This is a genomic window from Pseudomonas sp. AO-1, from assembly GCF_019775695.1.
Taxonomy (GTDB): domain Bacteria; phylum Pseudomonadota; class Gammaproteobacteria; order Pseudomonadales; family Pseudomonadaceae; genus Aquipseudomonas; species Aquipseudomonas parakoreensis.
The window spans coordinates 4,864,142-4,921,812 of sequence record NZ_CP079947.1 but is presented as its reverse complement, the minus strand read 5'-3'; the positions used below and the strand labels follow the sequence as shown (position 1 = coordinate 4,921,812).

Below are 57,671 nucleotides of genomic sequence, written 5' to 3'. Positions count from 1 at the left end.
CCAGACCAGCGCACTGATCAACAGCGCCGCCGCCAGCCACACGGTGATCCGCGACCAGCGCGGCGAATCCTGCAGTGCAGCGCCGGCGGTTTCCGGCATGAACTCGGCTTCGGCGCTTTTGCCGAAACTGTCGAAGTAGCCGCGTGATTTGCTATCTGAAGATGCAGACATGGGGCGATACCCCTCAGTTAAGAAACATCAAACCGCACAACCCATGCGTCGCCCGGAACACTTACTTGTGGTGAGGGGATTTATCCCCGATAGGGTGCGAAGCGCCCTCAGAGTCTTTGGGGCCGCTGCGCAGCCCATCGGGGATAAATCCCCTCGCCACAGGTTTTGTGAGAGCCATAAATTATGTTCACGCATCTAAACCGCCGCCGAGCCGACGCGGCCCTTGCGCAGTGCATCGATGACCGCTTCTTTCGGGCCGTCGGCGACGACCCGGCCGTTGTCCAGGACCAGCAGCCGGTCCACCAGGCTCAGCATCGAGGTGCGGTGGGTGACCAGCAGCAGCGTCTTGCCTTGCACCCAGCCGTGCAGCTTCTGGCGCAGCAGGTCTTCGCTGCTGTTGTCCATGGCGCTGGTGGGTTCGTCGAGCAGCATGATCGGCGGGTCGAGCAGCAGCGCCCGGGCCAGCAACACCGCTTGGCGCTGGCCACCGGAGAGCAGTTGTCCGCGCTCGCCCACCGGCCGGTCGAAACCTTGCGGATGCTGTCGCGCCAGTTCGGTAACGCCGGTCAGTTCAGCGACTTCGAGCATGCGCGAGTCGCTGATGTAGCGGGCGCCGAGGGTCAGGTTGTCGCGCAGGCTGCCGGCCAGCAGCGGCAGGTCGTGGGCGACGTAACCGATCTGCTGGCGCAGGTCGGCGACATCCAGTTGCCGCAGGTCGAGGCCGTCGAGCAGCAACTGGCCTTCCTCGGGTTCATAGAAACCCATCAATAGCCGCGCCAGGGTGCTTTTGCCCGAGCCGCTGCGACCGATGATGCCGATCCGCTCGCCGGGTTTCATGCTGAAGCTGACGTTGCTCAGCGCCGGTGCATTCTGACCGTTGTAGTGAAAGGTCACGCCACTGACGTCCAGCGCACCTTGTAGCTGTGTACGTTCCAGTGGCCGCTGCTTGCCGTCACGCTCCTGCGGCAGGCCCATCAGCGCGTCGGTGCTTTTCATGGTCAGTTGCGCTTGCTGGTAGCGGGTGATCAGCCCGGCGATCTGTCCCAGCGGCGCGAGCACACGGCTGCCGAGCATGTAGCTGGCCACCAGCGCACCGACGCTGAGGTTGCCGGCGATGATGCTGTAGACCCCGGCAACGATCGTCGCCATCCCCGAGAACTGTTGGATGAACAGTGTGCCGTTGGTCGCCAGCGCGGAGAGGTTGCGCGCATGGCTGTCGAGGCGGGTGAGGGCGCCGTGAGTGCTTTCCCATTTGTGCTGGCGCTCGCTTTCGGCGCTGCAGGCCTTGAGGGTTTCCAGGCCGCCGAGGGTTTCGATCAGCAGCGCCTGCCGCTCGGCGCCGAGGCTCAGGCTTTTCTGCACGGTGTCGCGCAGGCGCACCTGAATCGCCAGAGCAAAAATGATCGTGATTGGAAACGCCAGCAGCGGAATCACCACCAGCCAGCCGCCGAGCAGGCCGATCACCACCAGCATCAACACCACAAAGGGCAGGTCGATCAGGCTGGTCAGGGTCACGGCGGTGAGGAATTCGCGCAGGCCCTGAAAGTCATGAATGCTCTGGGCGAAACCGCCGATGGTCGCCGGCCGGGCCTTCATCGCCATGCCGGTGATGCGTTCAAATAAAGTCGCGGAAAGGATCACGTCGGTTTTCTTGCCGGCGGTGTCCAGCAGGTGCGCGCGCACCACCCGCAACACCAGCTCGAAACCGGTGCCGATCAACAGGCCGATCGCCAACACCCACAGGGTCGAGGTGGCCTGATTCGGTACCACGCGGTCGTAGGTCTGCATGACGAACAGCGGCACCATCAGGCCCAGCAGGTTGATCAGAAAACTGGCGAGGATCGCATCGCTGTACAGCCATTTCGACAGCTTCAGCGTGTCGCGAAACCAGGCGTGGACCCGCGGCACCAACGGTGAACGCAAGTCTTCAAGTTCGTGGCGCGGACGCGCGAACAAGGCTTGACCGCTGTAGTGCTCGGCCAGTTCTTCGCGCTCGACCCATTGCTCGCCGCCATCGGCTTCGCTGGGCAGGATCAGCGCCTTGCCGTCATCGCCAAAACGCCGCAGGACGGCGGTGCGCCCATCCTTGAGCAGCAACAGGATCGGCAGATTCAGTGCAGAAACATCCTTCAGTTCTCGCCGCAACAGGCGCGCCTGCAAACCGGCCCGGGCCGCTGCACGGGGCAGCAGGTCCAGGCTCAGACGTTGCTTGTTCAGGGGCAGCCCGGCACTCAGGCTGGCGCGACTGACCGTCGCGCCGTGGAGCTTGCAGAGGATCAACAGACCGTCGAGTAACGGGTCATCGAAGCTCAGCCGCGGATCGATCCCGGTGTGTCCACCTTCGGCCATGCTGGTCATATTGATCGCCCCTGTTGAACGGACTCGACTATCGACACATCTCCCTGTAGGAGCTGCCGAAGGATGCGATCTGTTGATCTTGATCTGCAAAAACAACATCAAAAGATCGCAGCCTTCGGCAGCTCCTACAGGGGTTACTTCATTTCAGCTCAGGCAGGCGCGCTTCGTTTTTGACTTCGGTCGCCGCGATCGCATCCGCCGGCAGCACCACCCGTTGCTTGCTCAGCAACTGGCCCATGTTCGCCAGCACGCGGTACATCGAATATTCCTCGGTGTAGCGGATTTCGGTGTAGCGGCGGTTGGCGTTGTAGAGCTCGTTTTCACTGTCGAGCAAGTCGAGCAGGGTGCGTTGGCCGAGGCCGAACTGATCCTGATACGCCGCGCGCACGCGTTTGGTGGTCTCGGCGTATTCACGGGCGGTCGGGGTCTGTTTGTTCGCGTTGACCATGGCGTTCCACGCCAGGTGGATGTTCTCGTTCAACTGGCGCAGGGCGTTGTTACGAATGTCCATCGCCTGGTTGATCTGGTGCGCATCGGACGCCAGTCGGGCCTTGTCGCTGCCGCCACGGAACAGGTTGTAGTTCATGATCACGCCCACGCGCCATTCGTTGTCGTGGCCCTCATCGCCTTGCACGTTGTTGTTCGCACCCACCGCCGCTTCGGCATCGAATCGAGGATAGAACGGCGACTTGGCAACTTCGTACTGGCTCTCGGCTGACTGCACGTCCGCCTGCGCGGATTTCAGATACGGGTTGTTCTCGACCATGCTCTGCTGGGCTTCAGGCAGGCTGGTGGGAATTTCGCCGCGGGTCGACGGTGGTGCTTCGAGTTCATCGGGCATGCGCCCGACCACGGCGTAGAAGTTCGATTCGGCGTCGGCCAGATCGACTTCGGCGGTGTCGAGGTTGTTTTGCGCCAGCGCCTTACGGGCGACCGACTGATCGGAGTCGGCGGTACTGCCGATGCCGCGCTGGGTGCGCAGGCCGATCTGATCATTCACGCGCAGGTGCGCTTGCAGGTTGTTCTTGGCCAGGGTCACCAATTCGCGCCGCTTGAGCACTTCGAGGTAGACCTCGATTGTGCGCAGCGCCAGATCCTGGGCGGTGCCTTGCGCGTAGTAGGCGCGCGAGTTGGACACGCCCTTGGTGCGCTCGACTTCATTGGCCGTGTTGAAGCCGTCGAAGATCATTTGTCGCAGTCGCAGTTCCGACTGGGTGTAATTGAGAATTTCGGTGTGGTGATTACCGAAAGCCCGGGTATTGGTGTTGTCGCTATAGCCGCGCCCGTAGGCGGCATTCAAGTCGACGGACGGATAGAAGCCGCCCTTGGCCACTTTCACTTGCTCATCGGCCGACAGTTTGGCGTCCACACGCGAGGCGAGATCCGGGTGGGTGGCAATGGTGCTCTGGATTGCTTCGGTCAGGTTCATGGCCTGGGCTTGAGAAGTGCAAGCCATGGCCAGCAAAACCGCGCTGCAAAGGGGGGTTAAAACGCGCATGGGGTGCATCTCCCTGGTCCTGATGGTGTGTTACTGTCGCCAAATATTTGACGATAATTTAAGGTGTAAGCGTTTCACTCTTGTAACAACAGAGCTAAGAACATCCTGAAGCGTAGCTAAGAAAAAATTTTCATAAGGCTTATGCCGAAAAAAACTTATGCGCTTGGCCAAAATCGGCACATTGTTCAGGACGAAAGCCTTTGTTTATGCGCTTCAGGGAGCACGGAGAGGCTTGAGGAAAGTTCCATTCACTTTGCGACATACGGCGAAGTAATGCTGAAGGGGAGGGACGCGTAGCGGCAGATGGGTGACGGTTTTTTGTCACTCGGGTGATTCACCACCGTTACGTAGCGCTAGTGGGTTTGCGGCATCAATCAGGATTGCGCAGTGCTTGAAAGCACCGACCTTTCCTTGTTTGCGCTACCTGCGAAACGAACTGTCGAGGTGCGAGCGTCACCCCGGCAACCCGCTTGAGCCATGGGCGTGCTTCGCGAACCAGTGCCGACGGTGTTCGGCAGCGGAGGAGTTTCACATGGCAACGCTCATCGGGATCGTCACTAAAGTCATTGGTCAGGTTTTTGCTCAAGGCACCGACGGCACTCGCCGCGCTTTGGTCGAGGGCGACCGCTTGTTTGCCGGCGATCAAGTGATCACCGGCGCAGAAGGCGCTGTCGCCATTCATTTGCAAAATGGCCACGAACTGACCCTGGGTCGCGACAGCAGCATGACCCTTTCCGGGCAACTGCTGGCCAATCAGGCGGTGCATGTCGACTCCCCTGAAGCGCTGACGCCGAGCGAAGCACAGCTGACTGACGTCGAGCAGATTCAGAAAGCCATCGCTGCCGGCGAAGACCCGACCAAAGCCGCTGAAGCCACCGCTGCGGGCCCGAATGCGCCGACTGGCGTGCCGGGCGAGGCGGGCGGTGGTCACAGCTTTGTGTTGCTGACTGAAGTCGGTGGACGAGTGGATCCGGTCATCGGCTTCCCGACCGCCGGTTTCAATGGCATTCCCGAGTTTCCCGAAGAGCGGCATAACGCGGTGATCGACAATGGCAACAACACGCCGATCGTGCCGCCGCCGGTCAACAATCCGGTGACGCTCAGCGGTCTCGCGGTGCCGGGGGGCGAGCTGACCCTCAACGAAGCCAACCTGCCCGACGGCTCCTCGGCCAACCCCGGCGCGCTGACTCAGAGCGGCAGCTTCACGGTGTCGGCGCCGGACGGCTTGAGCAGTCTGAACATTGGCGGCATCAGCGTGATCAGTGGCGGCGTGGCGGCGGGTTTCCCGCAGTCGATCACCACGCAACTGGGCAACACCCTGACCATCACCGGTTACAACGCTGCGACCGGGGTCGTCAGTTACAGCTACACCCTCAACGGCAATGACGCCCATCCGGCCGGTGACGGCGCCAACAGCCTCAGCGAACATTTCACCGTGACTGCCGGTGACAGCAATGGCGACAGCGCCACCGGCTCGCTCGACGTCAACATCATCGACGACGTGCCCAGAGCGGTGAGCGACAGCAACGCCAATACCGCGTCGGAAACCCTGCTGACCCTCACCGGCAACGTGCTGATCAACGACGTGCAAGGTGCCGACCGCGTGCCCACCGGGCCTGTGACTGCGGGCACCTTCACCGGCACTTTCGGCACGCTGGTGTTGAATGCCAATGGCACGTACACCTACACCCTGAACACCAGCGACGCGGATTTCAAAGCGCTGCACGGTGGCGGTAACGGCACAGAGACGTTCACTTACACCATCACCGATTCTGACGGTGACACCAGCACCGCGAATCTGGTGCTGCAGATCCACAACAACGACGATCCGGTGCTGATCAATGGCTTGAACGCCGAGGGCGGCGAGCTGACTGTTTACGAAAAAAATCTCAGCACTGGCAGCGAGCCGGATTCCAACGCACTGACCCAAAGCGGCACCTTCACCATCACCGCTTTGGACGGCGTCACCACGCTGACTGTCGGCGGTATCGCTGTCGTCACTAACGGTGTGGCCGCCGGCTTCCCACAATCGGTGACCACGCCGCTCGGCAGCACGTTGACCATCACCGGTTTCAACGCAACGACCGGTGTAGTGAGTTATAGCTACACGCTGGATCACAACGACGCCCACCCAACCGCCAACGGCGCCAACAACCTGCCCGAGCAGTTCGCCGTCACCGTGGTCGACGACAATGGTACGACTGCCAATGCGACCCTCGACGTCAATGTGATCGACGACCTGCCCAAAGCGGTGAACGATTCCAACGCCAACACCGCTTCGGAAACCAATCTCACGCTGACCGGCAACGTCCTCACCAACGACGTACAAGGCGCCGACCGCGTACCGACCGGCCCGGTCGCTGCCGGTACCTTCACCGGCACCTATGGCACCCTGGAGCTGCACACCGACGGCACTTACACCTACACGCTCAACCCGACCGATGCCGACTTCAAGAATCTGCACGGCGGCGGTAACGGCACAGAGACGTTCACTTACACCATCACCGATTCGGACGGCGATACCAGCACCGCGAATCTGGTGCTGCAGATCCACAACAACGACGATCCGGTGGTCATCAGCGGCCTGGACGTGAACGGCGGCGAGCTGACGGTTTACGAGAAAAACCTCAGCACCGGCAGCGCGCCGGACGCTAATGCACTGACTCAGAGCGGCACCTTCACCATCACCGCTTTGGACGGCGTCACCACGCTGACTGTCGGCGGTATCGCCGTGGTTACTAATGGCGTAGCTGCAGGCTTCCCACAATCGATCACTACTCCGTTGGGCAGCACGCTGACCATCACCGGTTTCAACGCAGCGACTGGAGTGGTCAGCTACAGCTACACGCTGGATCACAACGACGCCCACCCAACCGCCAACGGCGCCAACAACCTGCCTGAGCAGTTCGCCGTCACCGTGGTGGACGACAATGGTACGACTGCCAATGCGACCCTCGATGTGAACGTGATCGACGACCTGCCCAAAGCGGTGAACGACAGCAACGCCAACACCGCGTCGGAAACCAATTTGACCCTGACCGGCAACGTCCTCACCAACGACGTACAAGGCGCCGACCGCGTACCCACCGGCCCGGTCACTGCCGGTACCTTCACCGGCACCTACGGCACCCTGGAACTGCACACCGACGGCACTTACACCTACACGCTCAACCCAACCGATGCCGACTTCAAGAATCTGCACGGCGGTGGCAACGGCACAGAGACCTTCACCTACACCATCACCGACTCGGACGGCGACACCAGCACCGCGAATCTGGTGCTGCAGATCCACAACAATGACGATCCGGTGGTCATCAGCGGCCTGGACGTAAACGGTGGCGAACTCACGGTTTACGAGAAAAACCTCAGCACCGGCAGCGCTCCTGACCCAACCGCGCTGACCCAAAGCGGCACCTTCACCATCACTGCACAAGACGGTGTAACGAGCCTGACTGTGGGCGGTATCGCCGTGGTCACCAATGGTGTGGCCGCCGGCTTCCCGCAATCGGTGACTACACCGCTCGGCAGCACGCTCACCATCACTGGTTTCAACGCAGCAACCGGTGTCGTCAGCTACAGCTACACCCTCGATCACAACGACGCGCATCCGACTGCCAATGGCGCCAACTCGCTTTCCGAACAGTTCGGCGTCACGGTGGTCGACGACAACGGCACCACTGCCAATGCAACCCTTGATGTGAACGTGATCGACGACCTGCCCAAAGCGGTCGATGACAGCAACACGGGCACGGCGTCGGAAACCACGCTCACGCTGACCGGCAACGTGCTGACCAACGACGTACAAGGCGCCGACCGCGTACCGACCGGCCCGGTCACTGCCGGTACCTTCAGCGGCACCTACGGCACCCTGGAACTGCACACCGACGGCACTTACACCTACACGCTCAACCCAACCGATGCCGACTTCAAGAATTTGCACGGCGGCGGCAATGGGACAGAGACGTTCACTTACACCATCACCGACTCGGACGGTGACACCAGCACTGCGAATCTGGTGCTGCAGATCCACAACAACGACGATCCGGTGGTGATCAGCGGTCTGGATGTGAACGGCGGCGAGCTGACGGTTTACGAGAAAAACCTCAGCACCGGCAGCGCTCCTGACCCAACCGCGCTGACCCAAAGCGGCACCTTCACCATCACCGCTTTGGACGGCGTCACCACGCTGACTGTCGGCGGTATCGCTGTCGTCACTAACGGTGTGGCCGCCGGCTTCCCACAATCGGTGACCACGCCGCTCGGCAGCACGTTGACCATCACCGGTTTCAACGCAGCAACCGGTGTCGTCAGCTACAGCTACACCCTCGATCACAACGACGCCCACCCAACCGCCAACGGCGCCAACTCGCTTTCCGAACAGTTCGGCGTCACCGTGGTCGACGACAACGGCACCACTGCCAATGCAACCCTTGATGTGAACGTGATCGACGACCTGCCCAAAGCGGTCGATGACAGCAACACGGGCACGGCGTCGGAAACCACGCTCACGCTGACCGGCAACGTGCTGACCAACGATGTACAAGGCGCTGACCGCGTACCGACCGGCCCGGTCACTGCCGGTACCTTCACCGGCACCTACGGCACCCTGGAACTGCACACCGACGGCACTTATACCTACACGCTCAACCCAACCGATGCCGACTTCAAGAATCTGCACGGCGGCGGTAACGGCACAGAGACGTTCACTTACACCATCACCGACTCGGACGGCGACACCAGCACTGCGAATCTGGTGCTGCAGATCCACAACAACGACGATCCGGTGGTCATCAGCGGCCTGGACGTGAACGGCGGCGAGCTGACGGTCTACGAGAAAAACCTCAGCACCGGCAGCGCGCCGGACGCTAATGCACTGACTCAGAGCGGCACCTTCACCATCACCGCTTTGGACGGCGTCACCACGCTGACCGTCGGCGGCATCGCGGTCGTCACCAATGGTGTGGCCGCCGGCTTCCCACAATCGGTCACCACGCCGCTCGGCAGCACGCTGACCATCACTGGTTTCAACGCGACTACGGGGGTGGTGAGTTACAGCTACACCCTCGACCACAACGACGCCCATCCAACTGCCAACGGCGCCAACAACCTGCCTGAGCAATTCGCCGTCACCGTGGTCGATGACAACGGCACCACTGCCAACGCAACCCTCGACGTCAATGTGATCGACGACCTGCCCAAAGCGGTGAACGATTCCAACGCCAACACCGCTTCGGAAACCAACCTCACGCTGACCGGCAACGTCCTCACCAACGACGTACAAGGCGCCGACCGCGTGCCCACCGGCCCGGTCACCGCCGGTACCTTCACCGGCACCTACGGCACCCTGGAACTGCACACCGACGGCACTTACACCTACACGCTCAACCCGACCGATGCCGACTTCAAAAACCTGCACGGCGGCGGCAACGGCACCGAGAATTTCACCTACACCATCACCGATTCTGACGGCGACACCAGCACCGCGAATCTGGTGCTGCAGATCCACAATAATGACGATCCGGTGGTCATCAGCGGCCTGGACGTAAACGGCGGCGAGCTGACGGTCTACGAGAAAAACCTCAGCACCGGCAGCGCTCCCGACCCAACCGCGCTGACCCAGAGCGGCACCTTCACCATCACTGCACAAGACGGTGTAACGAGCCTGACCGTGGGCGGCATCGCCGTGGTTACTAATGGCGTGGCTGCAGGCTTCCCGCAATCTGTCACTACTCCGTTGGGCAGCACGCTGACCATCACCGGGTTCAACGCAACGACCGGTGTTGTGAGTTACAGCTACACCCTCGACCACAACGACGCCCACCCAACGGCCAACGGCGCCAACAACTTGCCCGAGCAATTCGCCGTCACCATGGTCGACGACAACGGCACCACTGCCAATGCGACCCTCGATGTGAACATCATCGATGACCTGCCAAAAGCGGTGAACGACAGCAACGCCAACACCGCTTCGGAAACCAACCTCACGCTGACCGGCAACGTCCTCACCAACGACGTACAAGGCGCCGACCGCGTGCCCACCGGCCCGGTCACCGCCGGCACGTTCAACGGTACTTACGGCACCCTGGAACTGCACACCGACGGCACTTACACCTACACGCTCAACCCGACCGACGCAGACTTCAAAAATCTGCACGGCGGCGGCAATGGGACAGAGACGTTCACTTACACCATCACCGACTCGGACGGTGACACCAGCACTGCGAATCTGGTGCTGCAGATCCACAACAACGACGATCCGGTGGTCCTCAACGGTCTCGACGTCAACGGCGGCGAACTCACGGTCTACGAGAAAAACCTCAGCGACGGCAGCAGCCCGAATCCATCAGCATTGACCCAGAGCGGCACGTTCACCGTGACTGCGCTCGACGGCCTGCAAACCCTCACCGTCGGTGGTATCGCCGTGGTCAGCAATGGCGTGGCCGCAGGCTTCCCGCAATCGGCGGTCACGCCATTGGGCAGCACGCTGACCATTACCGGTTACAACCCGGCCACGGGCGTGGTGAGTTACAGCTACACCTTGGTGGACAACGAGGCTCACCCGACCGCTAACGGCGCCAACAGCCTCACCGAGAATTTCAACGTGGTCGCCACCGACGGCGACGGCAGCACCGCCAGCGGCCAGATCAACGTCAACATCATCGATGACCTGCCGACCGCCAAGGCCGACACCGGCTCGGTGGTGGAGGGCGGTACGGTGAATGTCAGTGTGTTGGGCAATGATGTCATCGGTGCGGACGGCGCAGCGGCGGGTGGTGCTGTGGTTGGCGTGCGCGCCGGCGGCGATACCTCAAGTTCGGCGATCGGCGGCCTCAACAGCAACATCAACGGCACTTACGGCTACCTGACTCTGGATGCGGCGGGCAACGCCATTTACCACAGCAACTCGAACTCGGTGAGCCCACCGGGCGCCACCGACACGTTCACCTACACCATCCGCGACGGTGACGGCGACGAAAGCACCACCACCCTCACCATTAACGTCGCTGACAGCAAACTGGTGGCCTCGGTCGATCAGGACGTGACGGTCTACGAAAAAGCTCTCGACCTGACCAAGGACGGCCAGGACCTGGCGCCCGGCACGGTCACCGGCAGCGACCCGAGCAACACCGGCGAAACCGCCACCGGTACGCTGGTCGGTGCGGTCACCGGCGGCAGCGGGGCGCTCACCTACACCCTGGTCGGCAGCGCCACCGGCACTTACGGGCAGATCCAGCTCAACGCCGACGGCACCTACACTTACACCCTGACCTCAGCGCCGAAAACCACGCCGAACGCCAACGACGGCGCCAATACCCTGAGCGAAAGTTTTACCTACAAAGCCACCGATGCGCTGGGCAACAGCACCACCAGCACGATTGTGGTCAACATCGTCGATGACGTGCCCAAAGCCGTGGCGTCGGACCGCTCGGTGGCGGCGGTGGAGATCGATTCCAATCTGCTGATCGTCCTCGATATTTCCGGCAGCATGGTCGACCCGTCCGGCGTGCCGGGCCTGTCGCGGCTGGATCTGGCGAAACAGGCGATCAGTGCCTTGCTCGACAAATATGACGACCTCGGCGACGTCAAGGTGCAACTCGTCACCTTCAGCAGCAGCGCCACCGACAGGACCTCGGTATGGGTTGACGTAGCGACTGCAAAATCGATTCTCGCCGGCCTCACGGCGGGCGGCGGCACTAACTACGATGCGGCGGTGGCGATGATGCAAACCGCCTTCAATACCTCGGGCAAACTCACCGGGGCGCAGAACGTCGGTTACTTCTTCTCCGACGGCAAACCGACCACCGGCCAGGAAATCGGCACCGCCGATGAGACCGCACTCAAAGCCTTCCTCGATGCCAACAACATCAAGAACTACGCCATCGGCCTGGGCAGCGGCGTGAGCAACGCCAACCTCGATCCGCTGGCCTATGACGGCATCAGCCACACCAACACCAACGCGGTGGTGGTCACCGACCTCAATCAGCTCAACTCGGTGCTGTCGGGCACTGTGGAAGGTGCGCCAGTCACCGGTTCGCTACTGGGCGAGGGCGGTACCTTCGGCGCCGATGGCGGCTTCATCAAATCCATCGTGGTCGACGGCACCACCTACACCTATGACCCGCGCGCCAACAGCGGCCAGGGTTCATTGACCGCCAGCGGCGGCACCAACCACGGTACGTTCAATACCGTGAACAACACGATCAGCATTGCTACCAACAACAGCGGCACGCTGGTGATCAACCTCGACACCGGCGACTACAGCTACACCTCGCAGAAAACCACGACCACGGTGATCACCGAGAACATCGGTTTCACCCTCAGCGACAATGACGGCGACCTCGCCAGCTCGACGCTGACCGTGAAAGTGATCCCCAATTCGCCACCGGTGGCGATGGACGACCACGTCATCACCAACGTGCTGTCGAGCAACATCACCGTGCCGGGCGAACTGTTGTTGGCCAACGATACCGACCCGGACGGCGACACGCTCAATGCCTCGCCGACCAGCTTCAACACCGGTTGGGTGGCTAAGGGCGCGGACTTCACCGGCACTGGCGCGATCAGTTTCACCGGCACCAGCAACACGGCGGCCAATCAGAACCTGGCCGACGTGCGTAACGCGTTCGCGGCGAACACCGCCGCGATGACCGCGGTGCTGGTGGTCAGTGGTTACCTCGGTGCGGTGACCAACGCCAATGCCAACGATGAGGACTTGATCACCGTCAAACTGAAGCAGGGCGAAACCCTCAACCTGGATCACAACCTGGCGGCCGGCCACGTCACCATGGAGTACTCGGTCAACGGCGGCGCGTTCGTCAGCATCGCCGACGGCGGCACCATCACCGCCAGCGCCGACAGTACCTACCAGATCCACGTGACCAACATCAGCAATACCAGCGGCAGCAATCCGACGGCAGCGGAAAACTACCAACTGTCCATGACGGTCAATTACGCCGGCGCCCACGACGTGACGCCGGACTTCAACGGTACCTACACCGCCAACGATAACCATGGCGGCAGCGACACCGCCAACGTCAGCATCACCTATCAGGATGGCCACACCCTCACCGGTACTGCCGGGGATGACATTCTGGTAGCGGGCACCGGCAACAACCTCCTCAATGGTGGCGACGGCAACGACGTACTGACCGCCGGTTCCGGCAACAACGAGATGCACGGCGGTGCGGGCAACGACTTGCTCTACAGCGGCCCGGGCAACGACATTCTCGACGGCGGCACCGGCATCGACACGGTCAGCTATGCCCACGCCACCGCCGGGGTTACGGTCAACCTCGGCCTGCTCGGTGCGCAAAACACCATCGGCGCCGGCACCGACACGATCAGCAACATCGAAAACCTGGTTGGCTCGAACTTCAACGACACCCTGACCGGCGACAACAATAACAACGTGATCAACGGCGGGCTGGGCAACGACATCCTCAACGGTGGTGGTGGCGATGACCTGCTGATCGGCGGCATGGGCAACAACACCCTGACCGGTGGAGCGGGAGCGGACACCTTCCAGTACCTCAAGGGCAACACTGGCCACGACACCATCACCGACTTCACCCCGGGCACCGACAAGCTCGACCTGTCGCAACTGCTGCAAGGTGAAAACGGCACCACCGCGTCGCTCGACGACTACCTGCACTTCACCGTCACCGGCAGCGGCGCCTCGGTGCTCACCAGCATCGACGTCAGCGCCCTGGCCGGCGCCACGCCGAACCAGACCATCGACCTGGCTGGCGTCAACCTCGCCAGTCATTACGGTGTAACGCCAGGGGCGGGTGGAGTGGTAGCCGGTGGGCACGACACGGCGACGATCATCAGCGGCATGTTGAATGATCATTCGTTGAAGGTGGACACGGTTTGATCAAGGCCTGAAACGACAAAACCCGCCGCTCCGGTAAATCGGAACGGCGGGTTTTTTCTGTCTGGAGAACTGTGTTGCCAGTGAGTCAGCCTTCGCGAGCAGGCTCGCTCCCACATTGGATTTATGGTACTCACCACTTTGTGAACAACAAGCTCCCCTGTAATAGTGAATCTGCTCGCGAAAGCGGCCTACCAGACAAAATCAAACCCGCACATAAACATAACCTCGCAACCACGTTTAAAGTACACCAACCGGGCCATGCTGATGCTGCATCAGGTGATCATGCTCAGTGAACTGATGGTCAACCGGTTACTGGACGGCCGCCAGGTGCAGAACTAATCACCCGGTCCCCCTGTAGGAGCTGCCGCAGGCTGCGATCTTTTGATTTTGCCTCTAAAAACAAGATCAAAAAATCGCAGCCTGCGGCAACTCCTACAGAAAGTCATTTTTTCAAAGCACCTTGATCGGAGTTCCATCTGATGCCCGAAACCCCACCCAATCCGCCGATCACAGATTCGGTCGTGGGGGGGCAAAGACGATGCCGGAAGGTATTCAGGGGCAGGTGGCGAGCGTTGGCTACAAATGCAGCCTCACGCTGAACTGATTGTTCAGTCATTTCCATCGACTTCCCGACAAACGGTAAGCAAACCTAGTATTTCTGACAGTAGGCAGCTTTTTCCGGCAGGCATCTAATTGGGTCACAAACGTTCCACGCCACCGTCAGTCAACGGCCCGTTTTATCTTCACGACTGCCCTGCGCGGGAACATTGTCCGCTCAATTACCGGGGAGTTTCGCTATGCCCTCAGATGAGTCGTCGATGGATCCGCAACACACGCGCGGTGATGACGAAGCGAGTCTTGTGGTTATTCCAGAACCGATTGTTCCGGATATCCTGAAAGACGAAGAGGGTAACGAGAGCCCGGACGGGCTATTACCTCGCGATGTATTGAATCGCGATTTGAAAATCACGATTCCGGCGTGGGATTTCTCCACAGAGCCGGAATTCTTAAAAGACGTCGTGCGGGTGGGCTTCAGGCGAAGGGGACTTCCCTTTGATGACGACACGGCGGGTGTGTTCCCGTTCGATATTCCCATTGCTCCGGGTGACAAGATTGTTTCGGTGCCTCAAGGGGACCTGGCACCTGGCGTTTACGACCTGTCGTACAAGCTCGTGATTGGTGGCAACGCAGCGGAATCGCTGAAAAAAACCATCACCGTCGATAGAGTGCCGCCGGATGACGGCCAGGAACCGGCGATGCTGGAGCTGCTGGATCTTGTGGGCAATATCACCGATGACTATTTGGACGAATACGGTCAGGTTCGTTTCAAAGTACGTCTCTATCTGGACGTGAAGGCCCGTGACCGGGCGATTTATTACTGGACGGACACCAACCCGCCACCGGACTTCGAACCCGAAATACGCGAGCAGGCGTTCAGTCAGTTTGATATCGATAACGATCAACTCATCATCACCGTCTACGCAGACGAAATTCGCCTGCGCGGTCATGGACAGCGATACATCTATTATCGCTTGCGCGACTGGGCCGGAAACCGGGGACCGCGCTCGCGGCCGCTGCCTGTGTTCGTCGATCTGACCCCGGGGGCACCCATTCACAAGCCTCCGCGCATCCCCCTGTCGGACAGAGGCTTGATCGATCGTCAGCACGCCCGGGAGGGGGCGGTCGACCAAGGGGCGGTGACGGTCGAAATCGATGCCTATGACAATCCGTTGAGCGGTGATCAGATACTGCTGGACTGGGATGGCACTGGTCTGCCGCCGCAGTATGTCGACCCGGCCAACTTTCCTTGCGTGATCCCTGTGCCGTGGAGTGCGCTCACAGCCAAGGGGCTGGGTCCGGTGAATGCTCGTGTCACTTACCGCGTGCGTACAAGGGGCGTGGATAGCAAACCGTCAATGGAAACCCTGGTATCGGTGAACCTGACGGTGGCAGGCCAGGATCACGCCAATGCGCCGGCGTTGTTGAACCCCAAGCTTGCCTTGCTGGAGATCTACGGCGCCAAATCCAAGGTGCTGAACACATTGCTTACCGAAGATTTCGGCGAGGACGCCGACGGCTTCCTGACCTTGTTCGATGCACCTGAACGAGGACACACGATCGAAGTTTATTGGGGGAGCATCAGTACGCCCGTGGCGCAATACATCGTCCAGAGCGGTGACGTTGCCGGCAAGAGAGTGCCGTTCAATATTCCTTGGTCAGTCATTGACCAGGACCGGCTGAACCCGGCGTTGCCGGTCCATTACACCACCAGCAATGGCATCAACCAGCAGTTGGCTCCATTCACGCCCGTCAAGGTGTCGATCATCATTATCGAAGGTCTCCAAGAGCCTTCGTTCCCTGACGCTGGCATCAGAGGGACGCTTGACTGCTGTGCGAAACCGCGTCTCTGGGAGCGGGTGCGCGTGAGGATTGAAGGCAACCCGGCGTTTGACGAGAAGGACATCGTGACTTTGTTCTGGCAGGGATGCGCGGGACCGAATGGCACCAAGCCGATTCCCGGGGCCGCGGAACCGTTCTTGACCATTTTGAGTGCGGATCAGGCAAGAAACGGTTTTGAAGTGCATGTGACCGATTACGAAAGATTGATAGCGCCGATGGAAAACCAGGGTTCGGCGTTATGTCATTACACCTTGAAAAAGTTTACGGGTGGGCAGGGTGTTTCAAAAAAAGATTTCGTGATTATCAATAGAACCATGCCCAGTGGTGCAGTGTGCTCACCCACTAATGAAACCTGTACGGAACCGTAACGGGTATTTGATTAATTAAAGTGCATTAGCCGTTTTTAGTCGGGACAGTCACGAGTATTTATTCGTGGCTGACAGAGAGTGTTGTGCCCGCGTTTTGGGCGTTAGTTGATTGGCAAAATTCCGGGCATATGAAGCCCGTTTCTGAAGGAGCTGAAAAATGGCAAGTCTGAAACCATTGACGCCCGCTGAACAAAGTCGCGTCGATTATCTTAAAGTTCGCCGTGCTGTTACAAAAGTTGATGCGCCCGTCATCAAAGTGCATTCAGACAACCCATTTCTAGGCGATACGTCGGATGATGAAATCAATCAGATTCCGCTGAGCCTGCAGGGAAAGCCTTTCAAGTGTCTGGTTCCGAGGCCTGAGGAGGCTGGCGAAACGGAGACAGTACCGGGCTTCATTGAACTGACGTTTGACGGAAGTCGGATAACCTCTACTCGATACAATTATGAGACGCCGTTGGACGATACTATTCTTGAAATCGATATGACGTTTCCTGCCGGATACACCAATAGGCCGGGGACACATGAGTTGGGATACTTTATCAATCAAGGCGGTAATACCAGCAACTCTGTTCCGTTGGAGTGCAACGTTGATAGAACTCCTCCACACCCGTTTTTTCCGGTTATTCTTCCGAAAGAAGTGGTGGATAACGGTCTTACCAAAAAATACCTGGACGACAATGGTTTTGTAGCTATCACGATTCCTGAGTATGGAGATATGAAGATTGGCGATTTTATAGAGGCGTTATATGGGGACTCGATACCGTTGGCAGAGGTTGTCGATTCGGTCACCCGGACTGATACCACCACTGAGATCGTGCTTAAACTTACTGCTGAACAAGTATTCAAGACAGGTGAAGGGACTCACGCGTTTTTTTTCAAAATCACCGACCGTAAGGGAAACCCAAGTGCCATTTCTCCACCAGTCTCCGTTACTGTCGTTTTGACAGACCCACCCGAGGGGCTGTTGCCCCTTAGTATTCCGCTGTATGACGATGTCGATGACGGTCTGGTCGATCTGGCGGATGCGCAAACGCCTTTGGGCGTGGGAATCCTTGCCGAATACACCCACTACATGCCGGGAGATAAGTTGGTGGTGACCTATGACGGCATTCTGCAGGAGGCGAAGCCCATCAGCGGGTTCCCGTTTTACGTCGATATTCCGTTCAAAGACGTGTTCAACAACGACCCTGGTGAAAAAACGGTAGCGGTCGGCTACCAAATCAAACGCGGCAGCACCTATTACCCGCCAACTCCGATTTCAAAAGATGTTGACGTTGATTTGCGAAAGCCCGGTCTGCCGATTGATCCAGGTAATCCAAGCCCGATCAATCCAGATCTGGCGTTGGTGACGGTTCAGGGAGGTTCCGGGGGCACTGTCAATACGTTGCGAGCAGCCGACAAAGATCAGGATGTTACTGTCACGGTCAATACCTATACCGACGCCAAGGAAGATGACACCGTTCAACTTGAATATGCGGGCCAGCTTGTTTCTGAGGCGGATGGTGGCCTCATTACGATTCCAGACCCTGTTCCCACATCTCTGCAGTGGGACGTCGACTGGAGCGTTTTTGCGGCGGCAGGCAACGGTGATCCAACGCACCCGATGGCTTACGTCATTGGTCATCCCCTGAACGACAACGTAGATATTTCACAACCCAGGAACGTGGATGTGGAGATTCAAGTGGACACTGTTCCTGATCCGGCATTTTCACACCTTGATCCCGACTTTACTGACTGGCTGAACTGCACATCCTTGCGCCTGGATCCCATCCAGGGTGTGGTGGTCGAGGTGCAGGTCCCGGGTGGGGAATTGGCACTGGCGAATCAAGAGTTGAAATTCACCTATCAGGGTTATACCGACGCCGCCGGTGCAAACCCCAAAGAAGGGACATTCGAGGAGGTGCCCTACACACCGACAGATCAGGAAGCCGCGGTTGGCTTCATTGTGAAGATCCCATACGCGCCCCTCCTCGCGACTCTTAACGCATGGGGTGGCGTCCGTTATACAGCTGTCATTAACGGGCGCGACACGCCCTCCAACCAGCATCTGGTCAGGGTGTACCTGGTCAATCCGGGTGATGGCGGAACTTGCCCGTTGCCCACCTGATTCAATGCGTTTCAAAGGAAACACGGGAGGTGGCTACGCCTCCCGTGTCCTCGCTGAAACGGTTGTTGAAACAGGTGGATCATTTCTCGAACGGGAAAGGACTTTTCCGTCCGGAACTAGGACTTCTCCTACATTTTTCAATGACCCGGGTAGGTATTGTTCGCGCCTCTTACAGTCTTTCGGCGTTGCTTTTGAAAGATGTGAGGTGATGAATATTCAGGAAGCCACGTCATGAACAAAAACCATGTTTCGCTGCAAAAAAATGCTGCGGCAGGACTCTTTAAAATGCTGGTCGTGCTGCCAGCATTTTTTTTTACCGGCGGGCATTCTTTTGCCGCCGTTATTGTCGATAACGGCAATACGCTGAATATCGATGCAAGCACACCGCAAAGCGATTATCTGGTACGCAACGCAAGTGTGCTGAACATCGCGGGGGCCACCACCCAGAGTCTGTCTGTCACGTCCGGATCAACGTTGAATATCAACGGTGCAACGGTCAATGCCGACGGTGGGCTGGAGGGAATCCGCATAACCGGCAGCACGGGTGATCTCACTCGCGCCATCGTGACCAGTGACTTTATGGGGCTGGCGGTCAATCGGTCTACCGGCTCGACCCTGGGCTCCACGGTCACTGCAACCGACAGCCAATTCAAGGGTGGGGAAATCGGTGCTCAGGTCACTGGCTTGAGCACGCTCACGCTCATCAACAGTCAGGTGACGGGCACAGGGGCTGACAGTACCGGCCTGAACATATTGGGGGGGGATGTACGCGCCTCCGCAAACACGGTTATCAGCGGCGACAAGACCGGGGTGACTATGGGCAGGGATCCCTCGGGCCTGGGCAACAATTCACTGCAGCTCGACAACGCCAGTTTGGAAGGCCGCACCGGTGATGCGATTCTTGTGGACAAGGGCATCAATGCCACCCTTGATGTGTTGAACCAGTCCTCCCTGACGGGGGGCAACGGCAACGTGCTGACGGTGCAGGGCGCTTCCACCGCGCGCATGTCTGTCAGCGACAGCACGCTGCAAGGCAACGTCAACGTCACCGGCAACAGTACCGCCAATCTCACCTTCGATCAGGGCAACATGAAGGGCGACGTGCTGGTCGAAAACGGTTCGACCGCCAACGTCACCCTGCAGAACAGTTCGCAGTTCACTGGCCGTCTCGACAAGGTCGATGGCGTGACCGTCAACAGCGGTTCGATCTGGACCCTGACGGGCAACGACACCGTAGGAACTCTCGCGATGAGTGGTGGGACGGTTCGCTTTGGTGCGCAGGATGTTCCGAATACCTTCTACCAATTGAACGTCGGTACGCTCGCCGGTTCGCCGGACGGTTCCAGCACCTTCGCGATGAAGGGCAACTTCGCCACGGGCCAGCATGACTTGCTCAATGTCACAGGTGTGGCGACCGGGTCGTTCGGGTTGCTGGTGGCGGCGTCCGGTCTGGATGCAGTGAACCCGCAGCAACTGACTCTGGTGCGCACCGCCGCTGGTGATGCGCAATTTGCTTTGACGGGCGGGCGAGTGGATCTCGGTGCCTGGTCCTATGACCTGGCCCAACGACAAGGTGGAACGAGCGGTACGGAATGGTTCCTCGACCCGACCACCCAGGTGATCAGCCCCGGCGCCAGTGCGGTACTGGCCTTGTTCAACTCTCCGATTACCCTGTTGTACGGCGAAGCCAGCTCATTGCGCAGCCGTATGGGCGAGTTGCGGTTCAACGGTGGCCAGTCGGGTGCCTGGGCACGCACCTATGGCAACCAGTACAACGTGTCCGATAGTTCCGGTGTGGCGTACAAGCAGAACCAGCAAGGGCTTTCCCTCGGAGCCGACGCCCGACTCAATGACAGCGTGCTGGTGGGTGTGATGGGGGGCTTCAGTGAATCCGATCTGAGTCTTGAACATGGCACCTCGGGCACGGTCAAGAGTTATTACTTCGGGCCGTATGTGACGTGGATGGACCGCGACACCGGTTACTACGTTGACGGTGTGCTGAAATTCAACCGTTTCCGGAACGAGGCCAAGGTCGGTTTGAGCGACGGCACGCGTGCCAAGGGCGATTACGATAACTGGGGTGTCAGCGCGTCGGTTGAAGGCGGTCGTCACATCAAGTTGAGCAACGATTACTTCATTGAACCCTTCGTTCAGTTTTCGGCAGCGCAGATCCAGGGCAAACGCTTCAGCCTGGACAACGACATGCAGGCCGAGGGTGATCGTACCCGCTCTTTCCTGGGCAAGGCAGGCGCCACGGCCGGGCGCAACTTCGACATTGGCAATGGTGCCGTTGCGCAACCTTATGTACGTGCAGCGATAGCTCACGAATTTGCCAAAAACAACGAAGTGCAGGTCAACAACAACGTGTTCAACAATGACCTGTCGGGTTCACGGGCGGAGTTCGGCGCTGGTGTGGCGGTGGCCATGTCGGACAAATGGCAGGTGCATGTCGATCTGGATTACGCCAATGGCGAGCATATCGAGCAGCCTTGGGGGGGGAATGTAGGGGTGCGGTATAGCTGGTAAGTCACGGCCCCCGAATACAGGAAAGCCGCTACTCCTTCAGAGAGTAGCGGCTTTTTTGTGCCTGGCCTTTATGCGCGTCGAATACCTACGCCACCGGCGGTGCTGCCGGCGCCACCGAAATCGGGTCGGGTCTCAGTCTGGCCTGTGGCCGGGTAGATCACCATCCGTTTGGCGAAGCCGCCCGAGTCAGACGCCCAGCACCAGCCCTCGATGGTGCGTTGACCGGCGTAGTTATTGATATAGGCTCGCCATTCGGCCAGAGAAGGAATTCTTCCTCCCATACCGGCCGCCGCGTTTGCACATTGGGTGTAGGTATTGAAGACGCCTGTGCCAAACAAATGGTCCACGTTTGAAGTGGTGACGGTGTAACTGGCGGTTTGATTGGCACCGTCCGTAACCGTGATGGTTGCCGAACCGTTGCCCTTGGAAATGACGCGCCCGCTGCTGATGTTGACTTCCGCAACGTTGGGGTTGCTGGAAGCATATCTGTAGGGAGGCACGCCGCCACTTGCCGATCTGTCGCCAAAGGCGCCGGAAGGAGGGTTGGTTGGTGTGTTGCCATCCCTGAAGTGCCAGGCATTCAGACTCATGGGGGCCGGGTTGATGGTCAGTGGCGGAATCGGTGAGATAACCCTGAACGTGCGCGCCCCCGAGAACTGCCCGGTGCTCACGGCCTTCGCCGTGATCGAGTGCGGGCCCAGCCCAACACCCAGTGTTGTGGTCCAGGTACTGCCTATGGCACGCACTGTGTGTTTGGGCGAGTTGTTGTCGTGGATTTGCACCTCGAAATCAGGGGTGACATTACCTCGCAATGTGACGGAGGTGCTTTTGGTTTCCGCACCGTTCAGCAGCTCGCTGATGCCATCGTGCACAGACGTGATCGTCACTGGGGTGTGGGCGGCCACATTGAAGTTGAACGGCTGACTTTCGACCGGATCAACGGGGTAGAGCGCCTTTGCCGACAGGCTGTGTGACGTCACTCCCAACCCTGTGACAGTCGAGCGCCATTGCCGATCGACACCGACAGTGACGGGCGGGCCGATAGCTGTACCTTTGTTGTAAACCTGAATCTGTTCTTTGGGTGTCGCCTGTCCCAGCAGAGCAACCGTTGAGTCATAGGTGGTTTCGTTCTGCCTTAACGGCCCTCTGCTGTCGGTCACCGAGGTGATGCTCGGGGAAATGAACGCGGCAACGGTGAATGCCCTCGGTGGTGCAGAGACAGGTTCGCTGCCGTACTCGGCTTTGGCTGTCAGACTGTACGTTTTTAACGTCAGATTGCCGTAGGAATATTCCCAGTCGCCGCTGGGTTTGACATCTATCGTGTCTATCGGAGTGTTTCCATCGCTAAGCGTGATCTTTTCATTGGGACTGGCTTTGCCGTGCAGCGTGACACTCCTGTAGTAGGTCGTCCCGCCCGCATCGACGTCGCCTTTCACATCGACCACACGAGAAATGGTCGGTGTGACGGCTTGCCCGACGCGAAAAGGATAGGGGGGGCTCAGCTCTGGCTGAATGTCATAAAGCGCCTTGGCATTGAGTACGTAACTTTTTACCGTCAATCCGGAAAGTGTATGTCGCCAGACTCCGCTTGGGTCGACAGGGAGGTCGATGATTGGTGTCCCGCTTTGTTGAAGCTGAATCCGCTCGTTGGGTGTAGCGCTGCCTTCGATCGCGACACTGTTGTCGTAGGTGATGGCGTTGGGGGCGACCAGGCCTCTGGAGTCGGTCACTGTGTTGATCTCCGGGGTTTCAGCGAACTTGACCTCGAAGGTTCTGGGATTGCTGGTGACCGGATCGGCGCCGTACAACGCCTTGGCGGTAATGCTGTAGGGTTTCTCGGTCAAACCGCTGATGATGCGGGTCCATTCGCCTTTTTCATCTACGGACGCGGTGCCCAGGGATGTCGAAACTGCATAAAAAAGCTCAACCGTTTCATCGCGAGTTGCAGTGCCTTTGACAGTGACCTGCTTGTAACGGGTTTTCCCCCCTTCGGGTACGTCGCCACGGGCATCTGTCACGCTGGTGATGACAGGCGTCACCCAGTCATATCGGGTTCTGATCGTCAGCGGCAACCTCGGAAACTCAATCGCATCGGCTTCTTGAGCACTGCCATCAAACGAGACTTTGCAAATCACGTTTGCCGGTGAGGAATGCCCCAGTTTCATCAATTCGCTTCTGAGCAGGATTTCATTCAGCCCGCTGCCGACCTGCGCCGGAGTGATCTCGTCGCCCTCGAGCATCCGGATGACGTAGTCGCCGCCCGCCGTTGTCTTGCCTTCCACCTTGAGCCAGAGGCGTTGTTTGAGGGCAATGTAATGCCACTTGGCAACGAGCGTTGTGGCGTTCCCGTTGAACGTCATCAGATCCAGGATCCGGTTGTTGTCTGACTCAGATACGTCGGGGCGAGGCAGATCCTTCTCAGGGTCGTCGAATCCCGTGACTCTCAGGCCCAGCGACTCTGATTCAGTCTCGTGGCCATAGCGGCGCACGAAGTACTTCACGTCCACGGTTTTGTTGATGTTGGGGCCAATGAGCGTTGGAGGAAGATGAACGTCCACGCTGCCACTGCTGTGCCCGGGAAGCTCAAGATCTGTTGATGTGCCGGCGCCTGGCGTTCCGATCCAGTGCAGGGGGATGATATCGAGGGCCGGATCCATACTGTCGTAGCTGACGTTGACGTCCACCCCGTTCAACCCATCCATTGCTTTGAGTACGGCGTTCGGTGCCTGTTTGACTTGCGGCGGTGGCAATTCACCTACCAGCGACCCGATCAGCAGATTGAGTACGGCGGAGTGACTGTATAAACCTGTGGTCGCGTGCTTTAACGAGTAACGCACCTTGACGTACTGCCCGATACTGATCGTCACGAAGTTCGCGGGCACTCGAAATCGCAGCGTTTTACCGGCGCTCAGCGAGGTGATGGGCAGCCAGTCGCTGGTGCTGCCGAACGGGTGGGTCGCTTGCCAGTACCAGGTCACGATGTCGTCTTTTTGCGTTGGCGGATTTTCGATGAGTATGTGGACGACATCGTAGACTTTGGAAGGGTCGAGCACATCGGGGTTCTTGTCGGCTTCCTCCACCTCGGGCCTGGTCAGTGTCGCGGTGACGGCTTGCACCTTGACCAACAGATGCTCTGAATCACTGACGCCGAAGAGCTCCGACTTGTCATTGGACACGGTGTACCAAAGATCGAGACTGCCGTTGTGGAGCACGCCGATATGCTCTGCGTCGATGTAGGCAGTGAAAAAGCCTTCTTTCGCCTCGTTGGCACTGACGGTGTGCGTGAGTTCATGGACATAGGGCTGATCGTTGGACTTTTTTCCTATCCAGTGAATGGCGACCAGATCGCCATTGGCAATGCTCAGGTACTTGATCAGTACCGTGGCGTAAGGCCTGTCCGACTCGAGTAGGTCACCCAGCAACTCGACAATCGTCGGTGCGTCCGGCATCGAAACCTCACCCACCACGTCGGCGAATTCGCGTTTGGAGGATAACGGCGGACTCCCGTCTGCCTTCGTCAGCACGTAGGAGGCATCAGCCCGGCCCATGGCGATGGCGCGGACTTGCGCGTACGGCACCTTGAATTCCATGACGCTCGGAATGTTCTCCACCGGTTTGGTTTCGGTGTGAATCAACGGATTTCCGGTGAAGGGGGTGCCGATCCAGGTCATTTTCACAGAGTCGTTCAGCGCGAAATCCGAGCCCTGGATGTGGACCTGGACCGTGACGTCCTCCTTGTTCAAGTTGATGATCGTGATGATCTGATTGACCGATTCTTTGATAATCGGGGCATCCAGCCGCCAGGCGCCGGCGTCGACGGCGACCCGCGTGCGTTTGGAGTGCCGGGAAGACCAGTTCCATACTTCATCGTGAGCGTCGTACTTGATTTCCTGTGCCGCGCTGTCGCCACCGGCCAGAATGTCTTCCTGTGTGGCGACGATCACGATGGGATCCTTGCCTTCCGCCTGCGTGAGCGTGACGAGGTGCGGCGCCAGGGTATGGCTGCCCCAGCGCATCAGAATCGTGTCTCGCACCCTGATTTCCGGATAAGCAGGAACCGTGAGGGGAACGCCTTTTTTTGCCCACTCTGCGTCGATCAAGCCCTGATCGATGATTTCCTGTGGCAATTGCGCGATGTGCAGTTCGGAGTGCCCGTCGGGCAGATGAGGCTCCCTGTCTCGGCCACCGGGGCTGGTGAGCTTGACGAAAAACAGCGACACCACAGAGGGATCGTCCGGCGCGGTTTCGCCGAACCGGGTCAACTCATAAAAACACTCATGCAGACCGGGAGTGAACAGCACTTTGTCCAGGTAAAAGAACAGGTGTGTGTCTTTTTCCCCCGCTTCAACCTTTCGGGTAAGCACCGGAGCGTCGTCCCAGTAAACGACATTCTCGTCACCCTCCAGCATGTCGAGGTACGCCACGATTACGCACAGCACACCGTTGGCGCTTTCCTCGACCACTGCAATATTGATCCCGCCATCGGCCTCCTCGACTGGCGTGACTGCGCCGCTGATCTGCATGGGCCGAAGCGCCAGGGTGACGGGCTGGTCGAGATGGGGAAACAGAAGCGGACTGTGGTTGAGCATGACGAAACTCCTGAACGAGCACGCAATGGGATCGCAGACGGTTTTTTATTGAACCTGAGGGGCGGGGAGAGGGGTACTGTCAGATCTGACAGGTGCGCAGGGTCTTTCGACCAACGGTTCCAGGATCATGGTCTGCGTGCGTAGCCGTTCTGGATCCCGGGGCTATCACCCTAGTCGTCCCGCATCGCTCTTGGCTGGAACGGGATTGCTGTCGACAAAGCCTGCGTGCTCGAATCTCCCAGAGCCTGATCCTCGACGTCATAAGTGAACGTCGAACCAGCTGCTGCCGTTAACAGCACACGCACGACCGGAAGGAAGCGCCCCGTGACCTGGAAATAATCGCGTTGAATGTATCGAGCCCCTACCAGCCCGTCTCCAGCTTGGAGAGAGGGGGTGAAAACGGCGAAGTCCGCCGTGGGTTCGACAGATACCGGCCGAGCCGCAGGTGCCGGCGTCAAATGACGGCGCAGACCCGGCCGCAGCCCATTTCCGGTCTGGTGGCGGGCATCGGAAATTCGAACGGATAGGCGCGCAGGAGATCCAGGGATTTGCCCAGACAGCGCCAATCCGAGGAACAGACATCTGATTTGCAATGTGCTGCGCATGGCGATCTCCACAAGTCTTTGGTCGCAGTCGCTCAAGTCTGGGAGATACCCAAAACCTGCCAGAACGAGGCCATGTCCTGGCTGGTGGCGTTGTCATTGACCGAAGAACCGTTGAGGTCGTAAGTCCAGGCGGTATTGGCGCCAAGGATGTCGGCGGTCCATACCGGGTAGTTCAGCCACTCGAGGAAGTCCGCGACGGGGCCGCTGTCGGGAAAATAAAGCGTCCATAGCCGTTTCGTCTGGGCGAGGGTGATCGGTTGCAGTTTTGCAGCGGTACAAATTCTGGTCATGCCCTCCCAATCCGCACCGGCACTCAGGAAGTGCACTTTCTGAATACCCTTGACGGTGAGTGGATACTCGCGGCTCTGGCTCTGGCTGTCGGTCGCGCGAATCGTGCAGGCGCCGTTGCTGAGGGCGGTGATCTCGCCCGATTCTGCATCGGCACTGGCGATCAACGGATCGGTGCTTTCGTAGGTGTAGGGCGCCTGGCCCCAAGTGGCTTTACGGGTCATGCGCGCCGCCGGCGGAGGCACAGGCGGGGGCTTGTCGACAGATACGACGTAGTGTTCAGTGCTCAAATCCAGTGTGGCGGCAGCGGCGAAACCCGTCTGCAATTTCAGATTCAGGGTGTCCGAAGGTTCGCGGGTACTCTGATACAGCTGCACTTCGTAGCGAATCGGTACGATGTCATGTTCGTCGGCAACAAACTCCGACGCGTCGACCTTGAACACGACATCCTTGCCGACAGCGTCGGCGCTGATCGGCAGGTCATCGGTGTAGGTATCGCCGACGAACAAGTAAACGTGATCGAGGTACCTCATGGGCGTCCAGGGTTTTAACCTGACGGTCGCTCCCCCGGGAGGAAGCGTTTGCGGATCCAGAATACCGAGGGGCGCTTCGTCTACAGTTGGCGGCCGTGGGTTGTTCCTGTTCCTGTTCTTGGTCTTGGTCTTGGTTTTGGTTTTGGTTTTGGTCTGGCTCATGTCTCGCTCTCCTCAAATCGGATAGGCGGCGCTCGGGTGAGCGCCGCACAGCAGGCATCGTCGAGGTTTCAGGGCGTGTTGAGCCTGGCCAAATGGCTGGCCTTGAGGGCCAGACCGCGGGTGGCCGCATTGGCGTAGTACGACACCTGGCCTTTGAGCCGGTCTTGAGCGGCACTGCTGTCGCCGCCAGCGAGCGCAGTGCCCCAGGTCACCACTTCGCCGTCGGAAGTGAGCGCCGTAAAAGCATGACGGTTGGCGTAGATCGCGATGACGTTGAGCAGTTTGTCGGCTACGGACGCGGTATCTCCGCCGAGCAACGGATCTCCCCAGGCTACGACGGTTCCATCTTTGCACACTGCGGCGAATGCTCCAGCGGTGGCGGCCAATTGAACAAGATCGTCCCTGCCGGCGATCGCGTCAGGTATCAGCCCACCTGAATTGGCCGCGGGCCATCCAACGACGTGACCGCTGTGTCGAAGCGCTGCAAACGCATTCGAACTGGAGACGACTGAGATGATATCCGTCAGGGAACGGATTTCAGCAGGAAGTTCGCCGCCATACGTTGAGGGCCCCCAGCCTGCGATTTGTCCGCTCATGAGCATGACGATAAAGACTTGAGCATTTGCACAGGCAAGCGCCTTGATGTTGGTCAGGCCGGCGACATCGTCGGATACGGCGCCGCCTTTCACGTGATCACCCCAGGCGACCACACTGCCGTTTTTCCGAAGTGCAGCGAACGCGAAGCCATTGCCGATCACGTGTTTAATATCGGTCAGGCTGGCGATCTCTGGAGGAACAACACCGCCGAACCCCACTCCACCTCCCCAGGCCATCACCTGGCCGGTCGCTCTGAGGACGGCGAAAGCATTTCCGGCTGGCGTCAGTTCGACTGCATCTCTCAAGGCCAGGATTTCGGCGGACGGGGTTCCACCTTTGTCAGCGGTGCCCCAGGCATGGACTGTTCCATCGGTTTTGATGCCCGCAATTGCAACGCTGTTGCCCGCAAGCAGTTTGAAGTCCGTAGGGTCCAATGTGCCCATTTCTCCACCCTGACCTGCAGTCCCGGGCCATGCCACGGTGAAATTGTTGGTGCGAATTACCGCGTAGGAACTGCCTGAACAAGCCGTCCTGGCAATGTCGGTGAACGTCTGAATGGTTGGCGGGATATTCTGGCCATTCAAAGGGTTACCCCAGGCTGCCAGATTGTTCCTGTCCCGCAGCGCCACGAATGCCCCGTCATTGGCGGGAGTGCCAGGGCCGCCGGTGCCAAATATATTGACTCTGTTCAGGGTGACCTGGTCGTCGCTGGTGCGAACTTGCAAGGGGGCATACGGGTCGGTATCAACCCAGAACTGCGCCTTCGTCCAGGTGCTGTCGTCAGCATATTTCCACTCTGCCTCTACGCGTTGCAGCGTGTCTGCGTTGAAGGCGGATATGAGCCAGCTGGAGCTGCTCTCCCGATAAATCCCCTTGTTGTAACGCGCCCCGATGACCCGCAACTTGCCGCTGCCGATCACCTTGCGCACATCGTAGACCGTCGGGTTGGAAGGACCATCGGTTCCGCCGGCCTTGCGTTTGATTTCGTAGCTCAAGGCGATGCTTCGCCCGTCGTTGGCGTTGATCACGCTATGCGGCACTTTGATCACGGCCAGCTCTTTGTCGGCTTGCGCGGACGTCACGGTATGCGGATACGTGTTAGTGGTTTGACCCTCGACCGTTACCGTGATTTCGTCGTCTGCCTTCAGAAGGGCGGTTGCCGGTATCACCACCGTTGCGCCGTCTGGATAAACATCGGCGGGGTTCAACTGATCTTTTTGAAGACCGGTTGCCTCCCTGAACGTGGCGTCTGGCAGCTTGAACTCCGTTGCCTCGACTCTCAGCGGATAATCCGCACCGGTGGCCTGGCCACCCTCCAACAATGCTACGTAATAACTGATCACCACATCTTTGTTCAGGCAGGCGAGCAGGATGGATTGCGCAACCGTGAACTCGACGGGTTTGCCCTGGTTGTTTGAGCTGACGGATCTGTTATCCGTGTGCACGGTCTCGCCGTCCGTTGTGGCCCACGTCATGTAAAAATGATCGCCGGCGTTTTCTGGGCGATTGGCGGCAATCTTGACGGTTGCACCGTCCGGGGCATCGGCGGGGTCGAGGATTCCACCGGGGGCTTGCACCACTTCCGCAGGATCCAGCAGGGGTTGCTCTGCCTTGCCGACGACAAAGGTCAACGGATTGGAGTAGCTGGTGGTATCGGTTTCCTTGCGCCAGATCCGGTAAGTGACAGTTATCTTCTTTCCGCGGTTGGGTTCAATGTGTGCCGCTACGAAAGCGGCATTCAGCGTGAAGGGCACATCCTTGTCGGCCGAGAGGGCGTTGAGAGTGATGGAGTCTTCCTTCTTGTCTGTGACCTCGCCATCCCACGTATAGGTGACTATGTCGCCAGACTTGCTTGGCGTACCGGTGGGTCTTGGCGCAGTGAGTTTACTGGCGCCTGCGGGAAGGTCGCCGGGTTCCAGTCCACCATTCTGCTCTCCCAGAACGATGGGCTGCACCAGCTCGAACTGCGGTTCGCCGATGTTGACGGGGGCCGCGGTTCGAGAGCGGCGCCTGATGATTTCGCCGTCTTCGTCCGCAAGCAGTGTATAGGACCCGTCTACAGTTCCGCCGTTGAGGGTGGAAATGTGTATGCCGTCGATAGGAATGACAAAACCATCTTCGTTGCTCACTTCGTCCTTGTCCGGAAAATACCAGTCGAAGCTTGGGTTATGAATGGTGCCATTGGGGCGCTTGCCGAACCATCCAACTTCGATTGCCATGCCTACTTCAATAATCGGATTGTGTGGAATCCGAAAAGCGGTTTGAGTGAGTTCGGGGTCAATAGCGCCATTTTCCTCATCATCGAAAGTTGGTGCGGCCAGTTGATCCGGTTCGCCCACAATCTGCACGAACTGGCCCTTGGATCGAAGCGGGTCTGTGCTTCCATCGCGTATCAGGCGGTAAGAGAAAGTGGCTTGGGTTTTTGCCAGCTTTCGCGCATCCGAGTTCTGGATTACCAACTCGTAGGTGTGTGGCAAGTTGTCAATGGTCACCAAGGGAGCAACGGCCTCGATCGGATCGCCCTCTACCGTGGTGCCGCGCATCTTCAGTTCGATTTTGTCGCCAAGCTTGAAGTCCGGGGCTCTGGCTACCACTTGAACGACGACGTTGTCGTCACCTAATTTCTCAAGATCAAGCACGTTGTTGATGGCCGGCGCGACAATAGGGGCGAGCAGAAGATTTGTGCCCACCGAGACTACGATCCGGGTTTCCGTGCACCAGTCTTCTGCGAAGTTTCCCGTGATGTCGAAAGCAATGAAGCTCACAGCAAGGCCTGAATCATCGGTATCGCCGGCCTTCTCGATCATGGCTTTGTCGACCACGATTTCGATCGGATTGTTGACGGGATCACTGATTTGCTCGGCGGTGACCGGTTCGGATTCTTTGAACACTCCACCCCACGTCACCTTCATCCTGTCACCGACCGCCACGTCAGGATAAGGCACGCCGGAACCGGATTGAGCGCGGACGATAATCGGCACGCCTTCTTCAGCGATGTCCTTATCCACGCCGCCATTGACGATTTCCGGATCGATATACATATACAGCCCGGAGTGGCCGGGGCCTGGCAACGTATCTTGCCCGCCCGGAATCTCGAGTTTTTCGTATATTGCGGTCGGGGGATTCTGGGGTTCCCACGCTTGATTGATTCGTTTAACTCGGTAATTCAGGGTATGCGAGCCGGTCCGGGCGTGCCGGGGGGCGACGAATAGTGTTACGCGCTGATTCACCTCGGCGGCTTCCCTGATGGTGGTCTGAGCAACGACGTTACCATCCTTCAACAGTTCGACGTCGTCACCGATGCCCATCTCGCTCCATGGCAAAATGTAAGTCAGCAGTCCTTTTTCGGGGTGTACCCCCATCGCTGCGGCCCAATTGATCCCCCACTCACCGGAAGGCAGCTTTTCGGGTTGCTTGTCGGGGATTTCCAGCTCGGCGAGTGCCAACGCGGGAATTCTTTTCGCAGGTTTTTTCAACATGGCAGACACTCCTGTCGAGGGATGGGCGACGGAGTGATTTAAGGATTGAAGTCGATCGCCTGGCTACTGTCAGATCTGACAGGTGAGCAGGGTTTTTCGACGAACGGTTACTGAGCGCTCAGCGTTTGTGCAGGGTTTTCTGGCGCAGAAGGTAGACCGTCACCAGCACCGCACTGGTCAACATGAACCCGCGCGCCCACGGCAGCGGCACCAGGTAACATGAGAACAGAATGCTCACCCACATCAGCCCGATCGCGTAGACCTTGCCCTTGAGCGGTATGCCGTTGCCGTCCAGATAGTCACGGATCCACGGCCCGAGCCGGGGATGCTCGACCAGCCATTGATAAAAGCGCGGAGAGCTGCGCGCGAAGCAGGCCGCAGCAAGCAGAAGGAAAGGGGTGGTGGGCAGAACCGGCAGGAAAATCCCGATCACCCCCAATGCCACGCTGAGCCAGCCGATGGCCAGCAGGATATAGCGCAACATCAGGGAGCGGTTGCCTATGGGGTTGTCCATAGGCCTGAACTTAGTGGTGGCGTGGCTTGAGGATCGCCGGTTTTTCGTCTGGCGCCTGGCACAGCAGGTACAGCGCGGTCAGGGCTTCGGGGATCTGCACGATCATGTCGTCCATCAGGTTGGCGTCTTTGGCGATGTCTTCGAACTCTGGCTGCTCGTCGAACAGGCCGGAACCGACCATGATCGGCAGGAGCATTTCGCTGACTTCTTCTTCGGCGGTCTCGAACCAGGCCGCTTCGCGCAGGAACACGCCTTCCATGAAGCCGATGCACCAGCCGCGCAGTTCGGAGTCGTCCGGCTCATCACCGAGGTCCAGATCGCACGGCAGTTCGAATTCTTCGTCGGACGCCAGTTGGCGGGCGATGTGCGCCTTGAGGCCAATCAGCGTAGCTTCGATCTCTTCACGCTGGGCTTCGCTGCTGTAATGCGGCTCTTCGGCGAACAGGGCGTCGATCCACTCACGCTCCGGGACGTCTTCTGCACAGATCGACAGGGCGGTCAGGTAACCGTGAGCGGCCACGTAATCCAGCGCCTCTTCGTGCAGCTCGTCGGCGTCGAGAAAGACTTGCAGGCGGGTCAGTTGCTCAGCGAAGGACATTACGGGGCTACCTTGGGGGAATAAACAATGCGGGAATTCTAGGCCTTCTTGCGCGCTCAAGCCAGCCGTATGGCAGATTTGCCCCGCCACGGCCCGCAGATCCACCGATGATCCCTGTAGGAGCTGCCGAAGGCTGCGATCTTTTGATTTTGTTTTTCAAGATCAAGATCAAAAGATCGCAGCCTTCGGCAGCTCCTACAGCAGAGGTGCAGGATTGAGTCTTCTCAGCGGCACCCCCTGCCGGGAAGGCCTCGGGTATACTGCCGCGTTTTGCGCTTCCTGCCCGTATTGCGGCTGACATTGCAATGCGCTCTTACGTTTTGTTTAAGCAGCCCTGGCTGTCCTGAACCAGCCTGTGCAGGGATGTTTCGGTAGATTTTTGGAGTTTTTATGCTCGAACAGGCTCAACGCGTCCTCAAGGACATCTTCGGCTACGACAGTTTCCGTGGCCGTCAGGGTGCAATCATTGAGCGCGTGGCCAGCGGCGGTGATGCGCTGGTACTGATGCCTACCGGTGGCGGCAAGTCCTTGTGCTTCCAGGTCCCGGCGTTGCTGCGCGAAGGCCTGGCGGTGGTGGTGTCGCCGTTGATCGCGCTGATGGACGATCAGGTCGCCACCCTCGAAGAGCTCGGCGTGGCTGCGGCGGCGCTGAACTCCACGCTGAGCGCTGAGCAGCAGCGCGATCTGGCGGCACGGATCAAGCGTGGTGAAGTGAAAATGCTCTATCTGGCGCCCGAGCGTCTGGTGCAGCCGCGCATGCTGTCGTTCCTGCAAGGCTTGAACATCGCCCTGTTCGCCATCGACGAAGCGCACTGCGTGTCGCAATGGGGCCACGACTTCCGCCCGGAATACCTGCAACTGGGCCAGTTGGCGGAAATGTTCCCGGACGTGCCGCGCATCGCCCTGACCGCCACCGCCGACAAGCGTACCCGCGAAGAAATCGTCACCCGCCTGCACTTGCAGAACGCCGAGCGCTTCCTGTCGAGCTTCGACCGCCCGAACATCTTCTATCGCATTGTGCCCAAGGAGCAGCCGCGCAAGCAGTTGCTCGCATTCCTTGCCGAACGGCGCAGCGATGCCGGCATCGTCTATTGCCTGTCGCGCAAGAAGGTTGAAGAAGTTGCCGCGTTCCTCAGCGAGCAGGGCTTCCCGGCGCTGCCGTATCACGCCGGTCTGCCCAATGATTTGCGCGCCTATCACCAGAAGCGCTTCCTCAACGAGGAAGGCCTGATCATGGTCGCCACCGTGGCGTTCGGCATGGGCATCGACAAGCCCAACGTGCGTTTCGTCGCGCACCTCGATCTGCCCAAATCCCTTGAAGCCTACTATCAGGAAACCGGGCGCGGCGGTCGTGATGGCCTGCCGGCGGATGCGTGGATGGCCTACGGTCTGCAAGACGTGGTGATGCTCAAGCAGATGCTGCAGAACTCCGAAGGCGACGAGCGCCACAAACGCCTGGAGCAGCACAAGCTCGACGCCATGCTTTCGCTCTGTGAAGAGACCCGCTGCCGCCGGCAGACGCTGCTGGCCTATTTCGATGAAGACATGCCCGAGCCGTGCGGTCACTGCGACAACTGCGTCGACGGCGTGCAGACCTGGGACGCCACCGAGCCGGCGCGCCAGGCGCTGTCGGCGATCTATCGCACCGGCCAGCGCTATGGCGTCGGCCATCTGGTGGACGTGTTGCTGGGCAAGGACAACGAGAAGGTTCGCAGTTTCGGTCATCAGCATCTGTCGGTGTATGGCGTCGGCAAGGCGCTGAGCGAAAGCGAATGGCGCTCGCTGTTCCGGCAACTGGTGGCGCGTGGTCTGGCCGACGTCGATCACGAGGGCTATGGCGGCCTGCGCCTCAGCGACACCTGCCGGCCTTTGCTCAAGGGCGAGGTGACGCTGGAACTGCGCCGCGACCTCAAGCCGCAGGTCACCGCCAAGACCGCGAGCAAGAGCCCGGCCAGTCAACTGGTGCGTGGCGAAGAGCGCGAGCAGTGGGAAGCCTTGCGCGCGCTGCGACGCAAACTTGCCGAAGAGCATGGCGTACCGCCGTACGTCATCTTCCCCGACTCGACGCTGCTGGAAATGCTCCGCAGCCAGCCAACCTCGCTGGCCGACATGGCGCGGGTCAGCGGCGTTGGTGCGCGCAAGTTGGAACGCTACGGCGAAGCCTTCCTCGAGATCCTCGGCGGCGAGGCCGAGGCGCCGAAAGTGGTGGCCGACGTGCGTCACGAACTGATCACTCTGGCTCGCGCCGGCATGACCCCGATGCAGATCGCCGGGCAGTTGCAGTGCTCGGAAAAGAACGTCTACACCATGCTCGCCGAGGCCATTGGCAAACAGCAATTGTCGCTGGAGCAGGCGCTCGACCTGCCTGAAGAACTGATGGGCGAAGTGCAGGATGCGTTCCTCGACGGCGAAGGCGAGTTGCCGTCGGTCGCCGAAGTCGCCGAGCTGTTCGCCGGTCGGGTTCCGGAAGGCGTTCTTTATTGCGTCAGGGCTGCGTTGCAATCTGAGTTTGAAATGTAAGAGGGCGTTTGCGCCAACCGTCAGGCAGTTGTAACGATTCAGTACAGGTCGGCTCTTGCCTATAGCCAAATGTCATGCTTAGCTGACTAATAATTAGTTTTTCTCTATTTGTCAGTCTACTCATGAGTGTTTTATGCCGTTAACCGATCAACACCGCTTTGGCATGCAACTGGCCCAGATGTCCCGTGGCTGGCGCGCCGAACTGGATCGCCGACTGGCGGGCCTGGGATTGTCCCAGGCGCGCTGGCTGGTGCTGCTGCATCTGGCGCGATTTGAAGATGCGCCGACCCAACGCGAGCTGGCGCAAAGCGTCGGCGTCGAGGGGCCGACCCTCGCGCGTTTGCTCGACAGTCTGGAAAGCCAGGGCCTGGTACAACGCCAATCGGTGATGGAAGATCGCCGGGCGAAAAAAATCGTGCTCTGCGCACCTGCGCTGCCGCTGATCGAACAAATCGAAACCATTGCCACGCAACTGCGCCACGAATTGTTCGAAGGCGTCGACGAGGCGGATTTGAAGGTGTGCATGCGGGTTCACGGGCACATTCTGGGCAACCTGGAAAAATCTTGAGGCATAACCGCGTGCCGGTTTTTTGAGAGATCGCGCTGAGCAGACTATAAGAACTACTGGGCAATATCGTGTTCGTACCGGATGTGCGAACGCATAGAAACCGGTTTTGCTTATCTAAGGGATGCTCATGCACGCAAGTCGGCACGTGGTACTGCGCAGTGGCGCCAAATGGCTGCTGGTCGCTGGCGTATTCAGCTATTCGACCTGGTCGATGGCACTGGGCCTGGGGGACATCACGGTTCACTCGGGTCTCAATCAGCCATTCAATGCCGACATTGCGCTGGTGGATGCCGCTGGCCTGAGTGCCAGCGATCTCTCGGCCAGCCTGGCCACGGCAGATGAATTCGGCCGGGCCGGGGTGGAACGGGTGTTCTTCCTCAATGACCTCAAGTTCACCCCGATCCTGCATGGCAATCGGCAGATGATCCGGGTGACCTCGCGCAAGCCGGTCAAGGAACCCTTTCTGAATTTTCTGCTGCAGCTTGATCAGCCCAATGGCCGCCTGCTGCGCGAGTACACGGTGCTGATCGATCCGCCTGGATCGCCCAGTATCGTACCGGCCACGGATGAACCCGATCCCCATCCGCAATCCTCTGAATTTCCCGCCGTCGAGCCTGCCACCGCGGCACCTCAGGCAGCCCAGGGCAAACGCGAGGCGCCGTCCTCAGCGCCAGCATCTGCAGCGGCGGCTTCACCCGCCAGCGATGCCCTCGCGGAGCAATTGGCGGCCAGCGTGCTGCTCAATCAGCAACTGCAAAAGACGGTGGACGAACTCAACGTCAAACTGCAGGCGCAGGATGTGCAGATTGCCGACGGTAAAAAACAGGTCAGTGATCTGCAAACGCGGTTGACCGAAGTGCAAAAGCCTCCGGCACCGGTGGTTACGCCGCCAACCCCAGCGCCAGCACCCGCCGCGCCGCCCGTCGAGGACAATGATCTCAACTGGCCGCTGTTCGGCGGCTTGCTGCTGTTGTTGGGCTTGCTGGTGGGTGGGCTATTCGTGCGCCGTCGCCGGCAACTGGCCGAAAATGCAGCGCCGCTGGCGCTTGCCCCGACCGGTCACGAGCCGGATCTGGACGACAGACCCGCTGCGCCCTCGATCAGCCTCAGTGCAACACCCGAGCATCGTGAAGAGCCGGCGGCGGGGGATGTGCTGGAGGCGGTGGGGATTTATCTGGCCTATGGACGCCTGAACGAGGCCGTCGGGCTGTTGCGCGATGCCTTGGACAAAGAGCCGGAGCGAACCGATCTGGGCGTGCAATTGCTTGAAGTGTTGGGGCGCCAGGGCGACAGTGCCGCTTATGAGCAGCAGGAAAGCCAATTGCGCGGGGCAGGAGTCGATCCTCTGCAACTGGAGGCGATCCGGGCGCGTCATCCAAAGCTCACCCGTGTTGCCGCGATCACACCGGTGTTGCCTGTCATCGCTGCAGCACCGATTGCGCCAGCAGTACCACCAGCGCCTGAGGATGACTTCGAATTGAACCTGGGCGAGCTGTCGATGGCTTCAAGTTGGGATCTTGAGGACAGTCGTAAGACCGCAGATCAGCCATCCGCGGGCGCCCCCGCGTCGGACTCAAGCCTTGAAGTGCTGCCGGTGGACTTTGAGTTGCCCGAAGCCACCGTGAATGACGAGGCGGAGCTGGAGTGGATTCCCGAACCCGACGCGCAGCCGCTGGATGATGACTTTCTCAATGAATTTGGTGACCCGCCGCCATCACTGGCGCTGGAGCCACTGACACTGCAGGAGCCGGAACCTGCTGTCGGTTCGGTGAAGCTTGAACAGGCGCAAACCTGTATTGATGACGGCGATATCGACAGCGCCATTGCCTTGCTCAATGAGTTGCTCAAGGAAGGGGACGAGCCCCTCAAGCAAACGGCGCGGACGTTACTCGCGGGTATTCGCTGATGGTTGAGTCACCGCAATTGCGCGGTGACTGGGCTATCGCCTTCGCGAGCAAGCTCGCTCCCACAGTTGGAATGCGTTCCATTGTGGGAGCGAGCTTGCTCGCGAAGGCGTCAGGGCCGACAACATCAATCCACCTGAATGATCAGAACGTCTGCCCCAGATTCAGATAAACCGCCTGCTCATTCGCGTCATTCAGGCCATAGGTGAAATTCAACGGTCCCAACGGCGTATCGAAACCGATGAATACACTGGCGGCATTGATGTAGCCGCTGTCGAATTCGTTGTCGTTGTTCCACGCCCGGCCGCGTTCCAGCGAGGCGCCGGCATACAACGGGAAGTCCAGTGGCAGGTAGGAGCGCGGGGTCAACCGGCGGTAATACACCGCGCGCATCAGGCTGACGTTTTGCCCGGAGATCGAATCCTCGCGAAAGCCCGACAATTGCCGTGCGCCGCCGAGCAGGAAGCTTGAGGTCACCACGTTGGTGTCATCCAGCGTACGTCCATAGCGGCCACCGAGAATCAGCGTATCCGGACCGCGACTCATGGCTTTGTCCAGCTTGAATTCCCACTGGCGGTAACGGGTGTCCGAACCCAGGCTTGGTTCGAATTGCAGCAAGGTCAGGCTGATGTCTTTGCCGTCGTGGGGGTAGTAAACGTTGTCCAGCGAGTCGAACGAATATTTCAGCGAATAGAAGCCCTCGTTGAAGTGTTCGCTCGGCAGGTCCTGATCTCCAATGCGCACGTCGGCCTTGCCCCAGGCTTCGCCGACGCCGAAACGCACTTCGCCGTTGTTGCCGATCTGCCGTCCGACATTCAGGGCCATACCGTAGCGTTCGACCCGGTATTGGGCGATCGGATCGTTGTCGAGCACCGCGTCGACGTTCTGCGCCTGGAACACCAGAGAGGGCGCGATGAAGTAGCGCGAGCCGACATCCAGCGGTTGATAGAACTCGGTGTACAGCTCCTGTTTGTCGCCGATCTGCGCCCGGGTCAGCCATTCCGCGCCGAGACGGTTGATGCCGTTGATGCGATAGCTGGCGCCGAGGTTGAAAGCGCTGTCGCCGCGCATGTCGTCCGACAGGTTCAGGCCGACCCGCAGGTAATCGGTGCCGCTGCGTTTGCCTCGGGCGCTGATCACCAGCGTGTGATCCTGGCCTTTGTGCACCACGCGGTACTGCACCTGTTCGAAGTAATCGAGGCCGTACAGCGTGCCCATGTCCGAGTGCAGTCGGCCCAGATCCAGCGGCTCGCCGATCGGCTGACGGATGTAATAGCGAATCACCTCATCGCCGACTTTCGAGTCGTTCTCGACCTTGATCGCTGTGATGATCGGCGTGCGCTGGCCCGGGGCGCGGGCAGCGTTCAGTTCGGCGTCCTGGGATTGTTGAGGTTTGAGCTGAGCGAGGCGGGTGTCGAGAATCCGCGTGGCGCGGTAACCGGCGTCGATCATTTCCTGGGCTTTGCCGAAATCAGTGACCCCGAATGCCGCCAGCGCCGGCTGGATCAGCACGTCGCCGGGTTTGAGGGCGGCCAGTTGCTCTTCGGAGTTGCGCCGGGTCATCAGGGTGATCGACTGGTTCAGCACATCGACCACGGTGGTCAGTTGCTTGCGATTGCGCAACGGGGTGCCGATGTCGACCACGATCGCCACGTCGACCCCCATTTCCCGCGCGACGTCGAGCGGGATGTTATCGGTCATGCCGCCGTCCACCAGCAGCCGGCCGTCCAGTTCGACCGGGGCGAACACCGCCGGGATCGACATGCTGGCGCGGATCACCTGCGGCAAGTGACCTTTGCGGAACACCACTTTTTCGCCGTTGGCGATGTCGGTGGCGACCGCGCGGAACGGGATTGGCAGCTTGTCGAAGTCGCGGGTGTCGCTGGTATGCGCCAGCAGGCTTTCCAGCATCAGCGCCAGGTTCTGGCCCTGAATCACCCCCAGCGGCAGGCCGAGGCTGCCGTCATCACGAAAACTCAGTTGCTGTTTCACCAGAAAGTCGCGGTCGTCCTGTTTGCGGCGAAACGGCACGTCTTCCCGGGGCGGGGCGTCGGACAGTGCCTGTTGCCAATCGATGTTCAACGCGAGTTTTTCCAGCTCATCGATCTTGTAGCCCGAGGCATACAGGCCACCGACCACCGCGCCCATGCTGGTGCCGGCAATCGCATCGATCTTGATGCCTTGCTCCTCAAGGGCCTTGAGCACGCCAATGTGCGCCAGACCACGGGCAGCACCGCCGGACAGCACCAGGCCGACTTTCGGGCGGGGGGCGTCGGTGGCATTCACAAATAACGGCAGCAAGCCAAGCAGCAGGCAGAACAGCAAACGGCGCATGGTGAGTCTCGGGGCAAGCGATAAAGCCGGCTATTATAGCGGCGCCCTCTGTCTCAGGAGTTTCAGCGAACATGTCTGCTGCAAAACCGGAAATCGTCATCACGTATTGCACCCAATGCCAGTGGCTGCTGCGCGCCGCGTGGCTGGCGCAGGAACTGCTCAGCACTTTCGGCGACGACCTCGGCAAGGTCTCGCTGGTGCCCGGCACCGGCGGGGTATTTCACATCAGCTGCGACGATGTGCAGATCTGGGAGCGCAAGGCCGACGGCGGCTTTCCCGAGGCCAAGGTGCTCAAGCAGCGAGTCCGCGATCAGATCGACCCTGAGCGCGACCTCGGCCACAACGACCGCACTTAGTGAGACGCAGCTTCGGCCGCGACGGTTTTCTTGTCGGCGCTGCCTGACATCCGCGCGGAGACTACGATGGCGACGATGATCAGCGCGCCGCCGACCAGCATGCGCACAGTCGGGTTTTCATCGAACAGCAACCAGGCGACGGTGATTCCGTAGACCGGCTCCATGGCGAACACCACGGCGGCGGTGCGCGCCTTGATCACCGCGAGGCTGGCGACGAACAGGCTGTGGGCGACGCCGGTGCAGAACACCCCGAGCAGGCTGATCCACAGCCAGTCCATCGCGCGTACTTCGCTCAGTTGCGGGGCCGCGACCGGCAGCAGACACAGCGCCACCACCACGTTTTGACACAGCGCCGCCTGCACCGCCGGGATACGTCCGGAGCTGGCACGGTTGGTCAGCGACAGCAAGGCGAACAGCAGGCCTGAGAGTACCGCCCAGAGCAGGCCGGTCGTGGCGCCGCTGGCCAGATCGAACGCCGGGGTGACCAGCACCAGACCGACGCTGACCAGCACCACCAGCACGATTTCATTGGCGCGGATGCGTTCGCGGAAAATCAGCCCTTCAAGAATCACCGTGAACGCCGGGAAACTCGCGAAGCCCAAGGTCGCAATCGCCACCCCGGCGACTTTCACCGCGATGAAAAAACTCACCCAGTGCCCGGCCAGCAACACGCCGCTGAGTGCCAGACGGCGCCAATCGACCGCCTGCAGTTTCTGCCAGCCGTGCTGCCTGGCGAAGCGGGCGAAAAAGGCCAGGGCGAGCACGGCAAACGCCGCACGTCCGAAGACGATCACCGCCGGTGAGGCGGCCGCGAGTTTGCCGAACACACCGGTCAGACCGAACATCAGAGCGCCGATATGCAGGGCGCCGAGGGCAGTACGCGGAGTCATTGCAATCCTTCTTGAGTCGGTCGATACAACGCGATCACTGTAGGAGCTGCCGCAGGCTGCGATCTTTTGATCTTAATCCTTCAAAGCAAGATCAAAAGATCGCAGCCTGCGGCAGCTCCTACACGTGAATGCACATTGAAACGTGTTGCGGCGCAGAAGTCTGTCGGCGAACTAGCGTTTTTTGTCGCTGGAATCGCGGCGCAACTGGCCGGGTGCGGCACCGAACTCTCGCAGCACGGCGGCCGAGAACGCACTTTGCGAACTGTAGCCGACCCGGCAGGCGATTTCGCCGATGGGCAGCGCCGTGTCACGCAGCAGGCAAACCGCCTTGTGCAGCCGCCGGCTGCGAATGTAGTCCATCGGCGTCTGCCCGCATTCCGCCATGAATCGTGCGTGCAGCCGGGCGCTGGACAATCCGGCGATCTGCGCCAGATCGGCCACTTGCAGCGGGTAGGCGGCGTATTGTTCGATGTGCGCATCCAGCGCCGCGTAGGGCAGACGCCGCGCCGAGTGTTCGGCAGGTCTGGCGTGATTCAGGCTGGCCAGCAGCAACACCGCGCCTTGCTGGGCGATCAGCGGGTCCGTGACCGGGCTGTGCGCCAGCCAGTTGACCAATTGGCTTTGCCCGGCATCAAGGGACAACCGCGCAGGCTGGTCGAGCAAGCGCTGACTGGCGTCGGCGTGCTCGCCCAGCGAGTCGTTCAGCCATGGCCCGTCGGGTACGTCCAGCACCAGACAACGGCTGCCATCCGGGCTGCCGCAGGCGTGATGCGCGCCGCCGGGGACGACCACGAAACTCTGCTGGCGCACCTGGCTGCCCTGACCCTCGACTTCGAAATCCAGCGCACCGGACAGACCGAACACCAGTTGCGCGTGGTCGTGGCTGTGGACGATCAGGTCGTGGGTGTATTGGCGCAGAGTCAGGATCGGGCGCATGGCAGAGGTCTCCGAAGTGAGCGCCAGTCTACACCGGGGCAACGGGCTTGCGCGCTGTCACACGACTGACGCCTGCCTGTCATGGTCGATTCACCCGGCGCGTGCACAGTGGCGAAAACATCGCAGAGGGTTGCCCATGACCAGCGCCGAGCTCGCCAGACCCAGCCGTAAACAACGGGTGCGCACCTTGTGGATTTCCGATGTGCACCTGGGCACACGGGACTGCCAGGCCGAGCACTTGTCGCAGTTTCTCAAGGGCTACCACGCCGACAAGATCTACCTGGTCGGTGACATCATCGACGGCTGGAAGCTGCGCGGCGGCATGTACTGGCCACAGGCGCACACCAACGTGATCCGCCGCCTGCTGACCATGAGCAAGCGCGGTACCGAGGTGATCTACGTCACCGGCAACCACGACGAATTCCTGCGCCGTTATTCGAAGCTGATCCTCGGCAACATCCAGTTGGTCGATGAGGCCGTGCATGTCACGGCGGATGGCCGGCACCTGCTGGTGATCCATGGCGATCAATTTGACGTGATCACCCGCTATCACCGCTGGCTGGCCTTTCTCGGCGACTCGGCCTACGAGTTCACCTTGACCCTCAACCGCTGGCTCAATCACTGGCGTGCCCGTTATGGCTACGGCTACTGGTCGTTGTCGGCGTACCTGAAACACAAGGTGAAAACGGCGGTGAGCTTCATCAGCGACTTCGAAGAAGCCATCGCCCACGAATGTGTGAAACGCGAATTGCATGGCGTGGTCTGCGGGCACATTCACCATGCCGAGATCCGCAAGGTCGGTGAGGTGGATTACCTCAATTGCGGCGACTGGGTGGAGTCGTGCACGGCGTTGATCGAGCACTGGGATGGCACGATCGAGTTGTATCGCCTGGCGGATGCGCAGGCGCGGGAGGCACAGCTCAAGGCGGCCAAGGTCGCTGAACTCGCCTGATTTCTCGGCTATACAAAAGGGCCTCATCGCTGGCAAGCCAGCTCCCACAGGTATCGCGAACGCCCCCGATCACTGTGGGAGCTGGCTTGCCAGCGATGAGGCCGGTACAGACAACATCAGGCCGGGGCGTGTTCTTCCATCGCCGCCTTGTAGATCGAGTGCTTCGGTTGCGCAAACAACCTTTCCATCATTGGCTCAAAGAAGCTTAACGGCAGCGTGTCATAGTCAGGGTCGAACGCCGCCGCATCGTATTTGGCGCAGAATTCCGCCGTCGCCTGATACTGCGGATGCTCGGCGAATTGCTCGCGCAGGTGCCGATCCATGCCCAGATGATGGAAGAAGTAGTAACCCTGAAAGATCCCGTGCTTCTCGACCATCCACAGATTTTCGGCGCTGACGAACGGTTTGAGAATCGCCGCCGCGATGTCCGGGTGGTTGTAAGAGCCCAGGGTGTCGCCGATGTCATGCAGCAGCGCACAGACCACGTATTCCTCGTCACGACCATCGCGATAGGCGCGGGTCGCGGTTTGCAGCGAGTGGGTCAGGCGATCTACCGGGAAGCCGCCGAAATCACCTTCCAGCAACTTCAGATGCGCGACGATCCGCGACGGCAATTGCCGGGCGTAGGCGCTGAAGTCTGCGGCGATGATCGCCCAGTCCTCCTGCGTGCCATCCTGCATGTGGGTGAAGCGGGCATTGGCGTTCATCGGCAAGCCTCCTGGTGTGTCGGGTTTCAGAACGCCACGCGGCCGAGGATCATGTCGCGGTACATGACGAAATCGCCGAGCAGGCTGTACAGCGGATGCTGGAAAGTCGCCGGACGGTTCTTCTCAAAGAAGAAGTGCCCGACCCAGGCAAAGCTGTAACCGGCCAGCGGCAGGGCCAGCAACAGCAGCCAGGCGCCTTTGGCGATGGTCATGGCCAGAATGAAAATCACCAGCGTGGTGCCGATGAAATGCAATCGGCGGCAGGTACTGTTGGCGTGTTCGCTGAGGTAATACGGATAGAACTCGGCGAAGCTATTGAATGGCTTGATGTTTTCCACGACTGCGATCTCTGTGGTTATTGTTCTGACGGCAAGTTGTTCGGCGGGTAGCTTATTTGAGTCTAGAGTGAACACTGGTATCAGCCAGTGACAATGGGCGCCACTTTAGTATCCTTCGCTAATCGGGTCGCAACATGTGATCCATCATGTAAAAGAATAACGCCATGAGCGAACGAACGACTTCTGCAAGCTGGGCGATGGGGATTGTCAAAGCATTGGAGATGGACGGCCTGGATTGCCGGGTACTGTTCAAGCAACTGGGGCTCGATTACGCCGCCCTGAATGATCCGGATGCGCGCTTCCCGCAAGATTCCATGACCCGCCTCTGGCAACGGGCGGTCGAGCTGTCCGGCAACCCGGCGATCGGCTTGAACATGGGCAAAGTGGTGCGTCCGGCCTCATTCCACGTTGCCGGCTATGCCTTGATGTCGAGCAACACCCTGGCCGAAGGCTTTCAACGGCTGGTGCGTTATCAGCGGATCATCGCCGAGAGCGCCGACCTGAGTTTTCGTCTGCTCGAAGAAGGCTACGCGCTGATTCTGACCGTGCATGGCGACCACCTGCCGCCGACCCGGCAGAGCGCCGAAGCCTCGCTGGCCTGTGCGTTGGGCCTGTGCAGCTGGTTGACCGGGCGCACCCTGCATCCGGTCAAAGTGCTGTTTCAGGGCGACGAGCCCGCCGACCTGCAACCTTACCGACAAGCCTTCCATGCGCCGCTGATGTTCAACGCACCGTACGATGCGTTGATTTTCGAAAGGGCCGACATGGAGGCGCCACTGCCCACCGCCAACGAAGCCATGGCGCTGTTGCACGACCGGTTTGCCGGGGAGTACCTGGCGCGATTCTCTGAAAGCCGCGTCACCCACAAGGCGCGCCAGGTGTTATGCCGTTTACTGCCGCAGGGCGAACCCAAGCGCGATACGGTGGCGCAGACCCTGCATCTGTCGCAGCGTACCTTGCAGCGGCGGTTGCAGGAGGAGGGCACGAGTTTTCAGCAGTTGCTCGACGACACCCGCCGTGAACTGGCCGAGCAGTATCTGGCACAGCCGAGCATGACCTTGCTGGAGATTGCGTATCTGCTGGGTTTTGCCGATCCGAGCAACTTCTTCCGCGCGTTCCGTCGCTGGTTCGATACCACGCCCGGCGATTACCGGGCGCGGCTGTTGCAGGCGCCGGTCAGTGACGCCAAAAGGCCGGAATACACAGCACAAACACCGTAATGATCTCCAGTCGGCCGAGCAGCATGCCGAACGACAGGATCCACTTCGCTGCATCCGGCAGGGTGGCGAAGTTGCCCGCCGGGCCAATGGTCTCACCCAGGCCCGGGCCGACGCCGGACACGGTGCTGGCAGCGCCGGTCAGCGCAGTCATCCAGTCCACGCCGAGCAGCGACAGTAGCAGGGCGATCACGCAGATGGTGATGGCGAAGAAGAATGAAAAGGTCAGAATCGAGCGCACGATCTCTTCGTCGAGACGGTGACCGTTATACTTCTGCTTGATCACCGCGCGCGGGTGAATCAGCTGGTTAAGGTTGGCCTTGAGCAGGATGTAGGCGACCTGGAAACGGAAGATCTTGATCCCGCCCGCGGTCGAACCGGAGCAGCCGCCGACAAAGCCCAGATAGAAAAACAGCATCAGCGAGAAGTTGCCCCACAGGCTGTAGTCGCCGAGGGCGAAACCGGTGGTGGTGACCACCGAGGTCACGTTCAGTGCCACGTGCCGCAGCGCCTCCAGCCAGTGCAGCTTGGTGGTCCACCAGTACCAGGTGCCGAGCACCAGCCAGGTCACCAGCAACATGCCGAGCAGGCCCTGCACCTGCTGATCCTTGATCAACGCCTTACGGTTGCCGCGCATGGTCGCCACATACAGGGTGAACGGCAGGCTGCCGAGAATCATGATCACCACCGCGACCCAGTGCACCGCCGGTTGTGTCCACTTCGCCAATGACTGGTCGGAGGTCGAGAAACCGCCGGTGGAAATCGCCGACATCGCGTGATTGATCGCATCGAACGGGCTCATCCCGGCCCACCAGAACGCCAGGCTGCCGAGGATGGTGATACCGACGTACGCCGCGACAATCAGGCGCGCCACCATGTGCGAACGCGGCATGACCTTTTCCGAACGGTCGGACGATTCGGTCTGGAACAGACGCATGCCACCGATGCGCAGCAACGGCAGAATCGCCACCGCCATGCCGATGAAGCCGATGCCGCCGAGCCAGTGCAGCAGCGAGCGCCACATCAGGATTCCCGGCGACATGTTGTCGAGCCCGCTAAGCACGGTCGAGCCGGTGGCGGTGATGCCGGACATGCTTTCAAAGAACGAGTCGGTGTAGCTGATGTGCTGAGTGAGCAGGAATGGCAGCGCGGCGAAAATACACACCACCAGCCAGCTGCTGACCGTCAACAGGTACATGTCACGCGGGCGCAGATGGATGTGTTCCGGGCGTCCGGGAATCACCAGTGCAAGGCCGGCGAGGAAGGTGATCATGCTCGCCCAGAGGAACGACGGCAGGTCACTGGTGCGCTCGAAAATCACCAGGGTGGCCATGGGCACGACCATGGCGACGGCCAGGGTGATCAGGAAGATGCCGATGATGAAACCAATGATCCGTAAGGTCGGCAACGCCATGAAGTCCGCTCGGGCTGAAGTGGGAAGGGCGCCATTCTACCCGTGAGGCAGGGCATGTAAACCGGCATCCCGTTGGCAGATGAAGCTAGAATAGCCGCACATTTTTCTCAGGAGGTGGCCGATGCAGGCTCTCGACGCGTTGCTCAACCGTGTTTCCGTTCCACGCCTGGTCGAACCAGCCCCCACTGCCGAGCAGCGCGAAGCCCTGTTTGGCGCAGCCCTGCGCGCACCGGATCACGGCCACTTGCAGCCGTATCGTTTCCTTACAGTCGAAGGGGCGGCGCGCGAGCAAATGGGCGAGTTGCTGGCCGAAGCGGCGCAGATGCAGGAAGGTGAAGTCACTGAAGCGATGATCGACAAGGCGCGCAACGGCCCGCTGCGGGCGCCGCTGGTGGTCGTGGTGATCGCGAAACTGCAGGAACACGTCAAGTATCCGAAGGCCGAGCAGTTGCTGGCGGCGGGGTGTGCGGCGCACGGGATTCTGCTGGCAGCCTATGCGCAGGGGATTGGTGCGGTGTGGCGTACCGGTGATCTGGCCTATTCGGCGCACGTGGCCAAGGGGCTGGGCCTGGCTGAAGGCGAGCAGGTGATTGCCTTCCTGTATCTCGGCACGCCGCAGAAAGAGCCGCGCGTTGCCGAGAAAGTCGATCTGGCCGAGTTCGTCAGCGCTTGGCCGGGCAAGGTTTAAAGTCAAAAGATCGCGAATTTAAAGCTGGACAACCGCGCCCGGCACCAGCGGCAATTCCAGGCTGGCAATAAACCCGCCCTCGGGATGATTGGCCAGGGTCAGACTCCCGCCATGCCGCTCCGCCGCCCGCCTGGCAATTGCCAGGCCCAGGCCATGTCCCGCCGCCGTTTGCCCCGGCGCCCGGTAAAACGGTTCACCCAACTGGCTCAGGTGGTCGGCCTGCACGCCCGGCCCGTGGTCGCGCACGCTCACCACAATCCGCTCGCCCTGACGCGTAGCCTGCATCTCGATCGCCTGGCCCACCGGGTTGAAGCGCTGGGCATTGCGCAACAGGTTGTCGACGGCGCGCTCGATCATGGTCGGCCATCCGGTCAGATTCAACTGAGGCTCGGCGTTCAGGCGCACGGTCTGCTCGGGTGAGCCGAGCTGGGCATCTTTCTGCAAGGTGCCGAGCAGGGCGTTCAGGTCCACCGCTTCGGCACTGGCGTTGTCGGCATCGACCCGCGCCAGCACCAGAATTTCGCTGATCAACGCTTCCAGCCGATCGCACTCGCGGGTCAGGCGTGGCCAGAGTTTTTCCCGTTCTTCAGGATTGGCCCGTTCCGCCAGCGCCAGCGCGATGCGCAGTCGTGCCAGAGGTGAACGCAGTTCGTGGGACACATCGCGCAGCAACTGGCGCTGACTGCCGATCAGGCTTTGCAGTCGCGCACCCATGCGGTTGAAGTCGTTGGCCAGCACGCCGAATTCGTCGCGACGGTTGGCCAGTTTCGCCAGGCTGTTCTGTTGATAGGTGGTCTGCCCCAGATCATGCACCGCACCGCGCAAACGGCTGAGCGGGCGGGTGATGGAGAAGGTCACCAGCAGGCTGAACAGGGTCAGTACCACCAGCGCGATACCCAGCGCACTCAGCGGCCAGAGCAGGCTTTCACGGTGCCACGCATCGAGCTCCGGGTGCGGAATGCGGAAGATGAACAGGTAGGTGTCGCCGGTTTTTTCGCTGGTGAATTCGTCGGTCAGGCGGCGCCAGGGCAGACGTCGGTCATCGTTGTTCTGTCTGGCTTCGAAGGCGGCGGCGCGACGCGGGAAGGTGCCACGCACCACCGGGTCGCCGCTTTCGTTCAGCACCTGGACGTCAATGTGGTACTGGCGTTTGCGCTGTTGAAGGATGTCCTGCGCGGCGTCTTCACCCTGGGCTTCGTAGGTTTGCGTCCATTCGGCGGCCAGCGTGTTGAGGCCCGGATGGCGGCTGAGGATCCACGCGTCCTGATTGAGCATGTGCCCGAGCAGGATCGACAGCCCTGCCACCAGGGCGATGGCCAGCCAGAAGCTCGCGAGAATACGCCAGAACAGTGAACGCACAGAAATTCCTCAATCAAACGCTTAACCCCTGTAGGAGCTGCGGCACGCTGCGATCTTTTGATCTTATTTTTCAGAAGCAAAATCAAAAGATCGCAGCGTGCCGCAGCTCCTACAGAGGGCGGATGTAAACAGGCCCGACCGGGTAAGCCGTCGGGCCTGTGATTAGAACATTATTGCGCCTTTTGCGGCTGTTGCGCTTTCCACGCCTTGAACTCGGCCCATTCGGCGCGGCGTTCAGCCTGTTTCTTCTGGATCTCGTCGAATTTCTTCTGTTGATCCGGTTTGAGCAGGTTGCGTACGTCAGCTTCGGCTTTCTTGTGGTTGGCCGCCATCTCGTCTTTCATGGCTTTCTGGTCAGCCGGCGAGAGTTTTTCCAGGTACTTCTCGACCACCTGGCGACGCTCGTGCATTTGCTCGCCCATGATCTTGCGGATCTGATCGCGCTGTTCGCGGGTCAGGTCGAGTTGGCTGTACGGGCCTTTGCCGTGTTCGCCGTGCATCTGACCGCCGTGGCGTGGGCCGTCGAGCGGGCCACCCATCGGGCCACCATCCTGTGGCATGGCCATGGCGACGGTGGGCAGAGCGGCAGCGAACATCAGAGCGATAAGAGTCTTGCGCATGGTGTATCTCCTTGTCTCGTTCCCGGTACGTTCCGGATGAGTTCAGATTACGGAGATCAAGGTCAGCGGCGGTCAGCGCTGCGTAAAGCTTGGGTAAAGACGCTTCGTTTCCAGCCTTACACATATCCCCTGTAGGAGCTGCCGAAGGCTGCGATCTTTGTTTTTGAAGATCAAAAGATCGCAGCGTGCCGCAGCTCCTACAGGGAGCGAGGTGTCTTCAGAGGCTGTAGTAATAACCACGGCTGCGCAGGGCGACGATGCGTGGGCGGCCGTCGGGGTGCGGGCCGATCTTCTTGCGCAGGTTGCTGACGTGCATGTCGAGGCTGCGGTCGTACAGGGTCAGCTTGCGCCCGAGGGCCAATTGCGCCAGTTCCTGCTTGTCCAGCGGCTCGCCGGGCTGCTTGAGCAGGGCTTCGAGCAAACGACTTTCGGAAACGGTGAGGGTCAGTTCTTTCTCGTCGATGCTGACCACGCCGCGCACCGGGCTGAAGCTCAGGTCGCCGAGTTCGAGTTGGGTCGATACGGCGGCCGGGTGACTGCGGCGCAGCACGGCGCGCAGACGCGCGGTGAGTTCACGCGGATCGCAGGGCTTGGCCAGGTAATCGTCGGCACCCAGCTCCAGACCGAGAATGCGATCCAGCGGTTCGCCCCGGGCCGAGAGCATCAGCACCGGCAGTTCTGCGTGCTCGCTGCGCAATTGCTTGAGCAGTTCCAGACCGCTGCCATCGGGCAGCATCACGTCCAGCACCACCGCCGCCGGGGCCGATTCGGCCAACGCCTTGCGCGCGCTCTGGCCATCGTGGCAGGCACGCACCAGGAAGCCTTCCTGGCTCAGCCAGCTACTCAGGAGTTCACACAACTCCTGGTCATCATCAATCAGTAACAGCTCGCTCATGACTCACTCAATTTAGCCATTGCCGACGTTTTCGGCTTGCTCCACTGGCAAAGATACCGCACAGCAGCGCCAATAGCGCTACCCCGGCGCCCGTAACGAACCATTGCTGCTGTTCGGTCAGCAAACGCGGCAAGGGACTTGCCTGGGCTTCCTTGAGTTGCAGCTTCAGGCGCTGATTCTCCTGGCGCAACCGGGCAAGCTGGGCGCTTTCGCGGGTGTTGTCGGCATTTTGCAGTTGTTTGCTCAGTTCTTCCCGCTGCTGCTCGCTGGCCTTCAGGCGCTGCTGCAGTTCGGTAATCTGACTGCCGGCACTTAATGACAATGGCGTGGAGCTGCCGCTTTCGGTGGTTTCCTCACCATGGGCGGGCGCCATGATCGTCAACGTGACCCACATCAGACACAACGGACCTTTGCGCATTGCGATTCCTGCTAGCAAATGGATATTGGGCAGGTTGTCGGCAGGCAAACGAGAATAATGAGCGATTGAGAGCGGTGAGAAGCGGGAAGGTTCAGTGCCGGGTAGAGGAGATATTGCGGTTGATGATTTTAGTGGTGAGGGGATTTATCCCCGATGGGCTGCGAAGCAGACCTGAAATGGGAGCATGCGGTGTGTCAGGTACACCGCATTGAATGGCTTTGGGGTTGCTGCGCAACCCATCGGGGATGAATCCCCTCGCCACAGAGTCCCTCGATATCTTTTGAAGCTGGTTACGGCAGAACTTGCTTGAACGGCTTGACGATCACGCTGGCGTACACGCCGGCAGCGATGTACGGATCGGCGTCGGCCCAGGCCTGGGCGGCGCTCAGGGAGTCGAATTCGGCGACGATCAGGCTGCCGGTGAAACCCGCAGCGCCCGGATCATTGCTATCGACCGCCGGGTGCGGGCCGGCCAGCACGATGCGGCCTTCGCCCTTGAGCACTTGCAGGCGTTCGAGGTGGGCCGGGCGCGCGGCGAGGCGGGCTTCGAGCGAGTTGGCGACGTCGGTGGCAATGATTGCGTAGAGCATGTCAGTCCTCGGTTTTTGGCGTTGTGGTATCGGCGTCGTGCAGATGGCGGGACAGGTAGATGCCCTGACCGACCAGGAACAGCACGGTCATGCCCAGGCTGCCGAACACCTTGAAGTCGACCCAGATGCTCTGGAAGGTGAATGCCACGAACAGGTTGGCAGCGCCGCAGAACAGGAAAAAGGCGATCCAGGCGATGTTCAGGCGGGTCCAGACCGGATCCGGCAGGGTCAGCGCGTGGCCCATGATGCGTTTGATCAGCAGGCGGTCACCGATGAAGTGGCTGCCGATGAAGGCCAGGGCGAACAGCCAGTTGACCACCGGGGCTTTCCATTTGAGGAAAGTCTCGCTGTGGAAGGCCAGGGTCAGGCTGCCGAACACCAGGCAGGCGATCAGGGTCAGCCATTGGCTTTTTTCCAGCTTGCGCTGCTTGATGAACAGCGCGCCGTAGACTACCAGTGAGCTGATGATCAGCATCGCCGTGGCGCTGTAAATACCGCCTACAGTCACCTCATGGCCGGCGATGTCGACGACCCGTGGATCCAGTTTGTAAACGATGAAAAACAGCAGAAGCGGGATGAAATCGATGAATTGTTTCACAGTGAGAGCCAGAAGCTGGATGTGGCGGCATAATAACAAACATATGGACGCGCGATAGCGCCAGCTGATTTGAGGTTACAACTCCCCGTGAATGTTGATTTGCACTGCCACAGCACGGCCTCCGATGGCGCCCTGGCGCCGGCGGTTCTGGTTGCGCGTGCGTTTGAAAACGGCGTGCGAGTCCTGGCGTTGACCGATCATGACACCCTCGAAGGCCTCGCCGAAGCGCGCAGCGCCGCCGAAGAACTGGGCATGCAACTGGTTAATGGCGTCGAACTGTCCTGCACTTGGGGCGGGGCGACCATCCATGTGCTGGGTTACGGTTTCGACGTCAACGCCGCGCCACTGGTCGAGGCCATCGCCAAATTGCACGATGGTCGCTGGCTGCGGTCGGAAGAGATAAGCCGCAAGCTCGGCCTCAAAGGTATGCCCGGTGCCCTCGACGGCGCCCGGCAGATCCAGCAGGCGCTGGGCGACAGCGGCAACGCGCCGGCCCGTCCGCATTTTGCCGACTGGATGGTGCGTGAAGGTTTTGTCAAGGATCGCGCCGAGGCGTTCCGCAAATGGCTCGGCGCCGGCAAGCTGGGTGACGTCAAGCAGCATTGGCCGACGCTGGAAGACACCGTCGGTACCCTGCGTGCCGCCGGGGCGTGGGTCAGTCTGGCGCATCCGTGGCACTACGATTTCACCCGCAGCAAGCGCCGAAAGCTGATTGCCGACTATATTCAAGCGGGCGGGCATGCAATCGAAGTGGTCAATGGCCATCAGCCCGCAGAACAGGTCGGCAGCCTGGCGATCCTTGCCCGTGAGTTCGGTCTGCTGGTCAGCGCCGGCAGTGATTTCCATGGCCCTGGAGGCTGGTCGGAGATTGGCCAGTACCGGCCGGTTCCCGAGGACCTTCCACCCCTGTGGTGTCGGTTCAAACATGACACAGTTATTGCCGCCGTCTGAACAGGTAGAAAACGTGAGTCAATTTTTCCAGATCCATCCGGAAAACCCGCAAGCGCGCCTGATCAAACAGGCGGTCGAGATCATTCGCAAGGGCGGGGTGGTGATTTATCCCACGGACTCTTCCTACGCCATTGGTTGCCAGATCGGCGACAAGACCGCGATTGAGCGCGTGCGTCGTCTGCGTCAGCTCGACGAGAAACACAACTTTGCGCTGATCTGCAGCGACCTGTCGCAACTGGGCAACTACGCCAAGATCGACACCGGCACCTTCCGCATTCTCAAGGCGCATCTGCCGGGGCCTTACACGTTTATCCTCAACGCCACCCGCGAAGTGCCGCGCCTGTTGCTGCATCCGAAGAAACGCACCATCGGCCTGCGGGTGCCGAGCCATCCGATTGCTTTGGCGTTGCTGGCCGAACTCGGCGAGCCGTTGATGAGCGTGACCCTGATCATGCCCGGCGATGAAGATCCGCTGAGCGATCCGTACGAAATGCGCCAATTGCTTGAACATCAGGTGGACCTGATCATCGACGGCGGTTTCGGCGGGATCAAGGCGTCCACCGTGATTGACCTGACCGGCGACGACCCGGAAGTGATCCGCGTCGGTTGCGGCGACCCCGCGCCGTTCATGGTCGAGGCCTGAATGTCCGCAGTGGAAACCGTTGTCGATCCCCAGGCCGGCGCCCAGCAGGAACTGCCGTTTGCCATGGTCTATGGCCAGGCGGTCACGGAAATGCCGCTGGACCTGTACATCCCGCCGGATGCGCTGGAAGTGTTCCTCGAAGCCTTCGAAGGCCCGCTTGACCTGCTGCTGTACCTGATCCGCAAACAGAACATCAACATTCTCGACATCCCGGTGGCGGAAATCACCCGTCAGTACATGGGCTATGTCGAGTTGATGCAGTCGGTGCGCCTGGAGCTGGCCGCCGAGTACCTGGTGATGGCCGCGATGCTGGCCGAGATCAAATCGCGCATGCTCCTGCCACGGGCCGAAACCGTCGAAGACGAAGAGGAAGACCCGCGCGCCGAACTGATCCGCCGCCTGCAGGAATATGAGCGCTTCAAGGCTGCCGCCGAAGGCATCGACGGCCTGAGCCGGGTCGGTCGCGATGTTGTGGTGCCCAAGCTCGACGCCCCGGAAGCCCGGGCGCGCAAGCTGTTGCCGGATGTCGCGCTGGAAGAAATTCTGATGTCCATGGCCGAAGTGCTGCGCCGTGGCGACATGTTCGAGAGCCATCAGGTCAGCCGCGAGGCACTGTCGACCCGCGAGCGCATGAGCGATGTGCTGGAACGGCTCAAGGGCGGCGGGTTTGTGCCGTTCGTCGAGCTGTTCACCGCCGAAGAAGGTCGCCTCGGTGTGGTGGTGACCTTTATGGCGATCCTTGAACTGGTCAAGGAATCCTTGGTCGAGCTGGTGCAGAATGAGCCGTTCGCCGCGATCCACGTGCGAGCCCGAGCCGAATAACGAGTCGAAACATGAACCTGACTGAACCCCGCGAGCTGGCGCCCCTGCTTGAAGCCTTTCTGTTGGCCTCGGGAAAACCGCAATCGCTTGAACGCCTCTACGAACTGTTCGAAGAAGGTGAGCGCCCTGAACCGCCGGTCTTCAAGAAAGCCCTGAGCCTGCTGGCCAAGTCCTGCGAGGGCCGCGCGTTCGAGCTCAAGGAAGTCGCCTCCGGCTACCGCTTGCAGATCCGCGAGAAGTTTTCGCCGTGGGTCGGGCGTTTGTGGGAAGAGCGGCCACAGCGCTATTCCCGTGCGCTGCTGGAAACCATGGCGCTGATCGCCTATCGCCAGCCGATTACCCGGGGCGAGATCGAAGACGTGCGGGGCGTGGCGGTCAACACCAACATCGTCAAAACGTTGATCGAGCGCGAGTGGATTCGCATCGTCGGGTACCGCGACGTGCCAGGCAAACCGGCGATGTTCGCCACCACCAAGGCGTTTCTCGATCACTTCAATCTGAAGAACCTCGAAGACCTGCCGCCGCTGGCCGAACTGCGCGAGATGGAAACCGAGCCCGTCCTCGATTTCGACGACGCACCGGTGCCGCAGGGCTTGCAGGAACAGGCCGACGCCAGCGCCGAGCCGGAAGAGCCGAAGGAAGAAACCAGCTTCCACAGCTTGCTGCTGGAACTGGACAGCATGGAGGAGGGGATCAAGACCGACTTCGATGATTTGTTGCGCGATGCGGCGGACGGGGAGGCGTCGGCGACTGAGCCGGAAGTCGAGACCGTCGAGTCGGCGATTGAAGTTGAACTTGAGGCCGAGCCTGAAGCCGAATCGGAAGAGGATGTGCTGGGCGTTGCCGAAGCCCGGGAAAAGCTTCTGGCTGCCGTCGCTGCCCTCGAACAACCGGTGCCCGAGCCCGAGCTGAGTGAGGAAGAAGCTGAAGCCCGTGCGCTGGCGGAAGCCATCGAGGCCGAACGTCGCGAGTTCGAAGACTGAGGCGCGCCGAAAAGATCGCAGCCTGCGGCAGCTCCTACATTGGAATGCAGTCCCTGTAGGAGCTGCCGAAGGCTGCGATCTTTTGATCTTCAAGGGAGACCCCATGAGCTCGACAAAAGACCCGTGCATCAGCCTCTGCAAATTCACCGACGACATCTGCCTCGGCTGTGGCCGCAGCAAGCGCGAAATCCGCGCCTGGAAGAAACTCGACAAGGACGACAAGCGCACAGTGCTGGCGGAAGCCGCGCTGCGCCTGATCAAACTCGGTGGCGCCGGTCGGCGGAAAAAGAAATAACTGGCGATCGATCAGCTAGTCTCTGATGCGCGATGGCGCACATCCGCGTATGATTCGCGACCCTTCGGCGATCCCTTCGCCCGAAAACCAGATTTCAATGCTTCAGGCGCCGCCTGAACAGACCACACCGGGAGGTGCCCAGATGAGTGACATCAATCAGAAAGACGACCAGGAAATCGGCCCAGCAGGCGAAAAACTGCAGAAAGTCCTCGCCCGTATCGGCGTCGGCTCGCGCCGTGACGTTGAAGCCTGGATCAGCCAGGGCCGGATCAAGGTCAATGGCAAAGACGCCACCCTCGGCCTGCGCGTCGACATGCACGATGCCATCACCATTGATGGCAAAGTGATCAAGCGCGAAGAGGCGGCCGAGTCGGTGCGCCGCGTGATCATGTACAACAAGCCCGATGGCGAGATCTGCACCCGTGACGACCCGGAAGGCCGTCCGACCGTGTTCGATAAACTGCCGCGTCCGAAAGAAGGCCGCTGGATCAACATCGGTCGTCTCGACATCAATACCACCGGTCTGCTGATGTTCACCACCGATGGTGAGCTGGCTAACCGTCTGATGCACCCGTCCTACGAGATGGACCGTGAGTACGCCGTGCGTGTCCGCGGTGAAGTTGACGACGAGATGATCGAGCGCCTGAAGGCCGGCGTAGTACTGGAAGACGGGCCGGCGCGTTTCACCGACATTCAGCAGGCGCCGGGCGGCGAAGGCTTCAACCACTGGTATCACTGCGTAGTGATGGAAGGCCGTAACCGTGAGGTTCGTCGTCTGTGGGAATCCCAAGGGCTGGTGGTCAGCCGTCTGAAGCGCGTGCGCTTCGGTCCGGTATTCCTCAACTCCGACCTGCCGATGGGCCGCTGGCGCGAAATGAGCCAGTACGAAGTCGACGTGCTCAGCGCCGAAGTCGGCCTGACGCCGGTGGCGATGCCGCAACTCAACGCCAAGAGCAAGGACAAGCTGGAGCGTATGCAGCGTAAATCGTCGCGGCCTATGGCCAAGACCGAGCGCGTGCGCACCCTGCGTCCCGCCGCTGGCGCGCCGACCGGTCCGCGTCCGAGCCGTGAGCCGCAGATCGAAGGCGAGCGTCCGGGTCGCAAGCCAGTGGCCCGTGACGGCGAGCGCACACCGCGTCCGGCCAACGGTCGCACCGAGCGTGGCGAAGGTCGTGCGCCGGCCGGTCGCGGTACGCCAGTGGCGGATCGTCCTGCGGACACCACCAACAAGCGTCCGGCCAAGCCAGCACCGAAGCGTCCGGGGATCAAACTGGTCGACGGCGACAAGCCATCGGGCAAGCGCCGTGGCGCACCGGCCGGTTCTGGTCAGCGTCCAGGCTTCGGTCGCAAGAAGCCTGAGTGATCAGCTTTAGTGCCTGAATGAAAAACGCCAACCGCAGGGTTGGCGTTTTTTTTTGTCTGGATTATTGGCGCGCTATTCCTGTAGGAGCTGCGGCACGCTGCGATCTTTTGCTCTTCAAAAGCAAGATCAAAAGATCGCAGCCTCGTTTTACTCGACAGCTCCTACAGGGAACAGTGGTTTCAAAACAGAAATTTCTGCTTAAAAGACGAAGCGTCCGTCAAACACCGGCTTGTCATCCAGCGCCAACACCCCGCCGGAGAAAATCAGGTCCAAATGATGACTGCCCTTGGCGCCACCGCCGAGGCCCAGGTGCAGGCCGCAATGGCGCTCCTCGAAACCGGCGTTGCGCGCATACAGATCCTTCACCCCTTCGTTGGTACCAATCCCCAATTCCTCGATGCGCCGGTTCGACGGATTGGCGTCCAGGTACTTGTTGAAATCATGCTCCAGCCCCGGCACATCAGTGGCGATGCGGCTGATGGTCGAGTTCTCGATCCACAGTTCCAGTGGCGACTCCAGCACGCCGTACTTGCGCGCAAACGGGATGGTGCTGAGGAACGTGCCCTTGAATTTCACATGGCCGTTGATGGCTTCGCTGTGGGTGGCGATTTCGCCGGGGGCCAGGTCGAAGTTGCCGACG

Annotated in this window: 39 protein-coding genes (2 of these 39 running past the window's edge); 17 read left to right on the top strand and 22 right to left on the bottom strand. The window is 60.1% G+C overall.

All coding sequences use genetic code 11. The features are described from left to right. The 3 genes from KVQ82_RS22260 to KVQ82_RS22250 form a co-directional block, all read right to left on the bottom strand. Window positions 1-171: the beginning of an HlyD family type I secretion periplasmic adaptor subunit gene (locus KVQ82_RS22260; protein ID WP_145593293.1), read on the bottom strand. It extends 1,191 nt beyond the left edge of the window; 171 of the gene's 1,362 nt are visible here — the first part of the coding sequence; the start codon lies at window positions 169-171; the stop codon falls past the left edge of the window. A gap of 195 nt (window positions 172-366) precedes the next feature. After that, on the bottom strand, window positions 367-2,529 hold the full coding sequence (locus KVQ82_RS22255) for a type I secretion system permease/ATPase (RefSeq protein WP_041070215.1): 2,163 nt from the start codon (window positions 2,527-2,529) through the stop codon (window positions 367-369). Between the two features lie 139 nt (window positions 2,530-2,668). Further along, on the bottom strand, window positions 2,669-4,027 hold the full coding sequence (locus KVQ82_RS22250) for a TolC family outer membrane protein (protein WP_047292413.1): 1,359 nt from the start codon (window positions 4,025-4,027) through the stop codon (window positions 2,669-2,671). A 532-nt stretch (window positions 4,028-4,559) separates the two neighbouring features. Between KVQ82_RS22250 and KVQ82_RS22245 the strand changes: the two genes are divergently transcribed. From KVQ82_RS22245 to KVQ82_RS22230, 4 genes are all read left to right on the top strand, one after another. After that, entirely contained in the window at window positions 4,560-13,901 is a 9,342-nt protein-coding gene (locus KVQ82_RS22245) for a retention module-containing protein (RefSeq protein WP_222015943.1), read from the top strand. Between the two features lie 818 nt (window positions 13,902-14,719). Beyond that, window positions 14,720-16,669 carry a hypothetical protein gene (locus KVQ82_RS22240; protein WP_222015940.1) on the top strand — a complete coding sequence of 650 codons (1,950 nt, stop codon included), beginning with the start codon at window positions 14,720-14,722 and terminating at the stop codon, window positions 16,667-16,669. A 157-nt stretch (window positions 16,670-16,826) separates the two neighbouring features. Further along, entirely contained in the window at window positions 16,827-18,779 is a 1,953-nt protein-coding gene (locus tag KVQ82_RS22235) for a hypothetical protein (protein WP_222015938.1), read from the top strand. Window positions 18,780-19,064: 285 nt separating this feature from the next. Further along, window positions 19,065-21,305, top strand: a complete 2,241-nt coding sequence (locus KVQ82_RS22230) for an autotransporter outer membrane beta-barrel domain-containing protein (RefSeq protein WP_260687723.1) — start codon at window positions 19,065-19,067, stop codon at window positions 21,303-21,305. 68 nt (window positions 21,306-21,373) lie between these two features. On the opposite strand, the gene KVQ82_RS22225 is transcribed toward KVQ82_RS22230, so the two are convergent. The 6 genes from KVQ82_RS22225 to KVQ82_RS22200 form a co-directional block, all read right to left on the bottom strand. Continuing rightward, on the bottom strand, window positions 21,374-25,894 hold the full coding sequence (locus tag KVQ82_RS22225; protein ID WP_222015933.1) for an Ig-like domain-containing protein: 4,521 nt from the start codon (window positions 25,892-25,894) through the stop codon (window positions 21,374-21,376). Window positions 25,895-26,064: 170 nt separating this feature from the next. After that, window positions 26,065-26,499, bottom strand: coding sequence for a hypothetical protein (locus tag KVQ82_RS22220; RefSeq protein ID WP_222015910.1), 435 nt, complete (start codon window positions 26,497-26,499; stop codon window positions 26,065-26,067). A gap of 32 nt (window positions 26,500-26,531) precedes the next feature. Then, on the bottom strand, window positions 26,532-27,320 hold the full coding sequence (locus KVQ82_RS22215; protein ID WP_260687722.1) for a hypothetical protein: 789 nt from the start codon (window positions 27,318-27,320) through the stop codon (window positions 26,532-26,534). 230 nt (window positions 27,321-27,550) lie between these two features. Then, window positions 27,551-31,558: a hypothetical protein gene (locus tag KVQ82_RS22210; protein WP_222015908.1), complete on the bottom strand. Its 4,008-nt coding sequence runs from the start codon at window positions 31,556-31,558 to the stop codon at window positions 27,551-27,553. 118 nt (window positions 31,559-31,676) lie between these two features. Next, a complete protein-coding gene (locus KVQ82_RS22205) occupies window positions 31,677-32,072 on the bottom strand; it encodes a YbaN family protein (protein ID WP_108182006.1) in 396 nt (131 codons plus the stop codon). 10 nt (window positions 32,073-32,082) lie between these two features. After that, complete coding sequence (locus KVQ82_RS22200; RefSeq protein WP_007962155.1) at window positions 32,083-32,670, bottom strand: YecA family protein; 588 nt, start codon at window positions 32,668-32,670, stop codon at window positions 32,083-32,085. A gap of 390 nt (window positions 32,671-33,060) precedes the next feature. Here KVQ82_RS22200 and recQ point away from each other — a divergent pair, with 390 nt between their 5' ends. The 3 genes from recQ (at window position 33,061) to KVQ82_RS22185 (ending at window position 37,664) form a co-directional block, all read left to right on the top strand. Then, window positions 33,061-35,190 (top strand): DNA helicase RecQ, encoded by a 2,130-nt coding sequence (recQ, locus tag KVQ82_RS22195; RefSeq protein WP_145593115.1) that lies wholly within the window; start codon window positions 33,061-33,063, stop codon window positions 35,188-35,190. Window positions 35,191-35,323: 133 nt separating this feature from the next. After that, window positions 35,324-35,758: a MarR family transcriptional regulator gene (locus KVQ82_RS22190; protein WP_027613988.1), complete on the top strand. Its 435-nt coding sequence runs from the start codon at window positions 35,324-35,326 to the stop codon at window positions 35,756-35,758. A gap of 127 nt (window positions 35,759-35,885) precedes the next feature. Continuing rightward, the gene (locus tag KVQ82_RS22185) at window positions 35,886-37,664 is read left to right on the top strand and encodes a FimV/HubP family polar landmark protein (protein ID WP_222015906.1); all 1,779 of its coding nucleotides are present in this window, start codon (window positions 35,886-35,888) and stop codon (window positions 37,662-37,664) included. A gap of 142 nt (window positions 37,665-37,806) precedes the next feature. Here KVQ82_RS22185 and KVQ82_RS22180 read toward each other — a convergent pair whose 3' ends face one another. Then, the gene (locus KVQ82_RS22180) at window positions 37,807-39,996 is read right to left on the bottom strand and encodes a patatin-like phospholipase family protein (protein ID WP_222015904.1); all 2,190 of its coding nucleotides are present in this window, start codon (window positions 39,994-39,996) and stop codon (window positions 37,807-37,809) included. 71 nt (window positions 39,997-40,067) lie between these two features. On the opposite strand from KVQ82_RS22180, the gene KVQ82_RS22175 reads away from it, so the two are divergent. Next, window positions 40,068-40,352 carry a SelT/SelW/SelH family protein gene (locus KVQ82_RS22175; RefSeq protein WP_222015902.1) on the top strand — a complete coding sequence of 95 codons (285 nt, stop codon included), beginning with the start codon at window positions 40,068-40,070 and terminating at the stop codon, window positions 40,350-40,352. Here KVQ82_RS22175 and KVQ82_RS22170 read toward each other — a convergent pair. Next, window positions 40,349-41,242: a DMT family transporter gene (locus tag KVQ82_RS22170; protein WP_108182009.1), complete on the bottom strand. Its 894-nt coding sequence runs from the start codon at window positions 41,240-41,242 to the stop codon at window positions 40,349-40,351. The two genes, KVQ82_RS22175 and KVQ82_RS22170, sit on opposite strands and share 4 nt — an antisense overlap. 171 nt (window positions 41,243-41,413) lie before the next feature. After that, window positions 41,414-42,178, bottom strand: a complete 765-nt coding sequence (locus KVQ82_RS22165) for an AraC family transcriptional regulator (RefSeq protein ID WP_222015901.1) — start codon at window positions 42,176-42,178, stop codon at window positions 41,414-41,416. 136 nt (window positions 42,179-42,314) lie between these two features. Here KVQ82_RS22165 and KVQ82_RS22160 point away from each other — a divergent pair, with 136 nt between their 5' ends. Continuing rightward, window positions 42,315-43,130 (top strand): UDP-2,3-diacylglucosamine diphosphatase, encoded by an 816-nt coding sequence (locus tag KVQ82_RS22160; protein WP_047292436.1) that lies wholly within the window; start codon window positions 42,315-42,317, stop codon window positions 43,128-43,130. 116 nt (window positions 43,131-43,246) lie between these two features. Here KVQ82_RS22160 and KVQ82_RS22155 read toward each other — a convergent pair whose 3' ends face one another. Further along, window positions 43,247-43,837 (bottom strand): HD domain-containing protein, encoded by a 591-nt coding sequence (locus KVQ82_RS22155; protein WP_222015899.1) that lies wholly within the window; start codon window positions 43,835-43,837, stop codon window positions 43,247-43,249. A gap of 26 nt (window positions 43,838-43,863) precedes the next feature. After that, entirely contained in the window at window positions 43,864-44,175 is a 312-nt protein-coding gene (locus KVQ82_RS22150) for a DUF962 domain-containing protein (protein ID WP_041073083.1), read from the bottom strand. A 164-nt stretch (window positions 44,176-44,339) separates the two neighbouring features. Here KVQ82_RS22150 and KVQ82_RS22145 point away from each other — a divergent pair, with 164 nt between their 5' ends. After that, on the top strand, window positions 44,340-45,395 hold the full coding sequence (locus tag KVQ82_RS22145; RefSeq protein ID WP_198759098.1) for an AraC family transcriptional regulator: 1,056 nt from the start codon (window positions 44,340-44,342) through the stop codon (window positions 45,393-45,395). Here KVQ82_RS22145 and KVQ82_RS22140 read toward each other — a convergent pair. Further along, the gene (locus KVQ82_RS22140; protein WP_145593107.1) at window positions 45,352-46,806 is read right to left on the bottom strand and encodes a TrkH family potassium uptake protein; all 1,455 of its coding nucleotides are present in this window, start codon (window positions 46,804-46,806) and stop codon (window positions 45,352-45,354) included. The two genes, KVQ82_RS22145 and KVQ82_RS22140, sit on opposite strands and share 44 nt — an antisense overlap. 121 nt (window positions 46,807-46,927) lie before the next feature. Here KVQ82_RS22140 and KVQ82_RS22135 point away from each other — a divergent pair, with 121 nt between their 5' ends. Continuing rightward, window positions 46,928-47,494, top strand: coding sequence for a nitroreductase family protein (locus tag KVQ82_RS22135; protein WP_222015897.1), 567 nt, complete (start codon window positions 46,928-46,930; stop codon window positions 47,492-47,494). Between the two features lie 18 nt (window positions 47,495-47,512). Here KVQ82_RS22135 and KVQ82_RS22130 read toward each other — a convergent pair whose 3' ends face one another. The 6 genes from KVQ82_RS22130 to KVQ82_RS22105 all read right to left on the bottom strand — a co-directional run bounded on the left by KVQ82_RS22130 (window position 47,513) and on the right by KVQ82_RS22105 (window position 51,974). Then, on the bottom strand, window positions 47,513-48,853 hold the full coding sequence (locus KVQ82_RS22130) for a HAMP domain-containing sensor histidine kinase (RefSeq protein WP_222015895.1): 1,341 nt from the start codon (window positions 48,851-48,853) through the stop codon (window positions 47,513-47,515). A gap of 170 nt (window positions 48,854-49,023) precedes the next feature. After that, on the bottom strand, window positions 49,024-49,473 hold the full coding sequence (locus tag KVQ82_RS22125) for a Spy/CpxP family protein refolding chaperone (RefSeq protein ID WP_041073072.1): 450 nt from the start codon (window positions 49,471-49,473) through the stop codon (window positions 49,024-49,026). Window positions 49,474-49,690: 217 nt separating this feature from the next. After that, window positions 49,691-50,368 carry a response regulator transcription factor gene (locus KVQ82_RS22120; protein WP_041073070.1) on the bottom strand — a complete coding sequence of 226 codons (678 nt, stop codon included), beginning with the start codon at window positions 50,366-50,368 and terminating at the stop codon, window positions 49,691-49,693. A 7-nt stretch (window positions 50,369-50,375) separates the two neighbouring features. Then, on the bottom strand, window positions 50,376-50,786 hold the full coding sequence (locus tag KVQ82_RS22115) for a translation initiation factor 2 (protein WP_041073068.1): 411 nt from the start codon (window positions 50,784-50,786) through the stop codon (window positions 50,376-50,378). A gap of 290 nt (window positions 50,787-51,076) precedes the next feature. Further along, a complete protein-coding gene (locus KVQ82_RS22110; protein WP_025110562.1) occupies window positions 51,077-51,376 on the bottom strand; it encodes a YciI family protein in 300 nt (99 codons plus the stop codon). Between the two features lies 1 nt (window position 51,377). Beyond that, complete coding sequence (locus KVQ82_RS22105; RefSeq protein WP_027613975.1) at window positions 51,378-51,974, bottom strand: septation protein A; 597 nt, start codon at window positions 51,972-51,974, stop codon at window positions 51,378-51,380. 87 nt (window positions 51,975-52,061) lie between these two features. On the opposite strand from KVQ82_RS22105, the gene KVQ82_RS22100 reads away from it, so the two are divergent. The 6 genes from KVQ82_RS22100 (at window position 52,062) to rluB (ending at window position 57,031) form a co-directional block, all read left to right on the top strand. Further along, window positions 52,062-52,925, top strand: coding sequence for a PHP domain-containing protein (locus KVQ82_RS22100; protein WP_222015894.1), 864 nt, complete (start codon window positions 52,062-52,064; stop codon window positions 52,923-52,925). Between the two features lie 13 nt (window positions 52,926-52,938). Beyond that, window positions 52,939-53,568, top strand: coding sequence for an L-threonylcarbamoyladenylate synthase (locus KVQ82_RS22095; protein WP_007966016.1), 630 nt, complete (start codon window positions 52,939-52,941; stop codon window positions 53,566-53,568). A gap of 123 nt (window positions 53,569-53,691) precedes the next feature. Beyond that, window positions 53,692-54,390 carry a ScpA family protein gene (locus tag KVQ82_RS22090; RefSeq protein WP_222019435.1) on the top strand — a complete coding sequence of 233 codons (699 nt, stop codon included), beginning with the start codon at window positions 53,692-53,694 and terminating at the stop codon, window positions 54,388-54,390. 11 nt (window positions 54,391-54,401) lie between these two features. Further along, window positions 54,402-55,373 carry an SMC-Scp complex subunit ScpB gene (scpB, locus tag KVQ82_RS22085; RefSeq protein ID WP_222015885.1) on the top strand — a complete coding sequence of 324 codons (972 nt, stop codon included), beginning with the start codon at window positions 54,402-54,404 and terminating at the stop codon, window positions 55,371-55,373. A gap of 103 nt (window positions 55,374-55,476) precedes the next feature. Next, the gene (locus KVQ82_RS22080; RefSeq protein ID WP_003222773.1) at window positions 55,477-55,668 is read left to right on the top strand and encodes a DUF1289 domain-containing protein; all 192 of its coding nucleotides are present in this window, start codon (window positions 55,477-55,479) and stop codon (window positions 55,666-55,668) included. Window positions 55,669-55,810: 142 nt separating this feature from the next. Continuing rightward, window positions 55,811-57,031 carry a 23S rRNA pseudouridine(2605) synthase RluB gene (rluB, locus tag KVQ82_RS22075; RefSeq protein WP_222015883.1) on the top strand — a complete coding sequence of 407 codons (1,221 nt, stop codon included), beginning with the start codon at window positions 55,811-55,813 and terminating at the stop codon, window positions 57,029-57,031. A 198-nt stretch (window positions 57,032-57,229) separates the two neighbouring features. Here the strand turns inward: rluB and KVQ82_RS22070 are convergent, their stop codons facing one another. Further along, window positions 57,230-57,671, bottom strand: partial view of a leucyl aminopeptidase gene (locus KVQ82_RS22070; protein ID WP_198760213.1) — the final stretch only. The gene runs 524 nt beyond the window's last position; only the last 442 of its 966 coding nucleotides appear in the window; its start codon lies off the right edge, out of view; it ends in the stop codon at window positions 57,230-57,232.

Bases quoted from the DNA above. Each gene is read 5' to 3' on its own strand.
- KVQ82_RS22245 (WP_222015943.1), top strand. From the start codon at position 4,560: ATGGCAACGCTCATCGGGATCGTCACTAAAGTCATTGGTCAGGTTTTT.
- KVQ82_RS22125 (WP_041073072.1), bottom strand. From the start codon at position 49,473: ATGCGCAAGACTCTTATCGCTCTGATGTTCGCTGCCGCTCTGCCCACC.
- KVQ82_RS22175 (WP_222015902.1), top strand. From the start codon at position 40,068: ATGTCTGCTGCAAAACCGGAAATCGTCATCACGTATTGCACCCAATGC.
- KVQ82_RS22135 (WP_222015897.1), top strand. From the start codon at position 46,928: ATGCAGGCTCTCGACGCGTTGCTCAACCGTGTTTCCGTTCCACGCCTG.
- KVQ82_RS22215 (WP_260687722.1), bottom strand. From the start codon at position 27,320: ATGAGGTACCTCGATCACGTTTACTTGTTCGTCGGCGATACCTACACC.
- KVQ82_RS22145 (WP_198759098.1), top strand. From the start codon at position 44,340: ATGAGCGAACGAACGACTTCTGCAAGCTGGGCGATGGGGATTGTCAAA.
- KVQ82_RS22115 (WP_041073068.1), bottom strand. From the start codon at position 50,786: ATGCGCAAAGGTCCGTTGTGTCTGATGTGGGTCACGTTGACGATCATG.
- KVQ82_RS22205 (WP_108182006.1), bottom strand. From the start codon at position 32,072: ATGGACAACCCCATAGGCAACCGCTCCCTGATGTTGCGCTATATCCTG.
- KVQ82_RS22110 (WP_025110562.1), bottom strand. From the start codon at position 51,376: ATGCTCTACGCAATCATTGCCACCGACGTCGCCAACTCGCTCGAAGCC.
- KVQ82_RS22200 (WP_007962155.1), bottom strand. From the start codon at position 32,670: ATGTCCTTCGCTGAGCAACTGACCCGCCTGCAAGTCTTTCTCGACGCC.
- KVQ82_RS22235 (WP_222015938.1), top strand. From the start codon at position 16,827: ATGGCAAGTCTGAAACCATTGACGCCCGCTGAACAAAGTCGCGTCGAT.
- KVQ82_RS22240 (WP_222015940.1), top strand. From the start codon at position 14,720: ATGGATCCGCAACACACGCGCGGTGATGACGAAGCGAGTCTTGTGGTT.
- KVQ82_RS22120 (WP_041073070.1), bottom strand. From the start codon at position 50,368: ATGAGCGAGCTGTTACTGATTGATGATGACCAGGAGTTGTGTGAACTC.
- KVQ82_RS22220 (WP_222015910.1), bottom strand. From the start codon at position 26,499: ATGCGCAGCACATTGCAAATCAGATGTCTGTTCCTCGGATTGGCGCTG.
- KVQ82_RS22190 (WP_027613988.1), top strand. From the start codon at position 35,324: ATGCCGTTAACCGATCAACACCGCTTTGGCATGCAACTGGCCCAGATG.
- KVQ82_RS22230 (WP_260687723.1), top strand. From the start codon at position 19,065: ATGCTGGTCGTGCTGCCAGCATTTTTTTTTACCGGCGGGCATTCTTTT.
- KVQ82_RS22185 (WP_222015906.1), top strand. From the start codon at position 35,886: ATGCACGCAAGTCGGCACGTGGTACTGCGCAGTGGCGCCAAATGGCTG.
- KVQ82_RS22080 (WP_003222773.1), top strand. From the start codon at position 55,477: ATGAGCTCGACAAAAGACCCGTGCATCAGCCTCTGCAAATTCACCGAC.
- KVQ82_RS22250 (WP_047292413.1), bottom strand. From the start codon at position 4,027: ATGCGCGTTTTAACCCCCCTTTGCAGCGCGGTTTTGCTGGCCATGGCT.
- KVQ82_RS22255 (WP_041070215.1), bottom strand. From the start codon at position 2,529: ATGACCAGCATGGCCGAAGGTGGACACACCGGGATCGATCCGCGGCTG.
- KVQ82_RS22140 (WP_145593107.1), bottom strand. From the start codon at position 46,806: ATGGCGTTGCCGACCTTACGGATCATTGGTTTCATCATCGGCATCTTC.
- KVQ82_RS22160 (WP_047292436.1), top strand. From the start codon at position 42,315: ATGACCAGCGCCGAGCTCGCCAGACCCAGCCGTAAACAACGGGTGCGC.
- KVQ82_RS22225 (WP_222015933.1), bottom strand. From the start codon at position 25,894: ATGCTCAACCACAGTCCGCTTCTGTTTCCCCATCTCGACCAGCCCGTC.
- scpB (WP_222015885.1), top strand. From the start codon at position 54,402: ATGAACCTGACTGAACCCCGCGAGCTGGCGCCCCTGCTTGAAGCCTTT.
- KVQ82_RS22170 (WP_108182009.1), bottom strand. From the start codon at position 41,242: ATGACTCCGCGTACTGCCCTCGGCGCCCTGCATATCGGCGCTCTGATG.
- KVQ82_RS22180 (WP_222015904.1), bottom strand. From the start codon at position 39,996: ATGCGCCGTTTGCTGTTCTGCCTGCTGCTTGGCTTGCTGCCGTTATTT.
- KVQ82_RS22155 (WP_222015899.1), bottom strand. From the start codon at position 43,837: ATGAACGCCAATGCCCGCTTCACCCACATGCAGGATGGCACGCAGGAG.
- rluB (WP_222015883.1), top strand. From the start codon at position 55,811: ATGAGTGACATCAATCAGAAAGACGACCAGGAAATCGGCCCAGCAGGC.
- recQ (WP_145593115.1), top strand. From the start codon at position 33,061: ATGCTCGAACAGGCTCAACGCGTCCTCAAGGACATCTTCGGCTACGAC.
- KVQ82_RS22210 (WP_222015908.1), bottom strand. From the start codon at position 31,558: ATGTTGAAAAAACCTGCGAAAAGAATTCCCGCGTTGGCACTCGCCGAG.
- KVQ82_RS22165 (WP_222015901.1), bottom strand. From the start codon at position 42,178: ATGCGCCCGATCCTGACTCTGCGCCAATACACCCACGACCTGATCGTC.